39 protein-coding genes, 1 tRNA gene and 2 riboswitches (2 of these 42 running past the window's edge) are annotated in these 57,671 nt (G+C 72.3%); of the genes, 20 read left to right on the top strand and 20 right to left on the bottom strand.

Translation table 11 applies throughout. The features are described 5' to 3' along the window. The 3 genes from crtI to IC605_RS11245 form a co-directional block, all read right to left on the bottom strand. Positions 1-1,305: the 5' portion of a phytoene desaturase family protein gene (crtI, locus tag IC605_RS11255; protein WP_216323456.1), read on the bottom strand. 396 nt of this gene lie to the left of the window's left edge; 1,305 of the gene's 1,701 nt are visible here — the first part of the coding sequence; its start codon is at positions 1,303-1,305; its stop codon lies off the left edge, out of view. 197 nt (positions 1,306-1,502) lie between these two features. Further along, positions 1,503-2,414 (bottom strand): phytoene/squalene synthase family protein, encoded by a 912-nt coding sequence (locus IC605_RS11250; protein ID WP_216323453.1) that lies wholly within the window; start codon positions 2,412-2,414, stop codon positions 1,503-1,505. 65 nt (positions 2,415-2,479) lie between these two features. Then, positions 2,480-3,220 carry a class I SAM-dependent methyltransferase gene (locus tag IC605_RS11245; RefSeq protein WP_216323450.1) on the bottom strand — a complete coding sequence of 247 codons (741 nt, stop codon included), beginning with the start codon at positions 3,218-3,220 and terminating at the stop codon, positions 2,480-2,482. 57 nt (positions 3,221-3,277) lie between these two features. Between IC605_RS11245 and IC605_RS11240 the strand changes: the two genes are divergently transcribed. The 3 genes from IC605_RS11240 (at position 3,278) to IC605_RS11230 (ending at position 5,774) form a co-directional block, all read left to right on the top strand. Further along, the gene (locus tag IC605_RS11240; RefSeq protein ID WP_216323447.1) at positions 3,278-4,432 is read left to right on the top strand and encodes a phage holin family protein; all 1,155 of its coding nucleotides are present in this window, start codon (positions 3,278-3,280) and stop codon (positions 4,430-4,432) included. Beyond that, complete coding sequence (locus IC605_RS11235) at positions 4,432-5,304, top strand: hypothetical protein (RefSeq protein ID WP_216323444.1); 873 nt, start codon at positions 4,432-4,434, stop codon at positions 5,302-5,304. Before IC605_RS11240 ends, IC605_RS11235 begins: the two co-directional genes overlap by 1 nt. An 83-nt stretch (positions 5,305-5,387) precedes the next feature. Next, entirely contained in the window at positions 5,388-5,774 is a 387-nt protein-coding gene (locus IC605_RS11230) for a Fur family transcriptional regulator (RefSeq protein ID WP_216323441.1), read from the top strand. A gap of 141 nt (positions 5,775-5,915) precedes the next feature. Here the strand turns inward: IC605_RS11230 and IC605_RS11225 are convergent, their stop codons facing one another. The 3 genes from IC605_RS11225 to IC605_RS24615 all read right to left on the bottom strand — a co-directional run bounded on the left by IC605_RS11225 (position 5,916) and on the right by IC605_RS24615 (position 8,620). After that, on the bottom strand, positions 5,916-6,473 hold the full coding sequence (locus IC605_RS11225; RefSeq protein ID WP_216323438.1) for a hypothetical protein: 558 nt from the start codon (positions 6,471-6,473) through the stop codon (positions 5,916-5,918). A 75-nt stretch (positions 6,474-6,548) separates the two neighbouring features. Next, positions 6,549-7,382 (bottom strand): zinc metalloprotease, encoded by an 834-nt coding sequence (locus IC605_RS24620; RefSeq protein ID WP_246580707.1) that lies wholly within the window; start codon positions 7,380-7,382, stop codon positions 6,549-6,551. Continuing rightward, entirely contained in the window at positions 7,307-8,620 is a 1,314-nt protein-coding gene (locus tag IC605_RS24615) for a hypothetical protein (RefSeq protein ID WP_246580706.1), read from the bottom strand. The genes IC605_RS24620 and IC605_RS24615 overlap by 76 nt, the downstream gene beginning before the upstream one ends. A 368-nt stretch (positions 8,621-8,988) precedes the next feature. Further along, a riboswitch (SAM riboswitch) is annotated at positions 8,989-9,095 on the top strand. Positions 9,096-9,251: 156 nt separating this feature from the next. On the opposite strand from IC605_RS24615, the gene IC605_RS11215 reads away from it, so the two are divergent. From IC605_RS11215 to IC605_RS11205, 3 genes are all read left to right on the top strand, one after another. Further along, positions 9,252-10,298, top strand: coding sequence for a homoserine O-acetyltransferase family protein (locus IC605_RS11215; RefSeq protein WP_216323435.1), 1,047 nt, complete (start codon positions 9,252-9,254; stop codon positions 10,296-10,298). 188 nt (positions 10,299-10,486) lie between these two features. Then, positions 10,487-11,758 carry a glycosyltransferase family 2 protein gene (locus tag IC605_RS11210; protein ID WP_216323432.1) on the top strand — a complete coding sequence of 424 codons (1,272 nt, stop codon included), beginning with the start codon at positions 10,487-10,489 and terminating at the stop codon, positions 11,756-11,758. A gap of 112 nt (positions 11,759-11,870) precedes the next feature. Then, positions 11,871-13,199, top strand: a complete 1,329-nt coding sequence (locus tag IC605_RS11205) for a glycosyltransferase family 2 protein (protein ID WP_216323430.1) — start codon at positions 11,871-11,873, stop codon at positions 13,197-13,199. Positions 13,200-13,259: 60 nt separating this feature from the next. On the opposite strand, the gene IC605_RS11200 is transcribed toward IC605_RS11205, so the two are convergent. From IC605_RS11200 to IC605_RS11190, 3 genes are all read right to left on the bottom strand, one after another. Further along, a complete protein-coding gene (locus tag IC605_RS11200; protein ID WP_216323428.1) occupies positions 13,260-14,114 on the bottom strand; it encodes a bifunctional 5,10-methylenetetrahydrofolate dehydrogenase/5,10-methenyltetrahydrofolate cyclohydrolase in 855 nt (284 codons plus the stop codon). Positions 14,115-14,125: 11 nt separating this feature from the next. After that, positions 14,126-15,670, bottom strand: coding sequence for a bifunctional phosphoribosylaminoimidazolecarboxamide formyltransferase/IMP cyclohydrolase (gene purH / locus IC605_RS11195; RefSeq protein WP_216323426.1), 1,545 nt, complete (start codon positions 15,668-15,670; stop codon positions 14,126-14,128). Positions 15,671-15,727: 57 nt separating this feature from the next. Next, a riboswitch (ZMP/ZTP riboswitch) is annotated at positions 15,728-15,816 on the bottom strand. A gap of 57 nt (positions 15,817-15,873) precedes the next feature. Continuing rightward, complete coding sequence (locus tag IC605_RS11190; protein WP_216323424.1) at positions 15,874-16,422, bottom strand: hypothetical protein; 549 nt, start codon at positions 16,420-16,422, stop codon at positions 15,874-15,876. A 103-nt stretch (positions 16,423-16,525) separates the two neighbouring features. Between IC605_RS11190 and IC605_RS11185 the strand changes: the two genes are divergently transcribed. Beyond that, a complete protein-coding gene (locus IC605_RS11185; protein ID WP_216323422.1) occupies positions 16,526-17,422 on the top strand; it encodes an FRG domain-containing protein in 897 nt (298 codons plus the stop codon). Positions 17,423-17,427: 5 nt separating this feature from the next. Next, positions 17,428-18,147, top strand: a complete 720-nt coding sequence (locus IC605_RS11180; protein ID WP_216323419.1) for a hypothetical protein — start codon at positions 17,428-17,430, stop codon at positions 18,145-18,147. A gap of 10 nt (positions 18,148-18,157) precedes the next feature. On the opposite strand, the gene IC605_RS11175 is transcribed toward IC605_RS11180, so the two are convergent. Further along, positions 18,158-18,421, bottom strand: a complete 264-nt coding sequence (locus IC605_RS11175) for an acylphosphatase (protein ID WP_216323416.1) — start codon at positions 18,419-18,421, stop codon at positions 18,158-18,160. Between the two features lie 180 nt (positions 18,422-18,601). Here IC605_RS11175 and IC605_RS11170 point away from each other — a divergent pair, with 180 nt between their 5' ends. Continuing rightward, the gene (locus IC605_RS11170; RefSeq protein ID WP_216323413.1) at positions 18,602-28,372 is read left to right on the top strand and encodes a translocation/assembly module TamB domain-containing protein; all 9,771 of its coding nucleotides are present in this window, start codon (positions 18,602-18,604) and stop codon (positions 28,370-28,372) included. Positions 28,373-28,452: 80 nt separating this feature from the next. On the opposite strand, the gene IC605_RS11165 is transcribed toward IC605_RS11170, so the two are convergent. The 4 genes from IC605_RS11165 to IC605_RS11150 all read right to left on the bottom strand — a co-directional run bounded on the left by IC605_RS11165 (position 28,453) and on the right by IC605_RS11150 (position 36,108). After that, the gene (locus IC605_RS11165; protein ID WP_216323410.1) at positions 28,453-29,340 is read right to left on the bottom strand and encodes a phosphotransferase family protein; all 888 of its coding nucleotides are present in this window, start codon (positions 29,338-29,340) and stop codon (positions 28,453-28,455) included. Between the two features lie 839 nt (positions 29,341-30,179). Further along, the gene (locus tag IC605_RS11160; protein ID WP_216323407.1) at positions 30,180-33,065 is read right to left on the bottom strand and encodes a sensor histidine kinase; all 2,886 of its coding nucleotides are present in this window, start codon (positions 33,063-33,065) and stop codon (positions 30,180-30,182) included. A gap of 488 nt (positions 33,066-33,553) precedes the next feature. Continuing rightward, a complete protein-coding gene (locus IC605_RS11155) occupies positions 33,554-34,237 on the bottom strand; it encodes a response regulator (RefSeq protein ID WP_216323404.1) in 684 nt (227 codons plus the stop codon). A 77-nt stretch (positions 34,238-34,314) separates the two neighbouring features. Next, positions 34,315-36,108: an ABC transporter substrate-binding protein gene (locus IC605_RS11150; RefSeq protein ID WP_216323401.1), complete on the bottom strand. Its 1,794-nt coding sequence runs from the start codon at positions 36,106-36,108 to the stop codon at positions 34,315-34,317. A gap of 312 nt (positions 36,109-36,420) precedes the next feature. On the opposite strand from IC605_RS11150, the gene hslO reads away from it, so the two are divergent. The 3 genes from hslO (at position 36,421) to IC605_RS11135 (ending at position 39,572) form a co-directional block, all read left to right on the top strand. Continuing rightward, complete coding sequence (gene hslO / locus IC605_RS11145; RefSeq protein ID WP_216323398.1) at positions 36,421-37,332, top strand: Hsp33 family molecular chaperone HslO; 912 nt, start codon at positions 36,421-36,423, stop codon at positions 37,330-37,332. A 378-nt stretch (positions 37,333-37,710) separates the two neighbouring features. Further along, positions 37,711-38,838 carry a tRNA nucleotidyltransferase/poly(A) polymerase family protein gene (locus IC605_RS11140; protein WP_216323395.1) on the top strand — a complete coding sequence of 376 codons (1,128 nt, stop codon included), beginning with the start codon at positions 37,711-37,713 and terminating at the stop codon, positions 38,836-38,838. A gap of 122 nt (positions 38,839-38,960) precedes the next feature. Beyond that, positions 38,961-39,572: a site-2 protease family protein gene (locus IC605_RS11135; RefSeq protein ID WP_216323392.1), complete on the top strand. Its 612-nt coding sequence runs from the start codon at positions 38,961-38,963 to the stop codon at positions 39,570-39,572. Positions 39,573-39,641: 69 nt separating this feature from the next. Here the strand turns inward: IC605_RS11135 and IC605_RS11130 are convergent, their stop codons facing one another. From IC605_RS11130 to IC605_RS24610, 4 genes are all read right to left on the bottom strand, one after another. Further along, the gene (locus IC605_RS11130; RefSeq protein WP_216323390.1) at positions 39,642-40,559 is read right to left on the bottom strand and encodes a manganese catalase family protein; all 918 of its coding nucleotides are present in this window, start codon (positions 40,557-40,559) and stop codon (positions 39,642-39,644) included. Between the two features lie 129 nt (positions 40,560-40,688). Then, the gene (gene trhA, locus IC605_RS11125) at positions 40,689-41,345 is read right to left on the bottom strand and encodes a PAQR family membrane homeostasis protein TrhA (protein ID WP_216323387.1); all 657 of its coding nucleotides are present in this window, start codon (positions 41,343-41,345) and stop codon (positions 40,689-40,691) included. A gap of 72 nt (positions 41,346-41,417) precedes the next feature. Beyond that, a complete protein-coding gene (locus IC605_RS11120; RefSeq protein WP_216323384.1) occupies positions 41,418-41,987 on the bottom strand; it encodes a dienelactone hydrolase family protein in 570 nt (189 codons plus the stop codon). A 70-nt stretch (positions 41,988-42,057) separates the two neighbouring features. After that, positions 42,058-44,730, bottom strand: coding sequence for an IMP dehydrogenase (locus IC605_RS24610; protein WP_246580705.1), 2,673 nt, complete (start codon positions 44,728-44,730; stop codon positions 42,058-42,060). 129 nt (positions 44,731-44,859) lie between these two features. Here IC605_RS24610 and IC605_RS11100 point away from each other — a divergent pair. The 4 genes from IC605_RS11100 (at position 44,860) to IC605_RS11085 (ending at position 52,260) form a co-directional block, all read left to right on the top strand. After that, a tRNA-Ala gene (locus IC605_RS11100) sits at positions 44,860-44,935 on the top strand. A gap of 391 nt (positions 44,936-45,326) precedes the next feature. Continuing rightward, positions 45,327-47,075: a winged helix-turn-helix domain-containing protein gene (locus tag IC605_RS11095; RefSeq protein WP_216323381.1), complete on the top strand. Its 1,749-nt coding sequence runs from the start codon at positions 45,327-45,329 to the stop codon at positions 47,073-47,075. Beyond that, on the top strand, positions 47,056-50,502 hold the full coding sequence (locus IC605_RS11090; protein ID WP_216323378.1) for a diguanylate cyclase: 3,447 nt from the start codon (positions 47,056-47,058) through the stop codon (positions 50,500-50,502). Before IC605_RS11095 ends, IC605_RS11090 begins: the two co-directional genes overlap by 20 nt. A gap of 435 nt (positions 50,503-50,937) precedes the next feature. Beyond that, positions 50,938-52,260: a S8 family serine peptidase gene (locus IC605_RS11085; RefSeq protein WP_216323375.1), complete on the top strand. Its 1,323-nt coding sequence runs from the start codon at positions 50,938-50,940 to the stop codon at positions 52,258-52,260. A gap of 240 nt (positions 52,261-52,500) precedes the next feature. On the opposite strand, the gene IC605_RS11080 is transcribed toward IC605_RS11085, so the two are convergent. Further along, positions 52,501-54,138 (bottom strand): outer membrane protein assembly factor BamB family protein, encoded by a 1,638-nt coding sequence (locus tag IC605_RS11080; RefSeq protein ID WP_216323372.1) that lies wholly within the window; start codon positions 54,136-54,138, stop codon positions 52,501-52,503. Between the two features lie 99 nt (positions 54,139-54,237). Here IC605_RS11080 and IC605_RS11075 point away from each other — a divergent pair, with 99 nt between their 5' ends. The 4 genes from IC605_RS11075 to IC605_RS11060 all read left to right on the top strand — a co-directional run bounded on the left by IC605_RS11075 (position 54,238) and on the right by IC605_RS11060 (position 56,996). Further along, positions 54,238-54,861: a hypothetical protein gene (locus IC605_RS11075; protein ID WP_246580704.1), complete on the top strand. Its 624-nt coding sequence runs from the start codon at positions 54,238-54,240 to the stop codon at positions 54,859-54,861. A gap of 115 nt (positions 54,862-54,976) precedes the next feature. Continuing rightward, positions 54,977-55,444, top strand: coding sequence for a metallophosphoesterase family protein (locus IC605_RS11070; protein ID WP_216323367.1), 468 nt, complete (start codon positions 54,977-54,979; stop codon positions 55,442-55,444). 39 nt (positions 55,445-55,483) lie between these two features. Next, positions 55,484-56,473, top strand: coding sequence for an MBL fold metallo-hydrolase (locus IC605_RS11065; protein ID WP_216323364.1), 990 nt, complete (start codon positions 55,484-55,486; stop codon positions 56,471-56,473). A gap of 76 nt (positions 56,474-56,549) precedes the next feature. Further along, the gene (locus tag IC605_RS11060) at positions 56,550-56,996 is read left to right on the top strand and encodes a hypothetical protein (RefSeq protein ID WP_216323361.1); all 447 of its coding nucleotides are present in this window, start codon (positions 56,550-56,552) and stop codon (positions 56,994-56,996) included. A gap of 95 nt (positions 56,997-57,091) precedes the next feature. Here IC605_RS11060 and IC605_RS11055 read toward each other — a convergent pair whose 3' ends face one another. After that, on the bottom strand, positions 57,092-57,671 hold the 3' end of the coding sequence (locus IC605_RS11055) for a citrate/2-methylcitrate synthase (protein ID WP_216323358.1). It continues 581 nt past the right edge of the window; the window shows 580 of its 1,161 coding nt (coding positions 582-1,161); its start codon lies off the right edge, out of view; its stop codon occupies positions 57,092-57,094.

The raw sequence follows: 57,671 nt of genomic DNA, 5'->3' as shown, positions 1-57,671 counted from the left end.
CTCGACCTCCCAGTTCAGGCCGCTGCCGTTGTGCGGGACCGGGATCAGCGTGTAGGCGGCGTGGTGGCCGGGGGGAGCCAGGGACGGGTCGGTCAGCGTCGGCACGTGGAGATACTGGCTGAAGTCCACGCCGAGGACGCGCTCGCCGAAGATTTCCCGGAGGAGTTCCTCGTAGCGCGGCCCCAGGATGATGTTGTGGTGCCGCAGGTCGAGGGGACGCCCGTCGTCGCGGAAGCCGAAGTAGACGACAAGGAGGCTCATGCTCTGTTTGGCGGCCCGCACGCGCAGGTCGGTGTTCACGAGCCGCGCCTGCGGGGGGACCCTCTTCAGGTAAGTGTTGGCCCAGTCGCCGTTGCTCACCACGAGGTCGGCGTGCAACTCCTCGTCGTTCGTCAGCCGCACGCCCCGCGCGGCCCGCCTGCCGACCGGGCGGCGGACGGGACGGCCCCGGTCGTCGGTGACCAGAATCTCCTCCACCTCCGCCCCGTAACGGATGTGCCCGCCGAGTTCCCCGAACTTCCGGACGAAGGCCCGCACGAGTTCACCCGTGCCGCCCATCGCGTAGTGGATGCCCCACGTCTTCTCGACGAAGTGGATCATCGCGTAGATCGCGGGCACGCTCAGCGGATTGCCGCCCACCAGCAGCGGCTCGAAGGAGAAGACCTGCCGCAGTTTCGGCGACTCGAAATAACGGCTGGTGAAGGAAAAGAGCGTGCGCACCGCGTCGAGCCTGAGCAGGTCGGGCACCACCCGCAGCATCGTGGGCAGGTCCCCGAAGTGCGTGTAGCCGAGTTCGAGGAAACCGCGTTTGAAGATGGCCTCCGCGTCGGCGTGGAAACGTTCATACCCAGCGAGATCGTTCGGGGCGAGGGCCTGAATCTGGCGCCGGGTGGACTCGGGGTCGCCGTCGTAGTCGAAGAAGGTGCCGTCGTCGAAGTAGATGCGGTAGAAGGGCAAGATCGGCACGAGCTTGACGTACTCCCGCGTGCGCGGCCCGCCGCTCTCGCCCTCACGGACCCGCTCGCCGGTCAGCACGTATTCGGGGTAGTCGGGCTCGGCGAGCATTCCCCTGTCACGCTCCAGCGCGAACAGCTCCTCGATGAAGTGCGGCACCGTGATCACGGTCGGCCCCATGTCGAAGACGTACCCGCCCGGCGTGCGTTTCTGATAGGCCCGCCCGCCCGGCGCGTCGAGCTTCTCCAGGATGGTCGTGTCGAACCCCAGGCTTTGCAGCCGGATGCCGAGGCTCAGCCCGCCGAAGCCCGAGCCGATGATGAGTGCAGTCTTGCGTTTGGTGTGGGACATAGAGGTTCCTTGCGCCGAAGAAAACGGCAATAACTTATCTTTTCTCCCTCTCCCCTTGCGGGAGAGGGCCGGGGTGAGGGGACGTGTGACCAACTCCGCGCCTGGCAGGATGCCTTGCCTGCCCTTCCTGCGGCGCCGCAGGTCGTCTGCGTTCACCCCCCCTCAAGGGGGAGGGGTACCAGGGCTCCAGCTCCCCCTCACGCCCGCGCCGCCGCCCCCCGCAACTCCCACCACGCCTGGGGCAGCATCAAGAGCTTGCGGGTGCCGCTGACGTGCGCCCGGCGGCGGAAGTTGTCGTAGTCGCCGCGCGCGAGGTCGTCCAAAATCCCCTCGTACGCCCGGGCGGCGGCCTGCACGGCGAGGCGGGCGCTGCCGTGCAGGCAGGGAATGCCCCGTCTCCCCTCCTCGTACCACTCGCGGGCGAGGCCGGAGAGGTGGGTGATCAGGGCGCGGTACTCGGGCGTGACGACGCCGGAGCGCAGCCCGCGCTCCAGGGTGGCCCGGCTGACCCCGTACTCGTCCAGCAGCGAGGCGGGGAGATACACCCGGCCGCGCTCCAGGTCCTCGCCCACGTCGCGCAGGATATTGGTGAGCTGCATCGCCTGGCCGAGCATCAGTGCGTGGTGGAGGGTCCGCTCGCCGCCGCTGTAGCCGCTGATGGGCGCGATCATGAAGCCGACGACCCCGGCGACCCGGCGGCAGTACAGCGCGAGGTCGTCCATGTCGCGGTACTCGAAGCCGCCGAGGTCCATCCGCAGCCCCTCGTGCAGCTCCGCGAAGGCCGAGAGCGGGATGGGGTGCTGGACGGCGGCCCAGGCAAGGGCCGTGTCGATGGGGTGGGAGGCGGGCGCCCCCGCAAAGGCCCCCTGCACCCGGTCCCACCAGCGCTCCAGGCCCCGCTCGGCCTGGGCGCCCGTCCACTCGTCCACCGCGTCGTCGCCGTCGCGGCAGGCGGCGTAGACGGCCCAGACGGCCTCGCGCTGGCGAGGAGGAAAGAGCCGCGAGCCCAGGTAAAAGGTCTTGCTGTGCTCGCGCGTGACCTCCCGGCAGTGGGCGACCGCCTCCTCCAGCCGGGGCGGGGGGTGGGGGGCGGCGGGGGCAGAGGTCACGGTCAGGGAAGGCTCCTTTGCAGCCGAGTGTAAGCGGGCGGCGCGGGCGCGAACGTCACGCTTTCTTACAGATTACTGACAAGGCCGCCGGGCGGGCGCGTGGGATCTGCGGGGTCTGCGCCTCCCCTCACGTACCGCTCGAACACCACCACGCCCACCCGCAGGCCGTCCGTGCGGGTCCAGCCCGGAAGCTGCCGGGCCACCCAGGCGGGGTCGGGGAAGGTCAGGCCGCCCAGCGCGGGCCGGCCCAGCGCCCGCTGGAGGGGGCCCCCCGTGCGGCCCACGTACATCAGCCACAGTTGCCCCCCCGGGCGGGTCAGGCGCGCGAGTTCGGCGAGCAGGCGGGCCGGGTCCTGCGTCTCGTTGAGGGTGGCGCCCACCGCTACCCCGTCAAAGCCCGCACCCGGCAGGCCGCTCGCCTCCAGGTTGGTCAGCAGCCAGTCGATGCCGGGGTCAGGCTCACGGCGGGCGCCCTCGGCGAGCATGGGGGCGCTGAGGTCGGCGGCGAGGACCCGGCAGCCCGAGCGCGCCAGCACCCCGGCGTAAAAGCCCGCGCTCGTGCCCGCGTCGAGCCAGCGCTCGCCGGGCCGGGGACGGCACAGGGTGCGGAAGAGGGCCGCCTCGCGCGCCAGGCCGAAGGGTTGCCCGGTGAGCAGGGTGAGGGAACGCGACCGCCAGAGCGGGTAGCCGCGCGCCGTGAGGGACAAGAGATTGCTGCGCTGGGCGGCGGTGAGGAGCGGCGTTACGGGCCCGGGCGCGAGGTTCAGGGTTTCTTTGCTCTGGCGCGGGCTCGTCATGGGGTTCATTATGCTGGCGGAGTCGGCTCCCCTTTTTGCGGGGGCCTGTGGCCCGTGGAGGAACGCATGCAAGAAGAACGCAAGAGCATGGGGGGCGCACTCGTCGACGTGTTCGACGCGGGCGTCACGCTCGTGAAGGCAGAAGTCCGCAACCTGCTCGGACAGGTGACGGCGGTCGTCAAGGCCAAGGGAATCGGCGTGGTGCTGCTCCTCGCGTCGGTCGGCCCGCTCGTGCTGGGGTTGGTCTTCCTGATTCTCGCCGTCTTCTACGGCCTGATTCGTCTGGGCCTCGGCGCGTGGGCCGCCGCCCTGCTCATCGCCCTGCTGGGCTTCGCCCTGACCGGCGCCCTGATCTTCCTCGGCCTGAAGCGCCTGAGCGCCCAGGTTCCGCAGGAGGAGGGCCTGCGCACGCGCGGCGGCCCCATGACCGAGGACGAGGAGCTGGAAGCCCGTTACCAGGCCGAGCAGACCGCCCGGGCCCGGGGCCAGACGGATCAGAGCGACAAGACCGTGGTGCTTGGCAGCCCGCCCCAGGTGACCGTGCGCTCGGCACCCGGCGCGGCGGTGACGGGGACGGCGGCGGGAGCGACCGCGGCGGTCACGACGGTCAACCTGAGCACCGGGGAGAGCAGCTCGGGCACGGCGGGCACGGGCACGGGCGGCGCAGGGGCGGGGTACACCGGCCCGGTGCGGCGCGATCCGGGGAGCGGCGGGCTGGCGGCGGGGTCGCCCGACACGTCCGACCAGCGGGAGAACGTGCGCAGCGGCGGGTTGCCGAACACCGGCACGCGCGGCAACGCCATCCAGCACGAGATGGAGGAAGACCGCCAGCGCGGGGTCGTGCGGCCGGGCGTGAGCACCTCGGGCTTCACCTCGGGGGACGCCGGGGTCAACGCCAGCGACCGGGGCGAGGGGATCAAGACGCCCCTGACCGAGCAGGCGGCCGTCTCGCAGGGGACCGCGCTGCGCGGCACCGACGCGGGTGAGGTGCGGCTCCCCGTGTACGAGGCGACCGAGAGCGGCGAGCCGCAGGTCTACGGCAGCGGCCTGAACAAGAAGCTCGACGGCAGCGAGTCCCACGACGCGGGGGCGGGCGGCCACGGCGGGCACGACCAGCCCGACCCCAACGTCCGGCACCCGGTGGTCCTCAAGGACGCTCCCGGCATCAGCGTGAGCACCGAGCCCACGTTCCAGGACGACATGAAGAAGGAGGGGTACTGATGACGGGCAGCTACCGCGACGAGCGTGAGGAGGCCCGCGCCCGGCTCAGGGCGAGCGTGGACGCCCTCGCCGAGCGCACCAACCTCCAGGTGCAGATGCAAAAAGAGCCCCTGAAGATGCTCGGGGGCGCCTCGGCGGTCGGGGCGTTGATCGGGGTGGTCGCCGGGCGGCAACTGCGCCGCAGCAAGAAGATCTACGTGGACGCCACCAGCCCGGAAAAGCACCAGAAAGCCCTGATCAACGCCCAGAAGAAACATCAGGGCGGGGGCGGCGTGGGCGGCGCGCTCGTGGCGACCCTGGGCACCCTGGCCTTCAAGGTCCTGCGCGACCGGGTGCTCCAGCCCAAGCTGGAGGAGATGGCAAACACCATGCTCGAACGGGCGGGGCAACCACCCTCGTCCGGCGGGCAGCCCCAGGCGGCGCGTCCCCAGACCGTCCGGGCCCAGCCGACTCAGGGCCAGCCCGCCCAGGGCCAGACCACACGGGCCCAGACGGCCCGGCCCCGTTCGGTGCTGGCGCGTCCGGCGCAGACCGGGGCCGCCCAGGACCGCCCGGTGCCCGAGTGGGCGGGCACGCCCGTCAAGGGGGGCAGGGCCCACATGCAGCCGGTGATTCCCGCCCGTCCGCCCGGCGGGGACGACCCCTCGCAACAGGCACGCACGGGGGGCGTGGCGGGTTTTCTGAAGCGGGAGAACACCGAGGCGGCGGATGTGTCCCAGGCGGGCGGCCCTCCCGAACCCGCCGGCGTGACCGGGCCCCAGACCCTCGGCGTGACGGCGAGCGACCTGCCCAAGCCGCAGGGCCCGGTGGAGGCCAAGGCGCAGGGCAGCCCCATCGCGCCCCAGGAGAAGGTCAACCCGAACATCTCCTGAACCCCCTCTCTCCCCGGAAGAACCCACCCCGCAAAGGTGGGTTTTTTTGGGTCACGCCCGCCGGGCTCTGTTAGCCTGGACCCATGACCGCGACCCGCAGCACCCGCCAGCGCGACGTGATCGCCCGCGTCCTCGACGGCGCGGAGGGCCCGCTCGCGGTGGGGGACGTGCTCGCGCGGGCGCAGACGGACCTGCCGGGGCTGGGCGTGGCGACCGTGTACCGCACCCTCAAGCTGCTCACCGAGCAGGGGCGCATCCACCCGGTCACGCTCGACGGCGAGACCCGCTACGAGCCCGCCGGGCGGGGACACCACCACCACTTCTCCTGCACGGGCTGCGGGCGTGTCTTCACCCTCCACACCTGCCCCGTCGCCCTGCCGAGCGGCACGGTGTACCCCGGCGGCTTCGTGGTGGAGACGCACGAGGTCACCCTCTACGGGCGCTGCCCCGCGTGCGCCTCCCTCGCCTGAGCCTCATAGCGGCGGCCGGACCGGTTGAGGGTCTTCCCCTCAACGTGTCCGGCCCGAGCGGAGCGAGCACCCGTGAGGAGAGCGGCCCTGCGTGAAGTTGAAGGGACAACCTGCGTCCCTTCAACTTCACTGCGACCGCGATCAGCCCTCCAGCAGGGCGAGCACGCGCTCCAAGGCGTCGGCGCTCGTGCCCGCGCGCGCGAAGGGGTTGAGTTCGGGATTCGCGGCGACCTGCCGGGCGAGGGCGAAACCGCCGGGCAGCATGAAGCCGTAGCGCAGCAGGGCCACGTTCGGCGGGCCGCCCGGCGCGGCGAGGCGGGCGCGGCTGAGGTTGAGGTTGGCGCGGCGTTCGAGGTCGGCGCGCGCCGCGTCGAGCGTGTCCCGCTGCGTCCCCGTCAGCGCCCCGCGCACCCGGGCGAGCGTCCGGTCGGCGGCGAGGGGCCCCAGGGTGGCCCGGGTCGGCAACTCGGCGAGGGCGCCCCGCAGCTCGGCCCTCGCCTCGGCCCCGGGGGCGAGGGCGCCGCGTTCCAGCAACCCGTCGAGCAGCCGCACGGTCACGAGCAGGTCGAGCGTGGGCCGCGCCTGCTCCATCACGCGGGCGCTCGAAAAGGCACTGCGGGAGGGCTCACCCATCCGGCTGGGGGCCGTCGCCGCCGCCGGGCCCAGGATGAGGCAGACGAGGAACAGGGCGCGTCGCATGCCTCCAGGGTAGTCAGCCGGGGTGATGAACGGCTGAAGAGGGGGAGCCAACCTCCCCGCCGGGTCGCCGGGGGCTCAGGGCGAGAGGCGCTTGAGGCGCTGCTCCCGGGTCTCCTCGGGGAAGATCACCGCGCCGGGCTGCGGCAGGAAGGTCCGGCTCTTGCGCGGCTTCCTGCCCTGCGCCGAGAGGCCGTTCAGGTTCTCGTACCAGCGGTAGGGCTGCACGTCCACGCCCGCCGAGAGCGCGGCGTTCAGCACCGCGCGGTAGCCGCCATGGGCGAGCCCGGCCGCCTCGAAGTACGACCGGGCGTCGTAGCGGGCCTTGGCCTGCACGAAGCCCGCGTCCGCGCTCTGGGCGGCGCTCCGGACCTCGTTCACCTTTCCGGCGCGGCGGGCGAGTTCGAGGACCGCGTTGGTGTTGTTGAGGTAGGCGCTCGTGAGGGAGCGGTACTGGGCGTCGAGGTTGAACTGCCCGAAGGTGACGGCGAGGCTGTTGTAGGTCATCACCGTCTGGCTCTCGTCCCCGGTGTCCACGAAGCGGAAGGGGCCGTCCGGGCCGTAGGAGATATCCTGTTCGCTGTCGTAGCCGTCGTGGGGGTGAGAGAGGCTGAGGTGGTGGCCGACCTCGTGGACGGTGGTGTCGGTCAGCCCGAACCCGGCGGCGATGGAGCCCGGCGAGAGAAACGAGTACACGAAGCTCTGGGTACCCGTCTGGTTGTCGTCGAGGGCGATGCCGAGCAGCCCCGACTCCTCATCCTCGGCGGCATTGAAGGCGTAGATCGGCAGCAGGTAACGGCCCTGGGGCACCGACGGGTACTCGCCGCGCAGCTCGTTCACGCCGAACTGGAAAAGCCGCTCGAAGAAGGGGTCCTGGTACTCGGGCGCGCAGAGGTCTTCTTCCTCCAGCACGAAGACGCACTTGTAGGCCTGGGCGAGCTCCCCGCTGAGGGGCCGCTGCCGCACGGTGTTCGAGAACCGCGCGAAGGGCTGCAAGGGGCCACGCGGGTTTGCGTGAGGGGCACGTCGAAGACGGCCTGCGGGTTGGCGGCCCCGGCGCCCTGTTCGAGGTGCACGTCGAGTTCGATCTCCCCCGGCTGGCGCGGCGGCGTGAGGGCCACCCGGTAGAGCGGGCTGGGCGTGAAGAGCAGGTTGAGCGCGATGTACCGCGTCACCCGGGCGAGGTCGGGGCCCACCTTGCGCGCGTACCCGATGCTGTCCTTGCGGGTGCCGTACTCCCAGATCGGCGGCATCCGGTAGTCCTCCACCCCATCGCCGTTGAGGTCGCGGTTCGTCACATTGTACGCCTCGGTCCAGGGGTCGGGGTTCGCCGAGAGGTCGTAGAACCACACCCGCTGCGCCGGGGCGCTCTCCCGCACACTGCCCCCCCAGGCGATCAGGCGGCGGCTGCCGCGCTTGCCGAACTGCCCCGCCTCGTCCAGCGGGCCGATGTCGGTGTCGATGGCGTCCGCGCGGGTGTACGAGTGGAACTGGAAGTCGGGGCGGTCGTACCAGTTCACCAGGAAGACGGTGTACTCGCCGGGGTTCACGCCGAGCTGGCCCGCGTTGTCGGCCAGCCAGTTCTCGGTGAGGTTGCCGTCGATCTCCAGGTTGCCCGTGATCTCGCGGCTGATGTTCGCGGCGGGAGTCGGGCAGACGAAGCCGTCCGTCAGGGTGTCCGGGTCCCCAGGCTCGACGCGGGTGACCCGGGTGCTCTGGCAGTTGTACTGGGCCTGCTGGCTCGTCAGAGACTGCGCCGTGCCGTTTTGCGTCAGGAAGGAAAAGAAGCTGTCCTCAAAGGCCTGGTCCGCGAAGACGTAGTTGTACGTGTAATCGAAGGTGTTGCCCGTGCGCTCGGTGGTGCCGTACGCGCTGGGGATGCGGGCGATGGTGTCGTACGTCTTGGGCAGGGTCTCGGCGAAGTCGGCGGTCGTCACCTCCCGCGCGCCGGGCACGCTGCCGGGCCGGGTCTGGCGGTAGCCCACGAAGACCACGTTCACCTTGAGGGTCGTGCGGAGGGTGTCCTGCACGCCGGGCTTGAGGGCCACGAGGCGCCCGAAGTCCGTCTGGGTGCCGGGCGTCCCTCCTCCTCCACAGGCGGCCAGCAGCGAGAGGCTGATCAGTGATACGGCGGCGATGCGAAGGGGCATAGGCCTCCCGAGGGGGTGCGCGCCCGAGGCGCCCTGAGCGTCCGGCGACGAAACGACGACGGGTCCATGTGGACCTTACCTCTTTTCCGGGGGGCCGCCAAGACCCGGGCTGCCGCAGAGGCCGGTGGAAGGCCGGGACCCCTCCGTCCGCTCTCCCGGGAGGGGAGCCGATCAGCCCAGGCGCCGTGGAGGGCACGACGCTCCCGGCTTCTCTTCTGGGCGGACCCGCGGCGCCTGCTTGCAGGGGGCTTGTCTGGGCCGCGTCCCTGTGCCCCCCGGACTCCGCGGTCAACCCAGGGGGCACCCGACCAACCTTGACCCTTGCGCGCCGCCCCTGCTACCCTGGGCGGCAGCTCCCGCGTGGAGCGACCCTATCCAGAGCGCCCGAGAGACCTGGCTCGCTGACGGCGCGGCAACCGGACCCCATCGCGTCACGGTGCCAAGGCCAGCCCGCCCCCGGCGTCAACGATGACGCGCTCGGCGGGACCGATCAGGGAAGGTCACGCGGAGACACACGCCCCGCCCCTTCTCCTCCCCGAGAGGGGGCGTCTCGCCCTGGCCCGGCGGCCCCCGACCCCCCCAGGCTCCGGCCCCGAGGAGGCCCGCCGCGCATGTGTCACCCTGCCCACCGATGTTTTCCGCCCTCGTCCACGCCCGCCCGGGGTGGCACGTGACGGCCCTGACGCACCCCCCGCTTCCTGCCCGGCCCCCGGCTCCCGCCGAGGTGACCTCCGGGCGGCGGACGGCGCGGCTCTTTCAGGGGGAGCCGCTGCTCCTCGACTGCGGGCGGCCCGTGCTGGACGTGCGGGTGGCGTATCACACCTACGGGACGCCGGGGGACCACGCGGTGCTCGTGCTGCACGCGCTGACGGGCACGAGTGCCGTGCACGAGTGGTGGCCGGACTTCCTGGGCGAGGGCCGCCCGCTCGATCCAGAGCGCGACTACGTGATCTGCGCGAACGTGCTGGGGGGCTGCGCTGGGAGCAGCGGGCCCGGGGAACTCTCGGGGGGCGGGGCGGACGTGCCCCTCAGCCTGCGCGACCTGGCGCGGGCGGGGCGGGCGCTGCTCGAGCACCTCGGGGTGCGGCGGGTGACGGTGGTGGGGGCCAGCATGGGCGGGATGCTCGCCTACGCCTGGCTGCTGGAATGCCCCGACCTCGTGGAGCGGGCGGTGATCGTCGGGGCGCCCGCGCGGCACTCGCCGTGGGCGGTCGGGCTGAACACGGCGGCGCGGAGCGCGATCCGGGCCGCCCCCGGCGGGGAGGGGCTCAAGGTCGCGCGCATGGTCGCCATGCTGAGCTACCGCAGCCCGCAAAGCCTCGCCCTCACGCAATCCGGCGAGAGCCCGCGCCGCCCCGGCACGCCCGCGATCACGACCTATCTGGAGCACCACGGCGAGAAGCTGTGCGCCCGCTTTTGCGAGCGGACCTACGTCGCCCTCACGGGGGCGATGGACCACTTCCAGCCGACTGATGCCGAGCTGCGGGCCATCCGTGCCCCCGTCCTCGTCGTGGGCATCTCCAGCGACGTGCTCTACCCGCCCGCCGAGGTGCGGGCCTACGCCGACCTGCTCCCGAACGGCGAGTACTGGGAGCTGGACAGCCCCCACGGGCACGACGCCTTCCTGATGGACCCGGGCGAGTTGCCGGAGCGGGTTCGGGCCTTCATCGCGGGCTGATCCCGACGTCGAAGGCCGGAGCGGGGGTGACGGGCCGCCCCGCTCCGGCCTCGGTCGCCATCCACGTTCCCGGGGAGGCGGACGCCCATGCAAAAAAGCTCCGCCGTGCGGCCTGGACAGACTCTTTAGCGTAGCCCGGAGTGGTTTAACATGCCCCCACCCAACAAGGGGGGGTTGACACACCGACTATGGAGACTGTCTTTCGGCTGATCGAAGGGCTCGGGATGTTCCTGATGGCCCTTTACCTGGTCTATTCCCTGTGCGTGCTGCTGGCCCGGCGCCGGACCTCCTCACCACCCGAGCGGCCCCTGCGCTTCACCTTCCTGATCCCGGCCCTGAACGAGGCCCCCGTTATCGGGGCCACGGTGCAAAACCTGCGCGCGGTGGCCCCGGACGCCCGGGTGGTCGTGATCGACGACGCCAGCGAGGATCACACGGCGGGGGAGGTGGGGGCGCTCGCCGCGCAAGACGCGGCGGCGACCCTGCTTCGCCGCCGCCTCCCCCACGCCCGCCGCGGCAAGGGGGAGGCGCTCAACTGGGGGGTGACCCAGCTTCTGCGCCGCGGCCTGCTGTCCGGGGCTCCCCTCACCGAGCAGGTGCTCGTGATCTTCGACGCCGACGGGCGGCTGGACGCCGGGCTGCTGCCCGAGGCGCGGCGGGCCTTCGCCGACTCCCACGTGATCGCCGCGCAGGCGCGCATCCGGGTGCGGCAGGGCGGCGTGACGGCCCCCGGCTGGCGCGGGGTGCTGGGCCGCCTGCTGCTGCTCCAGCAGGACCTGGAATTCTACGTGGTGCGCCACATCCAGCTTCTGCGCGAGCGGGTGCACACCGTCGGGCTGGGGGGCAACGGGCAGTTCATGCGGGTGTCGTATCTGGCCGGGAGGCTGGAGGAGGGACAGGCCCCGTGGCCGCCTGTCTTGCTCGAGGACTTCGCCAGCGGGCTGGAGGTGCGGCTGACGAACCCGCGCCACCGCCTCGTCTTCCTGGAGTCGGGGGTGAGCCAGCAGGGGCTGACGGACGTCCGCCGCTTCCTGCGGCAGCGGGCGCGCTGGACGCACGGCAACCTCCAGTGCTCGCCCGCGCTCGCCCGCATCTGGCGCACGCCCATGCCGCTCGGCGCGCGGCTCGACCTCACCTACTTCCTGGCCCAGCCGTGGCTCAGCCTCCTGACCCTGGCGCTGCTGCTGTACTACCCGGCGCGCACCGTGGACCACCTTGTCAGCGGCACCGTGAACTGGCCGCTCACCGTGCAGCTCATGGCCCTGAACCTGAGTGTCCCTTTGCTGTGGGTGCGCCTCTACAGCCGCGAGAACCGCCTCAGCCCCCGGCAGGCCGCCTTCGCCGCGCTGGGGATGCCGGTCTACCTCCTGATCATGACGTGCAGCGTGCCGCTGGCCTTTCGCAACTTCTGGCGCGGGCAGCACGGCTGGGTGAAGACGGCCCGGCACGCGGAGGCCTGAGCGCACGAGCAAGAACGGGGGCGAGACTGTGGCCTGCGGTGGTTGCGTTCCCCGGGCCCGTGTGCATAGTGGGGAAGTTGTGCGCGCCGCGAGGCCCGCGCCGGGGTGAATCTTGACGAACTTTCTCTCTGTTGTGGACGTGACCGGGCTGATCCTCTTCCTGCTCTACGTCGTCCATCAGGTCGCCAGCGCGCTCCAGCCGCGCCCCAAACCGCCCACCGCCAGCTCGGGCGCCCACCTGACCTTCCTGATTCCGGCCCTGAACGAGGCCCCCGTCATCGGGGCGACCCTGGAGAACCTGCGCGCGGTGGTCCCGGACGCCCGGGTGGTCGTGATCGACGACGCCTCCGACGACGGCACCGACCGGATCGTGGCCCGCTTCGCCGCGCAGGATTCGGGCGTGACCCTGCTGCGGCGCGAGTTCCCGCAGGCCCGGCAGAACAAGGGCCGCGCGATGAACTGGGCGGTCGCCCGGCTGCTCGCCGGGCCCCCCCTGGCCGGGAGCGACCTGAGCCGCGAGGTCTTCGTGGTCCTCGACGCGGACGGGCGGGTCGGGCCCGACTTCGCCCCCCAGGTGCGGGGAGCCTTCGCCGACCCCTGCGTGATGGCGGCGCAGGGCTGGATGCGCTTCCGGCAGACCGGGGCCCCTGCCGGGCGCCGCGGGCTGTGGGCGCGGATGCTGCTGTTCCAGCAGGACCTGGAGAGCTTCATCGTGGGCCACGTCCAGCGGCTGCGGGCCCTGGGGGGCACGGCGTCCCTGACGGGCAACGGGCAGTGTATGCGGGCAAGTTACGTGGCCGGGCAGCTCGCGCGCGGGGTGGACCCCTGGCCGGACGTGCTGCTCGAGGACTTCGCCAGCGCGGTCGAGGTGAGGCTGCACGACCCCTCGCACCGGATCGCCCTGCTCACCGCGCACGTGGGGCAGCAGGGGCTCGTCGCCTTGGGCCCCTTCGTGCGGCAGCGCACCCGCTGGACCCAGGGGGCGATGCAGTGCCTGACGTATCTGCCGAGGCTGTGGCGCCACCCGGCTTCCCTCCTCACCCGGCTCGACTTCTCGTACTTCATCCTCGTGCCGTGGCTCAACGTGCTGCTGCTGCTGAGCATCCTGAGTCAGCCGCTGCGCCGGGCCTTCGGGTGGCACGGCCTGAACCTCCCGGCCTGGCTCGGGGTGTTCCTGACGGTCGCGCCCCTGGCCCTGCAACTGAACTGGGCGCTGCGGTACCGCGCCGAGCGGCGGCTCTCCTGGTGGGCGGTTCCCTACACCCTGGCGAGCCTGCCGATCTACAGCGCCGCCCTCTTCCTGAGTATGCCGCTGGCGTACTACAACCACTTCACCGGGCGCCGCGTCTGGTACAAGAGCGTGCGCCACGACGACCGCGCGCCGGTCCAGTCCTCCACCGCGAAGGGCGAGGAGGCGGGCAACCTGGCCTCGGGCGACTGAGGAACACAGGGGAGGAGGGGACGCCACCCGGACAGGGCGTCCCCTCTTCCCTTTTCGCCCCTACTCCACGGGTTCGCCGCGCCCGAGCCGCACCGCCCGCACGAGATTCTGGTACATCAGCGCGCTCGTGAGGGGGCCGACGCCGCCGGGCACGGGCGTCTGGGCGCGGACGGGGAGCCCCGGCCGGGCGTCGCCCACCACCCCCCCCGGCGTGACGTTGATGCCCGCGTCGATGACGACGTGATGCGCCCGCACGTGCTCCGGGCGCAGCAGGCCCGCGCGCCCCACGGCGACCACCACCGCGTCCTGCGGGGCGAGCACGCCTGCCAGGTCGCGGGTGTGCTCGTTGCAGACGGTGACGGTCACGCCCCGGTTGTTGAGCATGGGGGCGAGGGGCCGCCCGACCGTCCGCCCCGGGCCGATCAGGGCGACGCGCAGGCCGCGCAGATCGTCACCCAGCGCCTCCCGCAGCAGGAAGCGCACGCTGCGCGGGGTGGGGGGCAAGAGGGCCTCCGCCTCCCGTCCCGCCGCCACGAGGGCGAGGTTGGCGGGCGTCAGGCCCTCCACGTCCTTGCGGGGGGCGAGGTGGAGCAGGGCGGCGTCGGGGTCCAGGCCCGGGGCGAGGGGCAGTTCGAGGACGATGCCGTGGACCGCCGGGTCGGCGGAGAGCCCGCGCAGGGCCGCGTGCAGCTCGTCCTGGGTCACCTCCGGCCCGAGGTCGAGCGCCGTGAAGCGCACGCCCAGCCGCTCGGCCCGCCGAGCCTTGCTCTCCACGTACACGCGCGAGGCGGGGTCGTCCGAGGCGAGGACGCTGACGAGCCCGGGCCGGAAGTCCCACGCCGCCAGGGCCTCCCTCACGCCGCGCGTCACCCCGTCGGCGAGGGGCTTGCCGAGGAGGAGTCGAGGGTCGGTCATGCGCCCACCCCTCAGTGCCGGAAGTGCCGCGAGCCGGTGAAGACCATGCTCACGCCGAGGTCGTTCGCGGCGGCGATGACCTCGGGGTCGCGCTTGGCCCCGCCCGGTTGCAGCACGGCGGTCACGCCCACGCCCGCCGCGAGCCGCACCACGTCGTCAAAGGGGAAGAAGGCTTCGGAGGCGAGCACGGCCCCGCGCGCCCGCTCGCCCGCGTTCGCCACCGCCCGCTCGGCGGCCCAGATGCGGCTGACCGCCCCGGCGCCCAGGCCCACCGTCACCCCGCCTCGCGCGAGGACGACCGCGTTGCTCCGCGCGTGCTTGACGACCGCCCAGGCGAAGCGCAGGTCGAGCCATTCCTGTTCCGTGGGCTCGCGGGTGGTCACCACCTCCGGGCAGAGGTCGTCCCAGGGCCGGGTGTCGCGCCGTTGCACCGCGAAGCCCCCCGCGAGGGGCCGCACGTCGAGCATCCCCGGGTTGGCATCCGGCGCGGCGACGAGCACCCGCAGGTCGGGCTTTTTCGCGGCGAACCACTCCACGGCTTCTGGGGTGACCTCGGGCGCGATCAGGACTTCGAGGAAGGTCCCCCGCATCGCCTGGGCCGCCGCGAGGTCCACCGGGCGGCTCACCGCCACCACGCCCCCGAAGACGCTGAGGGGGTCGGCGTCGCGGGCGCGTTCCCAGGCCGCCCGCACGCTGTCCGCCACCGCCACGCCGCAGGGGTTGGCGTGCTTGACGGCGACGCAGACGGCGCGGGTTCCGGCGGGCTGGTCTTCCTGCGCCGCGAGTTCCCGCGCGAGAGCCCAGGCCGCATCGGCGTCCGCGTAGTTGTTGAAGCTCATCGGCTTTCCGGCCACCACCCGGGCGTCGAGGACCGGGCCGCGTTCCTGCCCGAGCCGGTACACCGCCCCCGGCTGGTGGGGGTTCTCGCCGTACCGCACCTGCGCGGCGCGGGACAGGTCGAGGGTGAGGCATTCGGGCAGGGCCTCCGCCCGCTCCCCCGTCCCCTCCAGGTAGGCGGAGATCGCCGCGTCGTACTCGCCGGTGTGGCGGTAGGCCTTGGCGGCGAGGCGGCGGCGGTCTTCGGGCGAGACCTCATCCTGCAACGCCAGCCCGTAGTCGGCGGGATCGACGAGGACGAGCACATCCGCGTGGTTCTTCGCCGCCGCGCGAATCATCGCCGGGCCGCCGATGTCGATGTTCTCGACGACCTCCTGGGGGGCGGCCCCGCGCGCCACCGTCTCGCGGAAGGGGTAGAGGTTCACGCACACGAGGTCGATAGGAGCGATGCCGTGCGCGGCGAGTTCGGTGAGGTGCCCCTCCTCCCGCCGGGCGAGAATGCCGCCGTGGATGCCCGGGTGCAGGGTCTTGACCCGCCCGTCCAGAATCTCGGGGAAGCCCGTCACGTCGCTCACCGCCGTCGCGGACACATTCGCCGCGCGCAGGGTGGCGAGGGTGCCGCCCGTGCTCAGCACCTCCCAGCCGCGCGCCGTGAGTGCCCGCGCGAAACTCTCCACGCCCGTCTTGTCGCTCACCGAGATCAGGGCCCGTCTCGCCATGTCCTGCCTCCGCACCTGGAAAAGGGAAGGTGGACGCCCTCCGTCCGATACGGCGGTGCGTCCGACCCAGGCGCGCGATCACTCGTCATGCGGGAAGGCTTCCCCGTGGTGTGCCCCCACGTTCAGCGCCAGTCGCCCCCCGCCGCGGGGTCAAGCATACACGCCGACCACCCACGCGGGAGGTCTCCCCGTTCAGGCCGGCGTCAGGAGGAGGAGCCCGGGCCACCCGGACCCATGTTCGTCGGGGTCTCGGGGCTCCCGCCGTCCATCCCGAGCACACTCCGCAGCTCGCCGAGCGCCGTCCGTTCCCCCTCGCTGATCTGCTCGCCGCCGATGCCGAGGAAGCCGCCCTCGCGGGCCGCCTCCGCCGTGCGCTCGGCGACGGTCCACAGCAGACGGCGGTAGGCGTCGGCGTCCTCGGGGCCGGCCTTGCTGCTCACCAGCCACACGGCCTGACGCACGGCGTCAATGCTGCGGGCGCGGGCCTCTTCCATGGTGCGGGCGCGCTCCTCCTGGGGGCGGTCCCGGGCGTCGGGCGGGGTGCCCATCAGGTCGGCGGCCATCGCCTCCAGGAGGGGGGTGCGCCCGGCACCGCTCACCTCCCCGCGGATGGCGGAAGCGATGGCCTGCGCCTCCGCCACGAGGCCGGTCACGCCGCTGGGGCTCGCCGCGACGACCGCCGCCCCCGCGCGGCCCGGCCCGGTCATGACCTTGAACCACTCGTCCGGGGTGAAGCTGTCCTTGACGCTCATGGGGCCACCTTAAGCCCGCGCGGGCAACCGCGGCCTTGCGCGAGCCTTTACCGGGGGCGATCGCCGACGGTTGCGGGGCCGGGGGCGCCCCTATGGTGGGGCCATGCACGACATCCGCGTCCATTCGTGGCTGGAGCTGTACGACGTTTTGCATTCGGAGGCGTGGAATCCGGCCCTGCGCCGCTTTCGCTCGCCCTTCGTGTTCCGGGGGCAGGCGGTGGACGCCAAGCTCACGACCACCCTGCAACGGCTGGAGGGCGAGGTGCGCGACGTGGAGCGCCACCTCCTGCGCAACTTCCGCAAGTACGCCTACCGCTCGGGCGTAGACCGCGACCTCTCGTGGTACTGGCTGGCGCTCGGGCAGCACCACGGCCTGCCCACCCGGCTGCTCGACTGGACCTCCTCGCCGATGGTCGCGCTGCACTTCGCCACCGCCGAGGAGGAGCTGTACGGCAGGGACGGGGTGATCTGGATGGTCAACTTCGAGGAGACGAACCGGGAGCTGCCCCTGCCCCTGCGGCGGCTCCTCGACCGTGAGGGCGGGCAGGTCTTCACGGTGGACATGCTCGCCGCGTACTCGCGGCGCCACCAGCAGGCCGAGCAGTCCCCCGTCACCTCCTTCGACATGGGCTGGCTCGAAGACCTCGAACAGGAGGCCGAGCAGCCCTTCCTGCTCTTCTTGGAGCCCCCCTCCCTCGACGAGCGGATCGTGCAGCAGTCGGCCCTCTTCGCGCTGCTCTCCAACCCCGATACGGCGCTCGACGACTGGTTGGTCCGCCACCCCGCCGCCTACCGCAAGGTCATCGTCCCCGCCGAGCTGAAGTGGGAGATCAGGGACAAGCTCGACCAGTCGAACATCAACGAGCGCACCCTCTTCCCCGATCTCGGCGGGCTGAGCCGCTCGCTGCGGCGCTACTACCGCCTCCGGAAGGACGTGCCCGCCGTGCCCTACAGTGACCTCTCGGGCCGCCCCGAACAGGACACCCCGGTCCAGCGGTAGGAGGCGTGCCGGTGGGGCGGACCGACGATCTGGTGGCGCTGGTGTGCGGCGGGGACAGCCACCCGCTCGCCCCCGCCCTGCGCGGGTGGGCCGACTCGCGCTCCTGGCTCGCCTTCGCCGAGGCGCACGCGGCCAAGATTCGCAAAAAGGCGCGGCTGGCCTCCTCGGAGGGCGAGCTGCACGACCTGATCGCCGAACTTGCCGTCGCGGCCCTGCTCGTGCGCGACCGCCGCTTCTCCGTGGTGTACGAGCCCCACCGCGCGTCCGGGGGACGGGGCCCCGACCTGGGGGTCACGTTCAAAACCCACACCCCCTTTCACGTCGAGGTGACCCGGTTGCGGCCCTCCGGCGGGGAGGAGGACCGGACGGCCCTGCGGCTGGCGCGCGTTCTGGGGGACAAGACCGGGCAGCTTCCCCCCGGCGCGGCCAACGTGCTCGCCGTCATCGTGCCGCCGGACAAGGTGGGGGACGACCTGATCCCGGCGGCGCTGCGGCGGCTGGGTCGCTCGACCGGGCCGGAGGCGGACCCGGCCTCCCCGGGCGTGCCCCCCGAGGCCGCGCGGGCCTACGCGCGGGGCCGTCCGCGGCTGAGTGCCGCCCTGCTCTGTTCGCTGACCCCGGCCGGGCAGCCCGTGGAGGTGAGGCTGTGGCTCAATCCGCAGGCGCGGCACCCGCTTCACCCCGAGGTCGCCCGGTATCTCGTCCGGGCAGCGGCCAAGGGGTGAGCCTCCCCGGTCAGTACGTGTGAAAGTCCTGAAGGCCGGTCGCCTCGCTGTACTGGGTCTGCACCTCGCGCACGCGGGCGTGGGGCGGGCCGCGGCGCAGCCAGTGGAGCAGGCGTTCGAGCCGCTCGGGGGGCCCCTCGGCGACGACCTCGACCCGGCCGTCGAGGAGGTTCTCGGCGCTGCCGCTGAGATTCAGGTCGCGGGCGTGGCGCTGGACGTAGCGGCGGTAGCCGACGCCCTGAACGGTTCCGGTGACGAGAGCAGTCAGACGCATGGGGGGTATGGTACCGGGGCCAGCGGGGGGGAGAGGGTGCGTTTCTGACCGTCCGGTGAGGTTTTCACCAGGGCGCTCACCCGGGGGAGGGTAAACTACGGGGATGCCCGTCCGCGCCGCCCTCCTTCATCTTCGCGCGCCCCAGCCACCCGCCCGCACCCCCCGGACGGTGGGGCACCCGTGACCGACACCCCGACCCCCGAACGGAGCGCCCCCGCCCCCACCCCCCGGCGGACGGGACGGCGCTGGCCGTGGGTGCTCCTCATCCTGGCCGGGCTGCTCGTGCTCGCGGCGGCGCTGGCCCCCCGGCTGCTGGGCGGGTGGCTGCTCGCGCGCCTTGACGGGGGAGACACCCGCATCACGGCGGACGCGGTGGGCGGGCCGCTGTGGTCGCCCAGCCTCTCGGGCGCGGCGGTGCGGCTCCCGGGCGTGAGCGCGACGGCGGGCCGCGCGGGCGTGAGGATCGAGGGGGTGGACCTCAGAAACAAGACGGTGCGGCTCAACGTGGCCGTCTCCGACGCGGCGGTGAACCTGCGGCTCAGGGACCTCCTCTCGGGCGGCGGGGGCGGGCGGCAGGGCGGGGGCGGGGGCGGCTGGAAGGTCGTCCTCGGCGGCCTCGACGTGCAGCGGACGCGGGTGAACGTGGACGGCTCGGGCGTGAACATCCCCGACAGCTCCTTCCGGGTGCAGCCGGGCGAGAACGGGACACTCGCCGTGCGCGGGCGAACGGACGAGGGCGACCTCAACGCCGACCTGCGGGTGCGCGGGGGCGCGGCGGGCAACGTGTTCGACCTCGCCCTCGACGCCGACGCGCGGGTCATCAACCACTACTGGCCGGGCGTGACGGGCGGGCGCATCACCGGGCGCTACGTGCTCGGCGACGGCCCGGTGCGCGGTGACCTGCGGCTGCGGGACGGCAGCATCCAGGTCCCGCAGGCGAGGTTCGTCACCGTGCGGAAGATCGGCGGAACGGCCACCCACCGGGGGGACAAGATCGCCCTCGACCTCGCGGGCGTGGGCTGGAACGGCCCGATCACCGCCCGGGGCGGCGTGGACACGGCGGCGAAGAACTGGACGGTCACGGCCCAGGGCTCGCCGACCGTCGAGGGGCTCGCGCAGGCGCTGGGCACCACCGGGCGCGGCACCCTGAACCTGAGCGTCACGGCGGGCGGCTGGAGCACCGTGCGGGTCAAGGCGTACGGCAAGGGCGCGGGAACACTGGCGGGCATCCCCTTTCAGGACTTGAACGCCGAATACACCTACCTGAACCGCGACGCCTCGACGGGGCAGACGAACGACCTCGCCCTCAGCGCGAAGACGAGTCTGGCGGGCGAGCAGACCCTGACCGGGCGCTGGGCCTTCGGGCGCGAGGGGTGGGCGCGCTGGGCGGGGACCTTCGCCGGGAGGCCGCTCGACGTGACGGGGGAGATTGACGCGCAGAACCTCCTCACGCTGTCGGGGCGGGGGCTCGGCGGTCCCCTCGCGGGCACGTTCAGCCTCCGCACGCAGGCCATCGAGGCGACGCTGAACCCCGACTACGGGGCGGCGCGGGCGCGGGTGGCGCTGAGCGGCAAGCCCTCCGACCTGCGGGCGACCGTGACGAATGGGACGGCCGGACCCTTCCCCCTTGCCGGGACTGCCCGGTTCAACCGCGACGGGTTGAAGGCCGACCTCGGGAGCGTCGTGCTCGACCTCGACCGCAACTTCCGGGGCGCGTGGACGGCGCGGGACCTGCGGGGCGCGGGGGTCACCCTCGGCGGATCGGGGACCCTCGACCTGACGGGCGGAGACGTGGCAGGCACCGTCAGCGCGACTGTGCCGGGGGTGGAGGGCACCCTGCGCGGGCCGCTGAGCGTGCACTACCTGCGGCGGCAGGGCACCTTCACACCGGGCGCACAGCGGCTGACGTGGCGGGGGGACGCCTTTACCCTGAACGCGCGTGACCTGCCCGTGGCGGGCGGCGTGCGGGTGAACGGCACGGCGACGGTCACGACCGGGTTGCGGGCGACGGGCACGCTGACGGCCAGCGGCAACGGCTTCGACCTCACGGCCACCGGGCGCGGCGACTCGGCCAGCCTGCGCGGCACGGCGGGCGGGGTGACGGTGCTCGCCGACACGGGGCTGCGGGCGGGCTTCCCAACCACGGCGCGGGTGGAGGGCGCCGACATCCGGGGCACGCTGAGCGTGGAGGACGGCGTGCGCTTCACCCTCACGACCGCCGGGGAGACGGCGCGCGGGGTGATCGACGGCCAGAACTGGGACGCCACCGGGCGGGTGAACCTCGCCGCCCTGCGGCCCCTGGTGGGGGTGGACGACCTCGGCGGCACCCTCGACCTCGCGCTGGCGGGGCGGGGCGGCACGGCGCGGGTGGACGCGACGGCGGCGGGCGCGGCGGTGCGCGGGACCCTCACGCGGGTGGGCGGGCCGGTGAACGCGAGCCTGCGGGTGACGTACCAGGACGCGGTGGCGAACCTCGCCGGCCGCGTCTTCCCCAGCGTGCAGGCGAGCGGCACGGCCTCCTGGCAGGGGCAGACCCTGAACGCCGCGCTCTCGGGCGAGTACGGCAACCTGCGGGCGCGGCTGACGGGACGCACGGGCGCCCTCTCCTTCTCGGGGGTCACGATTCCGGGCCAGGCGGTAGACATCGGAGGGACCCTCACCCCGGCCCTGACCGCGAGCGGCACCTGGGGCGACCTGCGGGCGCGGTACGACGCGCGGACGGGCCTGCTGAGCGTGGACGGGCGGCAACCCCTCACCGCCTTCGGGCAGGTGGGGCAGGTGCGGGGGAGTGCGACCTGGGGACCCGGCTTTCGGGGCAGCGTGAACGCGAGCGGCGTCCTCGACCAGTACACCGTGGCCCTGCGGGGTCCCTGGAGCAACCTGAACGTGCTGCTCACCGACGCCGAGGGCCTGCGCGCCACCGGCACGGCGGCGCTTCCGGCAGGCAGATACGACCTGAACGTGCGCGGCCCGGTCGCGGGCCTCTTTGTGGACGGGCGCGTGACGGGCACGGGCACCGAACCGCGCGGTACCGTGAACGTCTTTGACGGGGCGGGCGGCTCGGCGCGGGTGACGCTGCGGGGCTTTTCCGACTTCGACGTGCAGTCGGGTGGCCTGACCCTGGCCGGACAACGGCTGAACGGCACCCTGACGGCGCGGGACGGGGTGCTCTCGGGGGACCTCACCGCCGGGCCCTTGCGCCTGAAGGCGCAGAACGGGCGGGTGGACGCGAGCGGCGAGATTGCGGGCCACACCGTCACGGCGCAGGGACGGCTGACCCTGCCCGCCACCCTGGAGGACCTGCGGGTGCGCGTGAGCGGCCCCCACGTCACCGCTGACGCGACGGGCGGCGTGGCGAACCTGCGCGGCTCGCTGCGGCTGAACGCGCAGAGCTTCGGGTCCGGAGAGACGCGCGTGACCGTGCCCGCCCAGGTCTTCCCCCTCACCGCCTCGCTGACGGGCGCGCGGGCGAACGTGGGCGGCCTGACGTACCTCGGCGGGAACTGGGGCGGCGGCGTGAATGTCCGCTACGCGCTGGACGGGCAGGCGGGCACCGTGCGCCTTGTCGGAAGTGGGACAAGGCTCGCCGCCGTGCCCTCGGGTCCGGTCGCCGGGCGGGTGACGCTGCTGCCGGAGCTGGGGGGCACGCTGACGACGAGCCTCTCCCCCGCCCTCGCCTACCTGCCCGCCGAGGTGCGCCGGGAGACCGTGCCGGGGCGACTCGTGGCGACCCTGAGCCCGAACGGCGCCCTTCTGACCACGCGCGGCACCCGCTACCTGGGCGAGCCGCTGAATCTCAACGCCCGCGTCGGCTGGAGGAACGGCGTGACCGCCTCCGGCACGCTGACCCACCCCGGCACGCGCATCCCCGTCCGCTACGACGGGCGGAACCTGACGGTAGACGGCGCCCTCCTCGACGCGCGGGCGCTGCGGCCCCTCGTTGAGGCGACGGGCAGCGTGACGGCGGACCTGCGGGTGCCGGACCTCGACTTCGGGCGGGCGAACGGGCGGGCGCGGGTGAACCTCGCGGCGTCGGGGCAGCGGGCCATCGGAACCGTCACGCTCTCGGGCGGGCAACTCGGCGCCGACCTGACGAGCGACCTCGCGGGGCTGAGCGTGCGGGTGCGCGGGCCCCTCTACCCGCAGGCGAACGCGGCGCTGGCCGTGGACGGCGTGCGGGGCACCCTCAGCGGAAACGCCGCCGGGACGTTGACCCTGCGCGCCGCCGGGACCTACCAGGGCCGGGCCCTCGACCTCACCGCCACCGGGCGGGCGCTGACCGGGCCGAACGCGGCGGCCACCCTGAACGCGGTCGTCTCCGGGGCGAGCGTGAACCTCGGCCTGAATAAAACGAACACCGATTGGCGTGTCCAGGGTGCCTTCACCGCCCCCGACCTGCGGGCGCTGGCGGGCACGGACGGGAACGTGAGCGGCACCGTCACGGGCACCCTCTCCAACCTGCGGGTGAACGCGGACGGGGAGGTCTCGGGCGTGGCCTTCCGCGCTCCGGCCATCTACACGGGCGGCGTGCTGCGGCTGAGCGGGGCGACGGCGACCCTGCCCGGCACCCTGGGCACCGTGCGCGCGAGCGGCCCCGTCTTCCCCACCCTGAACCTGAGCGCGAAGGCGACCCTGCGGGATTACTTGCCCGGTACCTACACCGTGCAGGCGAGCGGCGCCCTCTCCAAGCCCGACGTGCGGGCGCAGGGCACCTTGTCGAATGGGACAGGCGGCCTCCAGGCGGGGGGCTCGGCCCTCACGGCGCGGCTGCTGGGCCGGGACTGGAAGGTGACCTTCACGGGCGAGCCGCTGGCGGGCACCCTGCGCGGCCAACTCGGCGCGAACGCGCTGGGGGGCTTGCAGGACGGGCGGCTGAACGTCCACACCTCCTTCCTCTCCGGCGACACGCGCGTGCGGCTCGACGGGGTGACGGGCTGGAACGCCCGGCGCGGCTGGCTGGGTGACCTGCGGGCGACCGGGAACGTGCCCGGCGGGGCGCTCGACGCGCGGCTGACCGGCGCGGGGACCCTCGCGCTCGCGGGCGGCATCGGCCCGGCGCGGGTGACGGGCACCTTCCCGGCCAGCCTCCCCTTCCGCCCGGGCGGCACGCTCGACCTCACGGCGCTGGACGCGGGGGCGCTGTGGGACCGTCCCGGACAGCTCCGGGTCACGGGGCGGGCGACGCTGGCGGGCAGAAGTTGGACGGCCCTCCAGGCGAACTTCGCGGGCCGCCTCCAGGACACGCTCGGCGACCTGAGCGGCGACGTGGGCGCGAACTACCGCGCCGGGGACGTGACCGTGCGCCTAGCCGGGGCGCGGCTGGCGGGCGGCGCGACCCTCACGAACGGGCGCTACAACGCCACCCTGCGGGCGGATACCGTGCGTCTCGCGCGGCTGCTGCCCCCCGCCTGGGACGTGGACTCGCTGACGCTGGCGGGCACCGTGCGCGCTTCCGGCACGCTGGCGGGTGGACCCGAGCGGGTCGAAGCCCGCACCCTCGCGCTCAAGGGCGAGCAGGGGACGGCGGGACCCTTCAGCCTGTACGGAACGGCGACCTACTCGCGTCAGCCCGGTCAGCCCGACGTGCTGGAGACGGCCCTCTCCGGCAGCCTGCGGGGCGGGGTGCTCAGGGCGGACGGTGCTCTCCCGGCGGGCGTGCGAGTCACCGCGCGGGATGTCGACGCCCGGGCGTTCGGGGCCGGGACCGTCGGCGGCGACCTGACGCTGACCGGGCCGCTGCAGGGCGCGCTGGTCGCGGGGAGCGTCACGGCCCGCGCCGACGAGTTCGACGCCCGGGTGACGCTCTCGGGACCGCTGCGGGAGGCGAGCGCGAACGCCCGCGTCACCCTGAAGGGGCAAGGCCGGGGCGGCCTCGTGTACGCCGACCTCTCCGGCCTCGACCTCGCGGCGGGCACCGTGCGGGGGCGGGTGTACGGCACGGCGCAGCAGGGCGGGAACACCGTCCGGCTCGACCTGGGTGGGACGTGGCCGCGTCTGACGGGGGAGGCGACGGCGACCGTCCCCAGCCTGCCCGACCCGGTGACCCTGACGGGCGACGGGCAGGGCGGGTACGCGGTCGGCGCCGGGCGTCTCGGCACGGGCCGCCTGACCCTGACCCCCGGGGAGGGCTTCGTGCCCGCGCTCGCCGGGGCCCTGCGGCTGACTCCCCTCGCCCTCGTGAACGGCACGGGGACGGCGACGGCGGACGTGACGCTGGCGGGCGCCCTGACCTCCCCCCGTCTCGGGGCCACCCTGACCACCCGGGACGCGGCCGTTTCCGGCGTGCGCCTTGCGGACACGACCGGGACGTTCGCGGGCACCCCGAGCGGGCTGCGCGGCACCCTCGCCCAGGCGGGGGTCACCGTCGCCACGCTGGAGGGGCGGACGCTGACCCTGAACGGTGTCACGGCGAGCGCGGCGGGAGCGACCCTTCGCGCGAGCGGGACGGCGGGGCTGGACGGCACCGCGAACCTCACGCTGAATACCAGCGGCGCGGTGGACGGCAACGTGCAGGCCACGTACCGGGACGGGGCGCTCACGGCGGTCGGGACCGTGGGGTCCCAGGGCCTGCGCGCGGCCATCGACCTGAACGCGAGCCAGCGGCTCGGCTGGCGCGGCACGGCCCGCGTGACGGGCGGCCCCGGCGGCGTGCTCACCGACCCGGCCACGCTGAGGGTGAGCGGCCCCTTCGGGCGGCCCCTCGTCACGGGCGAGGCGGGGCTCCTCGGGGCGGGCGCGCGGCTGGTGGCGAACGCGGCGGTCGTGCAACTGCGGCTCGTGGACGGCCCCGGCGCCACGGCGAGCGGTGTGCTGGAACTTCGCCCGGACGAGCGCGGCGAGTGGAGGTGGCTGGGCACGGCCTCCCTGGCCCGGCCCGAACTCAGCCTGAACGTCACGCCGACCGGACCGCTCGCCGATCCGCTCCTGACGCTGGACGTGCGCCGGGGCGAGTGGCGCGCGTCGGGCACAGCGGGGATGCGCGCGGCCACCCTGGGCGTGACGGACGGGCAGCAGTCGGGCACCCTCACCTGGCAGGGCGGCACCGTGCGGGCGAACCTCCCCGGCCTCGACCTCGCCCGCCTCGCCATCCCCCGGGTGAGCGGCCTGCTGACCGCCAGCGGCGCGGTGAGCACCCAGACCCAGAACGGCAGCCTCACCCTGCGCGCCTCGGGCGTGAAGACCGACCTCACCGTGCCCTACCTGGGGGTGGCGCTCGACGGGGACATCGCGGCGGACGTGACCCTGACGGGCGGGAAACCGCGCGTGCGGGCCACGGCCACCCTCCCCTCGGGCGTGGTGAACCTCAGCGCCACCCAGGCGGCGGCGGGCTGGACGGGCAACCTGACGGGCACGGTCGCGCGCGACGGGGGCACCCTCACCGCGAACGTGACGGCGGGTGCACCCGGCCTGAACGGGGCCGTCACCGCCGCGCGCTACCCCCTCCAGGCCCTCGGGCAGGACGTGCGGCTGGAGGGGCGGGTCACGCTGGGCGGGCAGACCTTCGGGGCCGACCTCACCGCCGGGAACGACATGGGCGAGGCCCGGGTGAGCGCCCAGGGCGGCCTGGCGGACCTCCTGCCCTCCCTGGAGCGCGTGGTCGCCGTGCGGCCCACCGGCGAGGGCTACCGGGTGCGCGCGGTGCTCGACGGGGTGGACGTGGCGGGCCTGAGGATCGCGCCCGGTCTCTCGGGCCGCGTGAACGGCGAGGCCACCCTGCAAGACGGCGGCGGCACGATCGTCCTGAGCAGCCCGGCCCTCCAGATCGCGCAAAAGGCCCTCGGGGCGCGCGTGGAGGGCACGCTCAGCGGCGGCGACTGGCGCATCCGCGGCTTCCTCGGCGAGACCGACTTCTTCGCCTCGCTGACGAACGGCGTCCTCTCGGGGCGGGCGACCCTGCAAGCCCTCCCGCTCGGGGCGGTCGCCGGGGCCTTCGCGGGCACCTCCGTCGGTGAGGGCGTGGTGACGGGCGTGGCCCGCTTCCAGGTCCCCCTCGCCGACCCCCTGGCGGGCAACGCGACCGTCGTCGCCGAGCGCATCCGGGTGACGGCGACGAGCGGCACGGGCGAAGGCGCGGTGACGGAGACGCTGACGGGCACGGGCACCCTCGACTACGCGGCGCGCGAGCTGCGGAACGTGAACATCCAGCTCGGCGGGGCGGGCACCTGGGACGTGCGGGGCGGGTACACGCGGGAGCGGGTGGACCTCTCGGCCCAGTTCCGGGACACGACCTTCACACCGGTCCTGCGGCTGATCCCCGGGTTGGCCGACCTCACGCCCAGCCTCAAGGGGACGGTCACCCTCTCGGCGGCGGGGACCTACGACCGCCCGCGCGGGCTGCTGCGGGCGCAGAACCTCGCGGGGTCGCTGGCGGGCCTGAGCCTCCAGATTCCCACCTTCGCGGGCGACCTGCCCGACTCCGGCGCCTTCACGGCGGGCGGGCGGCTGCTCACGGGCGGCACGGTGGGCAGCGACGGCACCCTGGACGTGCGCGGGCAACTGACCCTGGGCCGCCTCTCGGGCACGCGGGCGACCTTCACGGGCCTGCTCGCCCCGCAGGCGCTGGGGCCGCTCCCGAACACGACCGTCACCGTGGCGCAGACGACCGAGACGCGCTGGACGGTGCAGGCCACCAGCCGCAGCGCCGCGACCCCGACGAACCCGGCGGGCGTGCTGAACGTGACGGGAGCGCTCACGCCGAGGCTTGACCTCGCGCTCACCGCCCGCAACTACGACCTGCCCCTCGCCCTGATCTACGGGCGCGACAGCCTGCTCAACGCCGACCTGCGCCTCGTGGACGACGGCTCGCTCGTGCGGGTGAGCGGGGCGGCCACCTTCCTGCGCCTCACGCTGGGGCGCCCGGACACGGCGGCGACGATCCCGGCCCCCGGCCAGACCACGAGCGGGGGCACGGCCCCGGGCACGAACGGGCGGACGACCGACAACTTCCCCAGCCCGCTTCCCGAGCAGTACCAGACCTTCCCACAGCCGCAGCGGGAGGAAGCCCAGGCCCCCGAGCAGCGTCCGGCCCGCCCCTTCCTGGAGCGGCTGGTCTTCGAGGACATCCCCATCCGGGCGCCGAACGGCATCCGGGTGGACGAGGCGCTCGCGCGGGCGGAGTTCACGGGCAACCTCGTCGTCTCGGGCACGGGGGCGCGGCCCCGCTTGCGCGGCGACATCCTGGCCCAGCGCGGCACCCTCTTCCTGCGCGAAAACGAGTTCGCCCTGCGGACCGGGCGGGTGACCTTCCCCGGCGAGGGCGTGTACCCCAGCTTCGCCGTCGTGGCGGCGGGCACGGTGAGGTCGAGCACCTCGGGCCAGCAGGTGCCCGTCACGCTGAATGTGGGGGGCAGTTTCCGCACCCTGCAAAGCGGCGAGAGTGTCCTCGACCTCCAGACGAACCTGAACTGCACGGCCGCCGGGAACGCCTGCGTCGATCCCGTCACCGGCAACCCCTACACGGAAGCGCAGCTCTACGCCCTCGTCGCCACCGGGGTGCCCAACCTGGAGGCGCTGCCGGGCAACCTCGCCGCCCTGGGCACCTCGGCCCTGCAAACGGCCCTGAACGTCTTCGTCCTCGGCGAGATCGAGCGCAACGTAGCCCGAGCCCTCGGCCTCGACGTGTTCCGCCTCACGCCGAACCTCTCGGTGGACGACGGCACGCTGGGCGCGACCCTGACCCTGGGCTCGTACCTCACGCGCGACCTGTACCTCCAGTATCAGGTGGACCTGAGCGGCCAGGGCCTGCTCGACGCCACCTACAGCACGCCGGACGGCCGGGTGACCTTCAAGGTCAGCACGCCGCTGAATGGCCTGAGCCTGGACTCGGTGCGGCCCAGCTTCAGCGCCGCCTACAACCTGGGCCGCCGCGCGAGCGTGAGCCTGGGGGTGCAGAACGACGCGGACAGCACGAAGCTCCAATTCGGGGTGACGTACCGGCTGTTTGCGAGGTAGGGGGGGAGCGGTCAGCCGTCAGTGGTCAGCGAAAAGGAGGGGCGCCCCAGCGGAGGTTGGGGCGTTTCTCTTGGTTGCTCTCACACCGAACTGATGGGCAGCACGTCACGCGCCCCGCCGAGGTGGGCCAGCGTGAGGGCCCGGTCACCGTGGACGAGACCGACAAGTGCCCACTGCACCTCCAGCGTGCCCGCCCAGAACCGGGCGCGGTCGAGGGAGTCAGTCAGTTCTGGATAGACGGAAAGAACTTCCCTGACCAGGGACTCACCGTAGTTACTCAGCAGTACCGCCAGGTCGGTGGCCGGGTCACCGAGGCCAGCCGTGCCGAAGTCGATGACGCCCGCGAGCCGCCCGGCGGTGGGATCGAAGAGGACGTGGTACACGCCCAGGTCACCGTGGATCAGCCGGGGCGTGGGGCTCAGGTCCAGGGTGTCATTCAGGATCGGGGCGAAATGGTCGAGCATCCACGCGCGCTGATGACGCATCAGGAGCGGGAATAGGTGCTCCTCGGCCTGGGCCAGGAGCGCCAGCCAGTCCTCACGGGTTCGGAACGCGTCCGACGCCTGAAGCCCCGCCGCCTCGGTGGCCGCGCGCGGGATGTGGTGCATCTGCCGGAGAAAGGTCATGAGATCCCCCAGAACAGCCCGACGATTGTTCGGAGTCAGGCGCAGAAGAAGGTCGCGGGTCAGGGGCACACCGGGGACAAAGCGGTAGCTGACGAACTCGGGCTCCAGGTGCTCGAACTGGGGCACCCGCACGGCGGTATGTTCGCGGATCAGGGCCAGAACGCGCGCCTCCTGCCGAAGAGCCTCGGCAGCCCACGGATGCTTGCCGAAGCGGCACACCACTTCTCCGTTGACGACCACGACGTCGTTGACCATGCCGTCTTGGTTGAAGTCCAACGTGTTCAGGGCCAACCCGGGATAGACCGACCGGATTTTTTCCAGGTACACCTGGGGAACAGACATACTTACACCTCAACGATCAGACAGAAGGCCCACCCACCGGGGTGAGTGACAGGTTCTCGCTGAAGAGGTGGGTCAACGAATCACAGAGGTCAGCTCCTGAAGAGATGCCGGCATTGTATGTGCAAATTGGCAGGGAAACGTCGCGCCTGGACGAAGGTTTACGGTCCCTCGGCGCCCCCTCACCCCGACGGCTGGAACGTCAGCCTCTTGCCCGGCTCACTCTTTCGGGATGACGTACCGGCTGTTTGTGAGGTAGAGGGGCGGTCAGCAGTCAGCCGAAGGAGAGGCGTCCCAGCGGAGGTTGGGGCGTTTCTCTGCACGCAGCTCATTACTCTCTTCCCGCCATCCGGGTAAGCTCAGGGCAGTACATAGGACAACAAATAAGTACTTGCCAGAATTCCACACTCATGGTATGTTAATAGCTAACCGGGGTTAGCTGCTCCCAACGGTTTCCTCTATTGGTTCGAAGGAAAAGGTGTTCTTATGAGTGGACAGTCAAAACAGGTGATGATTCGCTGCCCTCGTACAAATAAGACCGTCCCTACCGGTTTCTCTATGGATGAGACCTCCTTTAAATCTAGTCAGCTTAGTGGAAACTCGTTTGGTCCCTGCCCAGCCTGCGGGGGGACGCACATGTGGAACAAACAGGACGCGTTCCTAAAGTAACTCCTTAATAAGGCTTTTTTGTAAAAGTAGCAGGCACAGCATGACTGATGCAGGGTGGTCTAGCACGCTCTGCATCAGTCATTTTCCATACGGTATTATTTGCGAGGACAAGCACGAGCATAGATGTTCCATCTTGCAATGGAATGTGCTTACAATAGAATACTCCTCTAACATCACCCCGGCAGCCTGAACCGCAGCGTCGTGCCGCGCCCCGGCTCGCTGTCCACCTCCAGTTCTCCCCCGGCGAGGGTCACGCGCTCGCGCAGGCCGAGAAGGCCCAGGTGGCCCTCCTGCGCGCGGGCCTGCGCCTGCGCCTGAGTGAAGCCCTGGCCGTCGTCGCTGATCGCCACACGCACGCCGTTTTCCTCGAAGGCGACGCGGATGGCGGCGCTGGCGGCGCGGGCGTGCCGGTCCACGTTCGTCAGGGCTTCTTGCGCCAGCCGGAACACCGTGAGTTCGAGGGTCGGGGGAAGCCGCCGCTCGGCCCCGCTGACCTCCAGCCGGGCGTCGGTCTGCGCCTGCGAGACGAGCCATTCGAGCGCGGGAAGCAGGCCGAGGTCGTCCAGCACGCTCGGGCGCAGGTTGCGGGCGAAGCGGCGCACGCTCTCGATGGCGGCGCCGAGGTCGCCCAGAATGTCGTCGGCGCGCGCCCGCTGCTCGCCCCCCAGCTCGCGGGCGAGGCGGGCGACGCGGCGGGTGGTGGCGACGAGGACCTGCGCCGTGTCGTCGTGGAGTTCGCGGCTGATGCGGCGGCGCTCTTCCTCCTGCGCCTGGGTAAAGAGGGTGAGGTAGCTCCGCAGCTCCAGCGTGCGGCTGGTGGCGGCCTCCAGCGCCTGCCCGCGCCGCTGAATCTCGTCGGCGAGGGTCTGGAGTTCCGAGAGGTCGCGGGCGACGGTGAGCACGCCGTGGAGCACTCCGCCAGGACGGACGGCGCTGAGGCGGACCTCCAGCCGGTAGCCCGCGACCTCGATCTCGGCGCGGCCCCCGGCGGGGTGGGTGTGCGCGGCGTCCCAGGCGACTTGCAGGGCGGGCCGGGAGGCGGGCGTGGCGAGCCCCAGCAGCGAGGCCCCGACGAGCGGTCCGGTCAGCGGCGCGAGGAGGCGGGTGGCGGCGGGGTTGGCGTAGGTGACGGTGCCCGAGGGGTCGGCGCTCAGGATCAGGTCGTGGGCGCCCTCCGCGAGCTGGCGGTAGCGGGCCTCCTCGCGGGCGAGGGCGGCGAGAAGACGCTCACGGGTGAGGGTCAGCGCCATCTGGTCGGCGACGCTGCGGGCGAGTTGCAGAACACGGTCGCTCGGGGGGTCCACCCCGGGGTCGTCGGCGTACAGGAAGCCGAGCACCGTGTCGCCCCCCGCTCCGCCGCGCAGGGGCACGATCAGGGCGCTGCCCGCCCCCGGCAGGGCGGACCGGCGGGTCAGGGGCCGGGGTCCGCGCCCGACCTGCGAAAGCAGCCCCGCGAGGTCGGCGGCGGCGGGCGGCGGCAGGTTGAAGGCCGCGCACCGCGAGACTTCGCCCGTCTCCCCCTCCATCAGGGCGATCAGGCCGCGCCCGGCGTTCAGCGCCAGGGTGGCGAGCCGGGACGCCTCAGCCAGGGCACGGTCGCTCTGATCCTCGCCGAGGAGCCGCCCGACGTTCAGGAGCACGGCGGCCTCGCGCTCGCGGCGCAGTTCCTCCTCGTACAACCGGGCGTTCTCGATGGCTAAGGAGGCCTGCGCGGCGAACACCTCGGCCAGGGCGAGGTCGTCGGCGTCGAGGGGGAGGGGGGCTTCCCAGTACAGGGTCAGCGCCCCGAACACGCCCGCCCGCGTGCCCAACGGCAGGCCGATCACGCCCCGGTACGGGTAGCGGCCCTGGGCGAGGAGCTGCCGGGTGTAGCGGCTGCCCCCGCCGAGGTGCGCGGTGTTGAGGTCGTGGGCGGTGACCAGGGCGCGGCGCTCGACGGCCCGCCCGGTCACACCCGATCCCACCTTGGCCCGCACCCGCAGGACGTACTCGCTGGGGAGGCCGACCGCGCTGCGGATGTTGAGGGTGCGCCCGTCGGGTTGCAGCTCGTACACGCCCGCCGCGTCGGTGCCGAAGAGGGCGGTCGCGCGCTCCAGAATGCGCTCCAGCGTGTCGCTGAGGTGCAGGCTGCCCGCCAGCGCCGCCCCCGCCTCGCGCAGCGCCTCGGCCGCCTCGCGCTTGCGGGTCTCGATCCCGTAGAGCCGCGCGTTGTCGATGGCGAGGGACGCCTGCTCGGCCAGCGCCAGCACGAGGCGGGTGTCGTCCTCGGTCACGCGGGCCCCCGGCGAGCGGCTGTCCACGTACAGCAGGCCCAGCGGACGCCCCCGCGCGGTCAGCGGCGCGATCAGGGCGACCTCGGGGTCGAGTTCCGAGAGCCCGGCGCCCAGCGGCGTGCCCGCGTCCCGCGCCTTTTCGAAGAGGATCACCTCACCGCGCCCGGTCAGCCGCCCGAGGGACACCGGCCCCACCCCGATCCCGCCCGTAAAGGACGGCTCGAAGCCGTGCGTGAACACCTCCCCGGTGCGCGCCCCGTCCTCGCCGAGTTCGCTGAACAGCCCCACGAAGGCCCGCCCGAAGCCGAGCGCCAGGGCCGCGCTCTCCGCCGTCGCCGTCAGCACCTCCGCGAGGTCGAGGCTCCCACCCAGGCGCCGCACCAGCCGCTCCACCGTCTCCGCGATCCGCCCCTGCCCCCGCCGCGCCTCCCGGGCCTGTACCCCCTCCAGCGCCAGCGTCAGGAGCGGCGCCAGCCCCGCCATCACCTCCACCCCCACCGGGTCCGCCCCCACGAGTTCGAGCACCCCGCCCCCGAAGGGCAGGCAGGCGAGCATCCCCTCCTCCAGCGGCCCCCCCCGCGCCAGCGAGCGGGCGGCCAGCGTGCCGTCACTCAGCCCCAGCCCCCGGCCCTCCTCGCCCACCACGGCGAGCGACCCACCAACCACCGCCCACACCTGGACCCCGTGCGCCCGCACCGTCTTGCAGGCGAACCCGGCCAGCGCGGCGCCGAACGCCCGCACGGTAGGCGCGGCGCTGAGGTCGGGGGGGAAGGGGGGGAGGGTCATGGGAAGGGAAGTGGGTTGAGGAGATGGTAGAGCTTTGGCGGGGTGGGAGGAGGGTTTACTCACCCCCTCTGCTGCGCAGCTCTCCGAGTCCCAACCTCCCCCCTCAAGGGGGAGGAGCTAAAAGACGAGTGGCGGACGGCGGAGAGTATTGAAGTGGGTCACACGCCCCCTCACCCCGGCCCTCTCCCACGAGGGGAGAGGGAGAGAAGATGCTGAAGCCTTTACGCTGTTCAGAACGTCAATCCAGACGCCCCCTTGAGTGTCCGCAACTGAACGCTCCTGGCCCACGGCCCCGCCTTGCTCGCGCAGCGAGACGGTGGGCACGCCGACGGGACGCGACAAGATCACACCTTGCGTTCAGAAGAACCCGTCCACCCGCGCTGTCCGTGTGCCCTTGCCCAGCGCAGCGCCGCTCCCCCTGCCCCCTCGGGGGGGAGGGGGGTGGGGGGTGGGGGCCAACCGCAGCAAGACACCCGGCCCCAGACCCCCTACACCGTCTTCGGATCAATCCACCCCCGCTTGATCCCGTACAGCACCGCCTCCGTCCGACTCCCCACCCCCAGCTTGGAGAAGATGTTAGCAAGGTGAACCTGCACCGTGCGAGGGCTGATGTCGAGGTCCCGCGCGATCTCCTTGTTCGTGCGCCCCGTCGCCGCCACCCGCAATACCTCCAGCTCCCGCGGACTGAGCGCGTCCTCCGGCGGCGTCGGCGTCTGCTGCGCGCTGAACCGTTCGAGCACCTTGCGGGCGACGGAAGGATGCAGCGCACTCTCCCCCGCCGCCACCGCCCGCACCGCCCCGAGCAGATCGTCCTCGCTGGCGTTCTTGAGCAGATACCCCGCCGCCCCCGCCTCCAGCAGCGCGAAGACGTAGGCGTCGTCGTCGTAGCTCGTGAGCACGAGGACGCCCACGGTGGGCCGCTCGGCCTTGATGACTCGGGTGGCTTCGATGCCGTTCATGCCCGGCATGGACACGTCCATCAGGATCACGTCGGGTTGCAGGGCGCGGGCCTTGAGCACGGCGTCCTCGCCGCTGTCGGCCTCGCCCAGCACGCGCAGGTCGCTTTCCCCCTCCAGCAGCTCGCGGGTGCCCTTGCGCACGACGGGGTGGTCGTCCACCAGGAGCAGGGTGATGGGCCGCCCGTGGACGGAGGAGGTGTCGCTTTCGAGCATGAGGGCAGGATACCCGCGCGGGCAAGGAAGAGGGGCCGCATCCACGCGCGGAATGCGGCCCCGGGGAGACAGGCGGCCTACGACTTGCTGAGGTCCTTCCAGTAGGTCCCGGTGCGGAAGGCGAGCATGGGGTTGAAGTTCTCGCGGCTGATGCCCTGGAGGGTGTCGCGGTAGGCGAGGATGCCGGGGTTGCTCGGCATCAGGACGTAGTAGGCCTGATCGAGGGCGCGGCGGGCGACCTGGCCGTACAGTTCGTTGCGGCGCTCGGCGTCGGTGATCGTGCGCGCCTCCCGAATCCAGCCGTCGATCTGCGCGTCTTTGAAGTTCAACCGGGGCTGGTAGTACCCGTCGCTGGCGTAGAAGGTGTGCACGAAGTTGTCGGCGTCGGCGTAGTCGGGGGCCCAGCCCGTGATGATCATGACCTCACGCCCGGCGCCGCCGTCCTCGAGGATCTCGCTCCACTGCTTTTGCTGGATGTTCACCCGGAACTTGGGGTTGAGCGACTCGATGTTGCGCTTGAGCAGCTCCATCGCGGTCTGGGCGGGTACGCTCCCGGCACGGTAGGTGGCGGTCAGGGTAAAGCCCTGCTGCCACACCCGGCCACCCCACGCCCGCTGGAACGCCTGCCGGGCGGCATCGAGGTTAAACTCCGGCGCCGCGAGGTCCGCGTCGTAGCCCGAGAAGGTCTCGGGAAGCAGGAAGTTGCGCGGCTCGCCCTTGCCGCCCTGCACCTCCTTGATGTAGGTGGGCACGTCGAAGGCGGCCACGAAGCCGCGCCGCACGTCCACGTCGCTGAAGAAGTTGGCGGGGATGCCCTGCCCGTTGAGCTGACCGCTCCCGAGCAGCGAGGCGTCCTTGATGTCCTGGTTCATCGAGATGCCGAACGCGCTGATGTCGGGCAGGTCATCGAGGACGGCGACCCCCGGCTGGCCGCGAAGCTGCTCTTCCACGATGGGCCGCCCGCCCGTCTCGATCAGGTCGGCGTCACCGCGCAAGAAGGCCTGCTGCCGCGCCGCCTGCTCGGGCACGACCTGAAGGATCACGTTCTTGATCGTGGCCTTCTCGCCCCAGTAGTCCGCGAAGGCCTCGGCGGTCAGGGCGCTGGAGGTCTTCTGGAGGAAGCGGTACGCGCCCGTGCCGCTGGGGTTTTGCGCGAGGGGGCTGCCCGTGAGGTCCTTGCCCACCGCCGCCTTCCAGGTCGCCTCGGTGCCGTCCCACTCGCCGAGTCCCTTGGCGTGCTCGCTGTCCACGATGCTCTGGCCGGTGTAGGCGAGCTTGGAAAGAAACGCCGGGTCCACCTTGGGCAGCGTGAAGACCAGCGTCTCGCCGTCGCACTTCACGGCGTTCGTGATCCGCTCCCAGGTGATCGACTGGTCGTCGTTGGCGTTGCTGCCGGTGCCGAGCAGGCTCTCCGAGAGAAACCAGTTGCCGCTGTCGCTCGTGTTCGTCACGAGGTTGCGCCGGAAGGTGTACTCGGCGTCCGCGCACGTGAAGCTGTTGCCCGAGTGGAACTTCACGCCTTCCCGCAGGGTGAAGCGGTACTCGCGCCCATTCTCGCTCGCCGTCCACTCGGTGGCGAGCAGGGGCCGCAGCTCCGAGAGGCTGCTCCCCTGGTAGGTCAACAGCGTCTCGTACAGGTTCTCGACGACCTGCCCGCTCGACGTGTCGTACGTCGTGCCGGGATCGAGGGTCGGGATGTCGGCGCTCTCCTGCACGACCAGGGTGCCGCTCGCGCCGCCCGCCTGGGACGTGGTGCCGCCTGCCGACGTGTTGCCGCCGCTGTTATTGTTGGCGTTCCGGTTGTCGCAGGCCGCGAGCGCCAGGGCGAGCGTGGCGAGGGCGGCGGCGCGGAGGGGAAGGGATTTCTTCATGGTGGCTCCTGGGGGCGCTCGTGTAACCGGACACACGGTTCGAGCGGAGGGTTCATGGCAAGGGCCGCCCACCCGGACGGTCTTGATGGGTCAGGGTAGGGGCCGCACGTGAGGGCTCTTCCCGGTTCCGTTCAAGATTCATGAGCGAGATGAACAACTGGAAATCAGAGGGTGCCAAGCTCACGAAAGGTGAGTCGGACGTTCCCCTCACCCGGGCTGCGTGGGGGCCTCTTCTCCTTGGACCTCCACAGGTGTCCGCCGAATGCGAGCCCTCCCACAGCCGCCTTGAGTGTGCTCGTGTAAGGTTTCCTAATGACTTTGAACGCCCATGCGGATTCTTTCGTGTTGCGCGGCACGGCGGCGGGCGGGACCCTGCGCCTCGTCGGCATCGACGCGACGGCCCTGGTCGAGGAGGCCCGGTTGCGCCACCACCTCAGCAAGACGGCGACCGCCGCGCTGGGCCGGACGCTCGCCGCCTCGGCCCTGCTCGCGGTGGTGCTGGGCAAGAAGCCCGACAGCCGGGTGACCGTCCGGGTCCAGGGCGGCGGCCCTGTGGGCTGGATCGTGGCGGAGGGGAGCGCGGACGGCAAGGTGCGCGGCTACGTGCGCGAGCCCGGCGCCGACCTGCCCGTCCGCGCCTCGGACGGCAAGCTCGACGTGAGCGGCATCGTGGGCACGGAGGGTGAGCTGGCCGTCACGCGGCTCCTCGACAACGGCGAGCCCTACACCGGCAGCGTGGAACTCGTGAGCGGCGAGATCGCCGAGGACGTGAGCACCTACCTGGGCGTGTCCGAGCAGATTCCCAACGCCGTGCTGCTCGGCGTGTACGAGGAGGGGGGCCGGGTGGCCCGCGCGGGCGGTCTGCTCGTGCAGGCGATGCCCGGCGTCCGGGACGAGACGCTGGCCCGGCTGGAGGCGAACATCCGCGCCATCGGGCAGTTCACCGATCACTTGCGCCGGGGCAGCCTGCTGGAAACCATGCAGGCCGCCGCCGAGGGCCTGGACCTGACGCTGGCGCCGGGGGCCCAGCCTGCCCGCTTCCAGTGCCGCTGCTCGCGGGGGAAAGCGCTCGACAGCCTGAAGTTCTTCGCGCCCGGCGAGCGGCGGGAGATGATCGAGGAGGGCGGGCAGGAAATCGTCTGCCACTGGTGCGGCGAGCACTACCAGATGACCCCCGCCGAGATCGCCACCCTCGACGCGGCCCCGGAGCGGGCGCAGGCTTAGGAGCGTTTCGCAGCAGCCCCGATCAGCGGAGCATGGGCGGACCTCCCCCGTGCTCCGCTTCTTTGTGGAGAGGTCAAGGTGGGAAGACGTGCCCGCTCTTTCGGGGAGGCAGGGGGAGGCGGGCGCACCACCGTCCCAGGTGGTCCACCGTGCACCACGACTCCAGCCAAGGGTGCCCCGGTGCCGTGACGTTCAGGGTGCTGGCGGTCGTGCCGGACGCCGCCGTCCATATCGGTGGGCAGGCGCACGCCGGTCGGTGGGGTGGACCTCGCCCAGCCAACGGCGACCACGGATAATGGGCGTCATGAACCGACCGATCCTCGCGTCGCCACCGCCTGCGCACGCCGTCGTCCCCACCCCCCGTCCCTTCCCGTGAGGGTGGAAGACGGCGCCCTCGCGGCCCGGGCGTGGGAGCGGGTCCAGGCGGAGGACCGCGCGTGGCTCACGGCCCTCGCGCGGCGGGCGGGCGGGGACGCGCGGGTCGCCCTCGTCGGCGGGGCGGTGCGGGACGCCCTGCTGGGCGAGACACCCCTCGACCTCGACGTGGTGGTCGAGGGGGCGGAGGCCGGGACGCTCGCGGCGGGAACGGGCCTGCCCCACCTCGTCCACCCGGCCTTCGGGAACGCGACGGTGACCCTGCCGGATGGGCGGCGCGCCGACCTCGTGCGGGCGCGGCGGGAGAGCTACCCGGTGCCGGGGGAGAACCCGGTGCCCGAGCCCGGCACCCTGGGGGACGACCTGCGGCGGCGCGACTTCGGGCTGAACGCGCTCGCGCTGCTCGTGGACCCCGGCGGGGCCGTCACCCTCCTCGACGAGGTGGGCGGCCTGGAGGACCTGGAGGCGCGGACGCTGCGGCCCCTGCATCCCCTCTCCCTGCACGAGGATGCCAGCCGACTCGTGCGCGGGGCCCGGCTCGCCGGACGGCTGGGGCTGACGGCCCACCCCGAGCTGCGGCGGCAGGTGCCGGACGCGCTGGCGATGGCCGACCGGACGCCCCGCCTGAACGCGGAGATGCGCCTCCTGCTGGACGAGCCGAGGCCGGGCCGGGCCGCCCGCGTGCTGGAGGAGTGGGGCGCGGGTGGGCTGCTCCCGCCCGGAGCCCTTGAACGGCTGGAGTCGCTCGACGCCCAGCAGGACGCGGGGCAGCCCCTCTCTTCCCAGGCCCCCCAGGTGTACGGGGCCGCGCTCCTCTCCGCCGCTCCCGACCCCGCCGCGCTCGCCGCCCGGCTCGGTCTGGGGGCGAGGCCGGGGGCGCTCCTCGCCCGCGCGCTGGGGGACGCGCCCGCCGCGCCTGGAACCCCGGAGGGCGTGCTGCGCACCCTGCTCCGCCCGGACGCCTATCCGGCCCTCACCGGGCGGGACGTGCTCGCGCTCGGTGTGCCGCCCGGTCCCGCCGTCGGGGCGGCGCTCGCCCACCTTGCCGCCCTGCGCCGGGCGGGGCAGGTCCGCTCGCGGGACGAGGAACGGGCCGCCCTCGCCGAATACCTGGGCACGCGATCCTCCTGAGCAGTTCGTCGAATCTGCCCACCGTTGGGCCACGGGGCACACCGGTTGTGGCGGCAGTCTGAACCTCCTCGGTAAGGGGCCATCCCGTACCCGGTCGCACCCGCCCGTACAATGCGCCCCATATGCTGCTCAGTCTCCTGACCACGAACCCCCTTCAGTTCGTGATTATTGCGGCGGCGCTCGTGCTGTCCCTGACCGTCCACGAGTTCGCCCACGCCTATACCGCCGACCGCCTCGGCGACCCCACGCCCCGGCGCTTCGGGCGCGTGACCCTCAACCCCGGCAAGCACCTCGACCCCTTCGGCACCCTGCTCCTGCTGATCGCGGGTTTCGGCTTCGCGCGGCCCGTGCCCATCAACCCGAACAACCTGGGGCGTTGGGGAACCCTGTGGGTGTCGGCGGCGGGGCCCATCAGCAACCTCCTGATCGCCCTCCTGATGGCCCTGCTCCTGCGCTTCCTGCCGCCCAGCCAGTTCACCGTCGCGGTGCTCTCGACCGTCCTGAGCGTGAATGTCGTGCTCGCCGTCTTCAACCTGATCCCGATTCCGCTGCTCGACGGCAGCCGCATCATCGGCGCCCTGATCCCCTCGCTGGGCCGCAGCCTCGCCCAGTTCGAGGCCCAGCCCTTCAGCTTCGTGATCGTGATGCTCTTCATCTTCATCGCGCAGGGGCCCATCGGCAACATCATCCGCACGGTGCAGGGGTGGGTCTTCGGCATCGTCGGGCTGCGCTGAGGCCGACTGGAGCAAGTCAAGACCCCCGGCACGCGGCCGGGGGCTTTCTTTTTGGCTAGGTGTCCGACCTCAGTCGGCCAGCCCGGACTTCTTGTGGAGGTTCTTGGCGATCTCCATGATCTCGTCCATGCTGTACTCGGGCGAGAACTCCGCCGAGTCGTGCCCGCCGTCCACCGTCTCACCGCCGGTCGGCAGCTCGTCGGTCACGTAGACCTCCTGCCCGTCGTCGGGGTGGGGACCTTTCCAGATCTTGCCCATGTCGGTGTAGTCGGTGGGGCTGAAGCGGTAGAGCTTGAGGTGGATGCCCTGATCCATCAGCCGCTTGGACTCGGGAATCTTGGCCGTCTCGATGTGGGGCACCGGGAGCATCTTGGTGATTTCCACGCCCGTCAGCGTCTCCAGCGCCTTGGCGTAGGCGACCTGGTGGACGCCGCCGCGCACGAGGAGGTAGCCGGTCAGGGCCTTGGCTACGGGGTCGGAGACCGCCTCGTACACCCGCAGTTTCTGCTGCCGGGCGCCGCTCTCCAGGAAGAAGTTGTGCAGCAGGTCCAGCACGAGGTTGCCGCTGGAAAACACGTTGTCGCCCGTCCAGGGGATGTTGCGCGAGTCCTGCACCATCGCGCCGGGGCCGCCTGCGATGAAGTTCTGGGCGTTTCTCATCCCGATGGCGAAGTCGAGCGGCGTGGTCGTGGGATCGACGGGCTCCTCGCGGCTCTTCACGTCCGGCCCGGCCAGCAGGGCGTTGATGGTGGCGGCGACGAGTTCGATGTGCCCCAGCTCCTCGGCGGCGATGTTGGAGATCAGGTCGTAGTACGGCTTGAGTTCCTTTTTGCCCCGGAAGTTGAACGACTGGGTCATGTAGTTCATCAGGGTGGACATCTCGCCGAAGCGGCCCCCGAAGAGTTCCTGCACGGTGGCGGCGGCGTTGGGGTTTTTCTCGTTGGGAAGCGGCAGGTCGAACTGGAGTTTGTCGATACGCAAGAACATGGGCGGGAACCTCCAGGGAAAGGACCACCGACGTGAAAGAGCCGGATTGTCGGGAGCCTACCCTACCCCCGCCGTCCCCCACCCGCTGGGTGAAGGAAAGCTCCAGCCGGGGGCCCGGAGCGCCCGCCTTCAGCGCAGGTGAAACATCATCGCCACGTGTGCGCCCGTGCCGCCCAGCACGAACAGGTGCCAGATTTCATGGAAGCCCCAGTGCTGCCAGCGACTTCCGGGGCGGGGAGTCCAGCGCCGCGTCCCGTAGATCACGGCGCCGATGGAGTACAGCACCCCACCCACCGCCAGCCAGACGAGCGCGGCGGGCGGCAGGTTGCGCGCGAGTTGCGGCAGCAGCCCCAGGGCGATCCAGCCCATCCCCAGGTACAGCAGCGTGCTCACCCAGCGCGGCAGCCGCATGGTGACGAGCTTGAGGACGATCCCCGTGACCGCGATGCCCCAGATCACGCCCAGCACGCCGTCACGCCACACTCCCTCCAGCCCGTAGTACGCGACCGGCGTGTAACTTCCCGCGATCAGGAGGAAGATGCCCGCGTGGTCGAGCTTGCGCAGCCACAAGAGCCCCCGCTCGCTTCCTCCGAACGAGTGGTAGCTCGCCGAGGCGGCGTACAGCACCACCATGCTCAGCCCGAAGACGAGAAAAGGCCACAGGGCCAGCCCCCGCGCCCCCGCCCACCCCAGCAGCGGCCCCAGCACGACCAGCGCCGCCACGGCCCCGCCCCAGTGGGTGAGGGCGTTGACGGGCTCGCGCGGGGCGGTGAGGAGACGCTTCACGCCCTCCAGGGTAAGGGGTGGGGGCGCGGGGGTGTGGGGGTTGGGACGCAGTACGCGGAAGGCGGCGGAGCCTCAGTTCCCCTTGAGAAAGTCCCCCACACGTCGCAGGAGGAGGGAGGTGGCCGCGGCATCGTAAGCGGGCAGGCTGCTATCCGTGAACAGGTGCTCGTCCCCCGGGTACAGGAACAGTTCCGCTCGACTCGCCGACCCAACGAGCGCCCGGGCGGCCTCCGCGTCCTCCTCGAAATAGGGGTCGGCCTCCATCGCGTGAATCTGGACGGGCACGTCCGCGGGCCAGTGTTCGCCGAACTCCGAGACGGGCAGACAGGCGTGGAGCAGCAGGGCTCCCCGCGCCCCGGGGCGGGTCTGGGTCAGCCGCTGCGCGGGCATCACCCCCAGCGATAGCCCGGCGTAGACCAACCCGGAGGGCAGGTCGTCCGCGGCACGCACCCCCGCTTCGAGGAGGTGGCTGAACCCGAGTTCCCGGGCGTGGGCGACGCCCGCCTCCAGGGTGTCAAAGGTCCGCCCGTGGTAGAGGTCGGGCGTGTGCACCACATGCCCGGCCCGCCGCCACTCGTCGGCGAGGGCGAGGAATCCCGGAGTTTGACCTTGTGCGTGGTGGAACAGCAAGATTTCGGCCATGCACGAAGGCTAAAGGGAATTGCCGTCAGCCTGTGGCGTCTTGGGGAAGAGTCGTGCGCCCCCAAAACTCCTACTTCCCCCCGTAGTTCGGCGCCTCCTTGGTGATCGTGACCCCGTGCGGGTGGCTCTCGATCAGGCTCGCGCCCGTGATGCGGACGAACTGGGCGGTGTCGCGCAGGGTTGCGAGGTCGGGGGCGCCGCAGTAGCCCATGCTGCTCCTGAGGCCGCCGACGAACTGGTAGAGGACCTCGCCCGCCCGGCCCCGGTAGGCGATGATGCCCTCGATGCCCTCGGGGACGAACTTGCGGCTGCCCGACTGGAAGTAGCGGTCGCTCGAGCCCTGATCCATCGCGCCCAGGCTCCCCATGCCCCGGTAGCTCTTGTAGCGGCGCCCGTCGCGCAGCACGACCTCGCCGGGGGCCTCGTCGGTGCCCGCGAGCATGGAGCCCATCATCACCGCGCTCGCCCCGGCGGCGATGGCCTTGGGCACGTCGCCCGTCTGCTTGATGCCGCCGTCGGCGATGACGGGGACGCCCGCTTCCAGCGCGGCCTCGGAGGCCTCGAAGATGGCGGTGATCTGGGGGACACCGACGCCGGTGACGACGCGGGTGGTGCAGATGCTGTTGTGGACGACCGCGTTGTCGGCGATAAAGCTGTGGGTCGGGCAGTCCACTTCGATGTCGTAGACGGGCAGGCTGAGGTTCAGGTCACGGCGCGAGAGGGGCTTGACGACGCTGTAGTCGGGAAATTGCCGGGCGGCGTGCGAGACGTTCAGGCGGGCGCGGTAGGAGTCGAGCAGTTCGCCCTTGACACCCTGGAGACCGCCGAGGTTGCCGGGCTCGACGTGCATATTCGGCAGGCTGCCGTCGATGAGGTGGCACAGCAGCCCGAACAGCTCCAGCAATGCGCGTGAGGTGTTGACGAAACACTGGCGACCGTCGGCGGCGATATAACCGTCGCTGTCGATCAGGCCGTCCTTGAGACCGCGCAGGTACGCCTCGTCCTTCACCAGATAGGCGTGAGGCAACCCCTTGTGTTCCCGCTTGCCGAATCCTGCGAGGAGGCGAGCCCAGGGCAGGGAGTAGAGGTACAGGCGAATCAGGTTGCCGTCATCCTTGCGCACCGGGCGCACGCCCGTCACCCTCTCGACTGCGGCGCTCACCTTGTCGGCTATCTCCCCCTCCTCGTGCGAGAAGAACCAATCCACCCGGCCGACCTCCGAGCCCGTGCGGGTCTCGCTGCCATTGTGATTAAGGAAGGCGTGCCCGTCGCCCAGGAAAGTGCCGAACAGGTAGCCCAGGTCATAACTCTCCCGAATCTGTGTCTGGTACCGCCGCTGGAGCTGCCCCTGACGGACGGCGAAGTCCCCCAGGTTGATCTCCAGCGAGTCGGGCAGCTCGAAGTGGAGCTGGCGGGGCATCAGGAACACGTCGCCCTCTGCCTCACCCACCGCCTTCCACCTGAGCTTGCTCTCGCCAAGACGGGTCGGCTGGGCCAGTGCACGGGCATACCCTCTCGAACTCACCGACGCCGCGCTCACCGTGCTCAGGTCGCCCACCCAGTAGCGGTGATCGGGCGTGACCAGTGTCTCGCGCGGGGCGTGGACGTGCCGCAGTGCGATGACCTCCCGGATGCCCGTACACCACGAATTCACCACCGTGACAGGTCGCCCGTGCATGTTGAGCACCCGGTCTCCGACCCGCACGTCCTCGATGTTCTTGTAATACCCGCCCGCCATCAGCACCCGGGTCCCGGCGGCGAAGCAGCCCGGTCCGATGCCGACCTTCACCGCGTCCGCCCCCGCCGCGATCAAATCTCTCGCCCCCGCCCGCGTGGCGATATTCCCCGCGATGACGTCCACATCGAAATGATCCTTCACCCGCGTCAGGGCGTTCAGGATGCCCTGGCTGTGGCCGTGCGCGCTGTCGAGGACGAGCACGTCGGCCCCGGCGGCGACGAGGGCCCCGGCGCGGTCCATCAGGTCGGCCCCCACGCCGATGGCGGCGGCGACCCGCAGGCGGCCCAGGCTGTCTTTCGCGGCGCGCGGGTATTTGACCCGCTTGGTGAGGTCCTTGATGGTGATCAGGCCCTTCAGAAAGCCACCCTCATCGGTGACGAGCAGCTTCTCGATGCGGTGGCGCTTGAAGATCTCCTGCGCCTCCTCCAGCGTGGTGCCGACCGGGACGGTGACGAGGTGTTCGCGCGTCATCACGTCCCCAATCGGCGTGGCGGGGTCGTCCAAGAAGCGCAGGTCGCGGTTGGTGATGATGCCGAGCAGCCTGCCCGCGGGGTCGGTGACCGGGACGCCGCTGATCCGGTACTCGCCCATCATGCGCTCGGCGTCCCCGACCGTCGCGTGGGGGGGCAGGGTGATGGGATCGACGATCATGCCGCTCTCACTGCGCTTGACCTTGCGGACCATCTCGGCCTGGGCGTCCACGGGCATGTTCTTGTGCACGACGCCGATCCCGCCCTCGCGGGCCATCGCCACGGCCATCGCGGTCTCGGTCACCGTGTCCATCGCCGCCGACACGAAGGGGATGTTCAGCCGCACCCGGCGGGTGAGCTGCGTCTCCACGCTGACCTCGTGCGGCAAGACCGTGGAGTGGCGGGGCAGCAGCAGCACGTCGTCGAAGGTGATGCCCTCCTGGCCGAACTTGTAGGCGAAGCGGCCCTCCCGCTCGCCCGCGCCGGGCTGGCCGATCGATGCGGGGGGCGTGGCCTCGGGGGTCAGGCTCGTCATGGGGGGGAGTGTACCCCTCCCCTCCCCCGGCGCGGGGTGAGGGCGTCCACACCGCCTCCCCCGGACCCCTTGCAGGCTCCCGAAGCCCATGCTAGATTCTCCCTCGCCCGCCCGGGGCAGACAGTTCATGGGGTCGTAGCTCAGCTGGGAGAGCGCGTCGTTCGCAATGACGAGGTCAGGGGTTCGATCCCCCTCGACTCCACCAACCAAGGCCCGCACTTCGGTGCGGGTTGTTCGTTGCCCCCGCCGAGCAGACGGCCGGTCGGGGTCCTCCGGGGAGGCGGAGAGCGGGCGCCACGTCCCGGCCGGCCCCGGCGCTCTTCACCCGCCGTTTCGCGGAGCCCACGGGCGTGCCACCTCCTGATCTCGGTCCACGACCGGGCGAAGCCGGCAACCACATTCCCGGGCTTCGGGCGTGGGCGGGCCGCGTCGTCCTCATGGAACGGGGGAAATGCCCGTAGGCCGCCCCCGTGCGGGTCTGCGAGAAGTCTGTAAGTGGACGGCTGGCAAGATACCCGGGTGAGGCGAACTTCACATCTGCCCTTCCTCCCCCCGGCGGAACGGTGAGTCCTGTGGGGGGTCGCCCACGTGCCGCTATGCCACGGACCCTTCCTCACCCTCCAGCCCCGGCCTTCCGCCTGCCCGACGACCCGGAACCCGGCGTGGGCGGGCGCGGCCCGGCCGGCCGCGCGGCCCTGACCGCCCGCGAGCAGGCCCTGTTCGAGCTGCTGTCGCGGCACCGGGGGCGGCTCTTTACCCGCGCTGAGATCGTGGAACGGGTCTGGGGCGTGGCGTTCGGGGGAGACGACCGGATCGTGGACGTGTACGTCAAACGCATCCGCCGCAAGCTCCGGGACGACGTGATCGAGACGGTGCGCGGCGGGGGGTACCGCCGCCCGGAGCGGCCGGACGGGCGCCAGGCCCTCCCCCACTTCGCCCACCTCTCCGCCGACGCCCGCACCCTCCTCGGCGTGGGGCGCCGGGTCCTGGGGGCCAGCACCCCCCGGGCCGTGCTCGGCGAGGTGCGGGGGGTGCTGGCCCCTCCCCTGCGGGTGAGCGCCGTGGCCCTGCTGGGGGCGGCGGGCGCGGGCTGGGAGGTCCGGGAGACCTGTGGGGACGCCCGCGCCGACTGGCTGGCCCTGCCCGTTCCGGAGGGGAGCGGCCCGGTCTACCTCGGGGGAGAAGGCGGGGGGCGCGCCCGGGCCGCTGCCCTGCTGCCCCTCGTGGGGCCGGACGTGGGGCACTGGGCGACCCTGGCCCTTCTCGCCGAGCCCGGCGCCGGGTGGGACGCGGGGGCGCGCGCCCAGCTCGAGGCGGTGGCCGCCCTGGTGCACTCGGCCCTGCGGCTGTGCCTGGAGACCGAGGAGCGCGTGCGGGCCCAGCAGGAGCTGCGCGCCCTGACCGCCGACCTCGGGGAGCGGGTGCGGCGCCGCACCGAGGCCCTCGCGCGGGCGGGGGCCGAGCAGGAGGCCCTGGGCGAGCTGTCGCGGCGGCTGGAGGGGGCGGGGGGCGTCGCCGAGGGGCTCGCGGCGGCCCTCCCGGTCCTCGCGCGGCTGGCGGGCACGACCGCCTGCGCGGCGTGGCTGCCGGGGCGCGGCGCGGCGCCCACCTGCCTGCGGGCGGACGGGACGCCGGGCACGCCCCCCCACCGGCCCTTTCCCCCGGAGGCGGGCGGCGGGGAGGTCACCCTCCACCCCTACGACGAGGCGGGGCGACCGCCCGGACCGGGGGAGGCGAGCCCGCTGCTCCCCACCGCCGTGGGGTCGGTGACGCGGACGCTCGCGCGCCTGCTGTACCTGGAGGCGCTGGAGGCGGCCGCCCTGACCGACGAGGACACCGGGCTGGGCAACCGCCAGGCGTTTCTCGCGGACCTCGCGGGCGAGGTGGCCTACAGCGCCCGGCACGGGACGGGGTTCGGGCTGGCCCTGGTGGAGATCGGCAACATCCGCTCGCTGAACGCCACCGTGGGGTACGCCGGCGGCAACGACATGATCCTGAGACTGGCCGCCACGCTGCGCGAGACGCGCCGGACCGAGGACCGGGTCTACCGCCTCAACGGCGCGACCTTCGCGGTGCTGCTGCGCTTTCCCCCCCAAGCGCCCCTCCTCCCCGCGCCGGGCCCCCCCGCACCGGGCCTGGAGGGCTGGCGCGAGCGGCTGCGGCCCGTGCTGGCGAGCCTGGCCCGCCACGCCCCCTTTCCGCTGGAGCTGTGCTCCTCGCAGGTGAGTTGCCCGGGGGACGCCCGCACCTCCTCCGACCTGCTGCGGCTGGCCCTCGCCCGCCTCGCACCCGGGCTGCCCGGCGCCGCGCCCGGGGAGAGGGGCCATGTCCACGCGCGGGACTGAGGTGGCCGGGCCCGCGGCCCTCCCGGGCGGCGACCTCGCCGGGCACGCCGAGCGCTGCGCGGCGCTGGCCGCCGGGGGGCCGGACACCGACCTCGTGGAGGCGGCGCGGGCCTACGCGGAGGCGGCGCGCGAGGCGGGCGAGGACGGCCGGGAGGTCGAGGCCCTCTCGCTGCTCGCCGCCGCCGCCCAGCGTTCGGGGCAGTTTCGCGCGGCCGCCACGGCGCAGGGGCGCGAGGCCGAGCTGCGGGCCCGGGGCGGTGACCGGGTGGGGCAGGCCGAGTGCCTGAACAACCTCGGGATGCTGTGGGCGAACCTGGGCGCCCACGCCGAGGCGCTCGCGGCGCTCTCCCAGTGCCAGCAGCTCGGCGAGCAGTACCTGGAAATCCCGGCGGAGCTGCGCGCGGCGTGCCGGGTGAACATCGGCCACACCTTCCTGACCCTGGGGCAGGCCGCCCAGGCGCTGCCCTTTCTGGAGGGCGGCCTCGAGACCGCGCGGGGCTGCGGCGACCTCGAGACCGAGCTCGGCGCCCTGGGGATGCTGGGGCTCGCCCACAAGGACCTCGGCGACCACGACCGGGCGGCGCGGACCCTGCATCACGCCATCGAGCGGGCGCGGCGCGAGGGCCTCACCCGGCACCTCACCGACCTGCACGACAACCTCGGGCAGGTGCATCTGGAGGGCGGCGACGTGGAGAGCGCCTCGGGGATGTTCCGCCAGTCGCTCTTCTGGGCCGAGGAGGCCGGGGACGTGCAGGGCCGGATGGGCGCCCTGCTCAGCCTGGGGCGGCTGGAGTTTCGCCGGGGGGAGCCGGACGCCGCCGCCGCTCACCTGCGCGCGGCCCTCACCCTCGCCACGGCCCACGGGCTGCACGCCTCCCGGCTCAGCATCCTCGAGGCGCTCTTCACCGGCCTGGAGGCGCGGGGGCGGGGGGCCGAGGCCTACCCCTACCTGCGCGCCTTCCGGGACCTGGAGCGCGAGCTGTTCACCGAGGAGAGCGAGCGGCAGGCCCAGTCGCTGACGGCCCGCTTCGAGGCCGAGCGGGCCCGGCGCGAGGCCGAGATGTACCGCCAGCTCGGGGACGCCTCGCAGCACGCCCGGCTGGCGGCCGAGGAGACCGTGCGGGTGCGCACCGCCGAGCTGGAGGCCGTGCAGATCGAGATCGTGACCCGGCTCGGCATGGCCGCCGAGTACCGCGACGACCGCACCGGGCAGCACACCCGCCGGGTGGGGGAACTCAGCGCGTGGCTCGCGCAGTCGCTCGGCCTGCCGCCCGAGGAGGTGGACTTGCTCCGCTGGGCGGCGCGGCTGCACGACATCGGCAAGATCGGGGTGGGCGACGACGTGCTGCTCAAGAACGGGCGCTACACCCCCGAGGAGTTCGAGCGCATGAAGCTGCACACCGTGATCGGGGCCAAGGTGCTGGAGGGCAGCACGTCGCGGCTGCTGCGCATGGCCGAGGAGATCGCCCTGACCCACCACGAGCGCTGGGACGGCAGCGGCTACCCGCGCGGGCTGAGGGGCAGCGCGATCCCCGTCACCGGGCGGATCGTGGCGGTCGCCGACGTGTTCGACGCCCTGACGAGCGAGCGGCCCTACAAGGAGGCCTGGGCCGTGGAAGACGCGCTGGCGGAGATCCGGCGCCTCTCGGGGGTGCACTTCGACGCGGAGGTGGTCGACCGGCTGCTCGCGCTCGTCGCCAGCAACCAGACCTCGCTCGCCCCCCTGCTGCTGCCCCGCACCCTGACCCCGGCCCCGCACGCGCCGCCCGCCGGGGCCGCCTCCCCCGAACACCGGGAGGGGCTGGCGCTGCTGGAGCAGGCCTGGGCATTGCGGCAGAGCGATCCCAAGACCGGCGCCGGGCTGGCCGAGCGGGGGCTGGACCTCACGCGCGGGGCGAGCGACGAGCGGGTGCTGGGCGCGGCGCACCGCACGGTGGGCTTTTACCGCTTCGTCGAGGGGGCGTACGAGGCGGCGCTGGGGCACCTCTCGCAGGGGCTGGACCTCGCCATCCTGACCGGGGACCGGGCCATGCAGGCCGACTGCGCGAACTTCATCGCGGGGGTGTACAGCAGCCTGCACGAGTACGACAAGGCCGCCGACCACCTCGCGGTCGTGCTGCGGATCGCGCGTGAGGAGGGCGACCGGCTGCGGGAGGCGCACTGCCTGCACAACCTCGCCACCCTGAGTTCCCAGGGGCGCGACCTGACCAAGGCCCGGCAACTCGTGGAGGAGAGCCTGGGCCTCTACCGCGCGGCCGGGGACGTGAGGGCGCACACCCGCGCGCTCAACACCCGGGCGAACATCGCCTTCGACCTCGGCGAGATCGAGCGGGCGGCCCGGTCGGCGCAGGCCGCCGTAGCGCTCGCCGAGGAGACGGGCAACCTCCCCGAGAAAAACCGGGCGCTGTCCGTCGCGGGCAAGGCGGCGGCGCGGCTGGGTGACCCGGAGGCAGGCCGGGCCCTGCTCGCGCAGGCCATCGCGGACGCCCGGGCCGAGGGCCTCACCACCTACGAGGCCTGGCACCACTTCGAGCTCGGCGGGGTGCACCACCAGGCCGGGGACCTCACCCTGGCCCGGGCGTCCTACGAGGAGGCCCTGCGGCAGGCGCGGGAGCTGGAGCTGCGCGAGTTGCAGCTTCCGGTCTACCTGGGCCTCTCCGAGCTGTGCGCGCAAGAAGGCCGTCACCAGGAGGCGTTCGAACTCTACCGGCGCCACCACGAGGTCGAGCGCGAGATCTTCAACCACACGGCGGCCCTCAAGACCCGCGCCCTGATGACCCAGCTCGATGTCGAGCGGGCCAAGGCCGAGGCGCAGATCTACCGCCTGCGGACCATCGAGCTGGCAAGCGCCAACGAGGCGCTGGAGCGGGTCAACAGCGAGAAGAGCAGCCTGGTGAACATGCTCGAGGAGCAGTCCCGGTTGCTGGAGCGGCAACTGTCGGAAGACGGTCTGACCGGGCTGTTCAACCGCCGCCACATCGAGGGTCTGCTGCAACACGAGTTCCTCCAGGGCCGGGTCCAGGGGCGGCCGCTGTGCGTGGCGATGGCCGACGTGGACCACTTCAAGGGGATCAACGACCAGTTCTCGCACCTCGTCGGCGACCAGGTGCTGCGGACCATCGCCGGGCTCTTCCGGGAGGCGGTGCGGTCCCCGGGCGCCGTCGGGCGCTACGGCGGGGAGGAATTCCTGCTCGTCTTTCCCGGCACCGAACTCCACCAGGGCCAGCGCATCTGCGAGCGGGTCCGGGCCCTCGTCCACGCCTTCGACTGGTCGCAGATCCACCCCCACCTGAGGGTGACCCTCTCCATCGGCGTCGCCGCCGCCGCGCACAGCCCCAACCACGAGCGCCTGATCTCGGTGGCGGACGAGCGTCTCTACCAGGCCAAGCATTCCGGACGCGACCGGGTCTGCGCCGGTTCGGCCTGACCGGGACCCCCGGAAGACGGCCGGGGGCCGTAAGCCAGCACCTCCCCCACCCGTGCGGGCGCCGGTCTCCTCCCGGGCGCCCGCGACGGCGTTCTTCAGGATCAGGTCGGCCCGTCCCCCGTCCGCCGCGCCTTGGCCCCGGACGGGAGGAGAAGAACGTCCACCGGGTCGGCCGGTCGGTCTCTCCCTGCGCGGCCCACCCGCGCTGGCCCGCGTCTCCGGTCGCCGGGACCACGCCTTGTGTGACAGCCAGATGAACAGGCGGGCCGAAACGGGGGCGCGGGGGGAGGGCCCTGGGCGGGTCGAATCCACCCGCCGGGGGGCCCCGCCGCACGGCCGGGAAGTCACGGGGGAGTCACACGACGGGCCCAGACTCTTTTCCATGAAGGCGTGAGCCCGGGAAAGACCCACGCTCAGCTCCAAGGAGGACCGACCATGCAGACCAAAGCCCGAACCCTCTCCTGCCTCGCGCTGGTGATGACGACCCTGGCGATCACCTCGTGCGGCGCGCCCGCCGCGCCCGCGCAGGACTCGGCCGCGACGGCGGGCGGGGACCACCGCATCGCCACCCTGCGAATCCAACAGTCAGTGACACGTGAGGCGATCCTGGCCGCCACGCCCGGGGCGCAGATTCTGAGCTTCGACCCGGCGGCCGGGTACGCCATCCTCTCGCTGCCCGGCCAGGACCACCAGACGGCGGGAACGGGCCTGAGCGGCCAGAGCCTGCGGGCGCTGGGAGTCCAGACGATGACGGTCGAAGCCGACGTGAGGCTGAGTGCGCCGGGTGATCCCCAGGCGAGCGGGCTGGGCATCAACGCCTGGGCCGGGGGGATCAACGCGTGGGCCGGAGGGATCAATGCCTGGGCGGGCGGGGCGAACATCCTGCCTGCCGCCGACTGGGACCGCGCGGTGGCCTACTGGAGCGCCCTCGGGCTGCCCCAGGCCCAGCAGCTCGTTCCCGAGCGCGGCCTGGGCGTGAGGGTCGCGGTACTCGACACGGGCGTGGACCTGGGCCACACCCTGCTCCAGGGCCGGATCGACGCGGCCTCCGGCTGGGACTACGTGGACGGGGACGCCGTGCCGCAAGAAGAACAGAGCGGGGGCGCCAAGTACGGGCACGGCACGGCGGTGACGGGCGTGATCTTGCAAATCGCCCCGAACGCGAAGATCGTGCCCCTGCGGGTGCTCGGCCCCGACGGCAGCGCCCCGGTGTCGCGGGTGGTGCAGGCCATCGACCGGGCCGTCGCCAGCGGCGCCCGGGTGATCAACCTCTCGCTGGGCGCCGCTGGCGACTCCGTCGCCCTGAACACGGTGATCGCCGGGGCGCTCGCCCAGGGGGTGCTCGTGGTGAATTCCAGCGGCAACGACGGGACCGAGGGCATGGTCTACCCCGCCCGGAACGTGGGCAGCCTGACCTTCCCGGCGAGCAGCGGTCTGCTGGCGGTGGGCAGCGTGGGCCCGGGGCTGTACAAGTCGGACTTCACGAACTACGGCGCCAACATGAGCCTGACCGCCCCCGGCGAGGAGATCCTCACCACCTTCCCGGGCAATCAGGTGGCCCGCGCGACCGGGACCTCCTTCGCCGCCCCCGCCGTGTCGGGCGCCCTCGCCCTGGCGATGTCGGCGGGGGTCACCAGCCCCGCCCGGCTGGTCACTGACCTGCGCGCCACCGCCAGAGCCCACCTCGACCCGACCTTCAAGAGCAAACTCGGCGCGGGCACGCTCAACGTCGCCGCGTTCGTGGACACCTACCGCTGAGGCCCCCCATGTCAACGCCCCCCCCCCGCCCCGCCGTGCCCGCCCGTCCCCATCCCCCCCACGTCCCCCGGCCGCGTGCCGGGACCCTCCGGGCCGGAAGTCGCGGCATCTGGAAAGACACCCGCTCGAAGCCCCTGGCGACCTGAAGCCCGGTCCTCCCACCCATCACGAACAAAGCCCGCCGGAAATGGCGGGCCTCTTCGTTGTCCGGTCCCGTGTCTGGGGCGGGCCCCCTCCCGCTCAGCCGCCCCGCCGGATCAGCGCCGGGTATTCCGGCTGGCCGCGCAGGGGGGTGAGGGCGGGCACGTTCAGGGGCAGGGTGACGGTGCGCCCCGCCAGGGTGACGCTCACCCCGGCGGCGCGGCGGGCGGCGAGCGTGACGCCGGGCAGCTCCGCCAGCGCGGCGAGCGGCACGAAGGGGGCGCGGTCCACGTAGCGCACGGGCACCGGCACGCCCGAGAGCGCGGCCTGCACCCCGTTTCCGGCGGGCAGCGTCAGGGTGGCGGTGCGCGGGGTGAGAAGCCGGATCGGGGTGCCCAGAGCGCCCGTCAGCTCGCGCAGGGGCAGGTACACCTGACCGTCGAGGGTGCGGGCGCTCCGCCCCGCCGCCTGCGCGTACTGCTCGGGCGTGAGGGCCGGCGGCGGGGCCGGGGTCACGGGCGCGGGGCCCGCGGGTCGCGGCGGGACCGGGAGGGGCGTCGCCCCGCGCGGGGGAGTCCCCGCCAGCACGGCGGTCGCGGCGGCCCGTTTGGCGGCGGTGCGGGTCGCGGCCTCGCCCGCCGTCAGCACCCGGCCCCATCCGGTGGGCACGTTGCGAAAACTCGTCCAGGGCCCGTCGGCGAGGGGCCGCTGCTTCTCGATGGCGTTCAGGGCCCCGCCCTCGCCCGAGAAGTACAGGGTGCCCTGGTCGCTCACCGCGACGGGCGTGTCGATCTTCTTGCCGGTCGCAATCTTCCAGAGGCCCTGGCCGTTCGGCCCGATGGCGTGGACCGTCCCTTGCAGGTCGCCCACCACCAGGGTCCCGTCGCTCAGCTCGGCGGCAGACGCGGCGACCGGGGCCCCGGTGGGGTAGACCCAGGCGTCCTCCCCGCTCGTCCTCACCGCGTAGACGTTGCCGTCGTAGCTGCCGACGACCACCAGCCCGCCGCCCGTCACGATGGGGCTGGCGTTCACGAAAAGGCCGGTGGGACGCACCCAGCGCACCCTGCCGTCCGGGGCGACCGAGTAGATGCGGCGGTCGCCGGAACCGAAGTAGACGTTGCCCTGGGCGTCGAGCGCGGGGCTGCTGAAGACGGTGGACCCGGCGCGGAAGGTCCACTTCAACTGGCCGTTCGGCGTCAGGGCGTGGAGCGAGTTGTTCTGGCCGCCGAAGTAGATCGTGCCGTCCGCCGCCACGGCGGGGCTGCTGAAGACGGGCGAGCCCACCTTGAAACTCCAGACGACCTGGCCCTGGGGCGAGAGCGCGTACACGGTCCCCCCCGCCGTGGCGACGATCACGCTGCCGTCGGGGCGCAGGGCGGGGCTGGCGAAGAGGTCGCCGTCGAGCTTGGTCTTCCACAAGAGCTTGCCGGTGGGGTCGAGGGCGTAGACAGAATCGTCGTACGAGGCGGCGATCACCGTGCCCTGCGGGGTGATGACCGGGTGGGCGCGGCCCAGGTCGCCGACCCCGAAGTTCCACCGCTCGGTGCCGCGGGTGTCGGTGCGGTGGACCCGGGCGTCGGTGCCCACGAAGATCAGGTCGCCGCCTTCCGTCACGGCGACGCTCGACACCACCTTGAGGTCGCCGAGCGACGTCACCGGCGGCGCCCCGGGCGTCTGGGCGAGGGCGGGAAAGAGGGTGAGGGGCAGCAGGAAGGCGAGCGAGAGGGGTGTCCTCATGGTGAAGGTGAGCTCCTTTACAGTCCCTTTAAGGGCCCTTTACAGGGGGTGGGGGTCGGTGGACGCCCGCCAGGCTAGCGTCTTAAGATGCGACTCGCTATGAAAAAGATTCTCATGCTGACCGCCTTCGCGCTCGCTGGCCTCGCCGCCGCGCAGGACACCACCACGCCGTCCACCGACACGACGACCCAGACGGACACCAGCACGACCCAGACCGACACCACCAGCACGAGCACCACCCAGACGGACACGACGACCGCGCCGACCGACACGAGCACCACGACCACCCAGACCACGACCGCCGCGCCCGCCACCGAGGTGGACCCCTCCACCCTGAGTGCGTCCGACAACTTCACCCGCGCCCAGGAACTCGCGGTGCAGGCCGACGTGGCCTACCCGGTGCCCTTCTTCGACCGCACCCTCTGGAAGGCGTCCGTGACCCACGCCTTTTACGCGGCGAATCAGGAAGCGACCAACCGCGACTACCAGGCGTACCTCGCGCAGCTCTACACCAAGACCCAGTGGTGGATCAACGCCTACAACGCCTGGAGCCGCCTGGGCAACCTGAGCGATCAGGAAAAGCAGCTCGCGTCGCTCAGCGCCGCCAAGCTCGCCTACATCGCCCTTCAGCGCGGCGACCGCGACACCGCCCGCCGTTACGTGCAGCAGGGCCAGGCCTGGGCCGACAGCCCCAGCCTCCAGTCGATCCAGCGCCGTCTGTAAGCGGGACCCTCGGACGATGGCGCCCTCCTCACGGGGGGCGTTTTTCTTGCCCGGTGAAACTGGGGCTGTCTGGAGGTTGGGCCTCCGTTCTCCTTCCACCCTCTAGACTTCCCCCATGCGCGTCCTCGTCCTCTCCGACACCCACGGGCTGCTGCGGCCGGAGGTGCTGGCCCTGGCACGGAAGGCGGATGCCGTGCTCCACGCGGGAGACGTGGGGAGGGCGGAGGTCTTGACCGCCCTACGGGAGGCGACCCCCGGCCCCGTCCACACCGTGCGCGGGAACGTGGACCGCACGCCGCCTCTCTCCCACTTGCCAGAAACCCTGCTCGTCGAGCTTGAAGGCGCAGGAACATACATTCTGCACGACCTGAACGACCTCGACCTCTCCCCCGGCGCGGCGGGCATCCGCTTGGTCATCAGCGGGCACACCCACCAGCCGAGGGTGGAGGAGCGGGACGGCGTGACGTACCTCAACCCCGGCTCGGTCGGCCCGCGCCGCTTCTCGCTGCCGGTGGCGTGCGCGTGGCTGCACCTGAACGGGGCAGGCGGCGTCCGAGTGGAGCCGCTGACCTTGCAGGCGTGAGGGGGACCGTTGACCAGGACCGGTGGTAGCCTGCCCCACATGACCGCCTCCGCCCCCGCCCTGACCCCGGTGCTCGGCACCCTGCACGCCCTCCAGGTGCCCATCCCCTACCCGATGAAAACCGTGACGGTCCTGATCGACGCGCCCCGGCAGGGTCCCGTCACCCTGATCGACACGGCGCTCGACACGCCCGAAGCCCGGCAGGCCATCGAGGACGGCTTGAGCGCCTTCGGCCTGCACTGGCCGGACGTGGAGCGGGTGATCGTGACCCACCACCACCCCGACCACTACGGGTTGGCGGGCGTGGTGGAGGAACGCAGCGGCGCGGCGGTGCAGATGCTCGACGTGGAGATCGGGCGCGGGGAGCGGTACTGGCACCTGTGGGAGGAGTGGCTGCCCGGCCACATCAAGCACATGCGGGACCACGGCCTGCCACGTGAGCTGATCGAGACGCTGGAGCACGACAGCCGCCGCGGCAAGGCGCGCGTCCACCCGGCGAGCCGCGTCCAGCCCCTGCGCGAGGGCCAGCACGTCCCCCTGGCGGGCGGGGAGTGGGAGGTGCTGTGGCTGCCCGGCCACGCCGACGGGCACCTGGGGCTGTGGAACGCGGAAGAAAGCCTGCTGATCGCCGGGGACGCCATCCTGCCGCGCATCAGCCCGAACGTGGGCCTCTACGCCTACACGCGGCCCGATCCCCTCGGCGACTACCTCCAGACGCTCGGCAAGCTGGAAGCCCTCAACCCCGCCCGGGCGGTCGTCGGGCACCACGGCCCGGTTATGGAGGGGGTGCAGGCCCGCGCCCGGGAGCTGCGGGGGCACCACCATGAGCGGCTGGACTTCATCCGCGAGGAGGCGCAGAAGGAGCCGCGCGACGCCTACCGCCTCTCCCTGGCGATGTTCCCCCGCGACCTGAACACTGCCGGGCGCCGTTTCGCCCTCGCCGAGACGCTGGCGCACGCCGAACACCTGCACCTGCTGGGGCAACTGGCGCGGACGTGGCAGGGTGGGGCGTGGGTGTACCACGGCTGAGGGCGACGGGGGCAGGGTTCCTCCAAGGTGCCCACGGGCCGTTTCGCCCGTAGGCACCCGCTCTATACTCGCCCGCATGACGGAACTCCAGCGCATCGTGCGGGCGCTCCAGGCGAGCGGCATGGCCGTCGAGACGGTCGAGGACGGCGCGCTTGTCCGCAACGGGGAAAGCCGGGTGGCCCTCTTTGCCGACCCCGACCACCGGGGCGGCGTGATCGTGCGGCTGCACCTCGACCTCGACCTGTACGTCGAGGAAGACTCGCTGCCCGACATCCTGATGGGCATGAACCTGATGAACCAGGGCCTCGACTACGGCTCCCTGAACCTCGATCCCGTGGACGACGAGGATGAGGAGGGCGACTCCCCCCTCACCTTCGCCGTGCTGGGCCGCGCCGTGCTGTGGCTGCGCGACCTCGGCCCCACCGAGCTGGAGCGGTTGCGCGAACATCTGCGCCGCTTCGAGGCGGAGGTCACCGAGGCGGTCGAGCGGACCCTGCACGGCAGCAAGGGGATGAGCGCGTAGGGAGGGTGAAGTCCTCCCCGACGGAGAAAGGAAACTGCAAAAGGCCGGAGCACCCCAGCTCCGGCCCTCCGTTTTTGGTTTTTTGCCTCCTGGCCTTACCCCTCCGCCCGCTGCAACTCCTGCCCGCCCCGCTCCTCGATGCGCGCGTAATGCTGATCGCTTTCTCCCGTATATACGGCGTCGGGGCGCAGCAGGCGGTTGTCGCGCGTGTACTCGATCACGGAGGCGCACCAGCCGCTGATGCGCGCCAGGGCGAAGATCGGCGTGAAGTATTCCTTCGTGATGCCGAGGTCGGAGTACACCGTGCCGGAGTAGAAGTCCACGTTCGGGTAGATGCCCTTGGAGCCGATGCGGTCCACGACCGTCTTCTCGATGACTTCGAGAATCTGGTAATAGTGGCTCTTGCCCTCCTTGTTGGCGACGTGCTCGGCGTAGTCGCGCAGCACCCGCGAGCGCGGGTCGAAGGACTTGTAGACGCGGTGGCCCACGCCCATGATCTTTTCCTTGCGGTCGAGCTTGCCCGTGATGTACTCGGCGGCCCTGTCCGGCGTGCCGATCTCGTCGAGCATGTCCATCACGGCCTCGTTCGCGCCGCCGTGCAGCGGGCCCTTCAGCGCCCCGATGGCCGACGTGATGCACGAGTACATGTCGCTGAGGGTGGAGCTCGTGGCAATC

The sequence above is a fragment of the Deinococcus aestuarii genome, assembly GCF_018863415.1.
Classification (GTDB): domain Bacteria; phylum Deinococcota; class Deinococci; order Deinococcales; family Deinococcaceae; genus Deinococcus; species Deinococcus aestuarii.
Note: the sequence above shows the minus strand (reverse complement) of the source record. Positions and strands in the feature narration are given on the sequence as shown.

Excerpts from the sequence above, each read along its gene's own strand:
- IC605_RS11245 (WP_216323450.1), bottom strand. The coding sequence starts at position 3,220 with ATGAACCCCATGACGAGCCCGCGCCAGAGCAAAGAAACCCTGAACCTC.
- IC605_RS11240 (WP_216323447.1), top strand. The coding sequence starts at position 3,278 with ATGCAAGAAGAACGCAAGAGCATGGGGGGCGCACTCGTCGACGTGTTC.
- IC605_RS11235 (WP_216323444.1), top strand. The coding sequence starts at position 4,432 with ATGACGGGCAGCTACCGCGACGAGCGTGAGGAGGCCCGCGCCCGGCTC.
- IC605_RS11230 (WP_216323441.1), top strand. The coding sequence starts at position 5,388 with ATGACCGCGACCCGCAGCACCCGCCAGCGCGACGTGATCGCCCGCGTC.
- IC605_RS11225 (WP_216323438.1), bottom strand. The coding sequence starts at position 6,473 with ATGCGACGCGCCCTGTTCCTCGTCTGCCTCATCCTGGGCCCGGCGGCG.
- IC605_RS24615 (WP_246580706.1), bottom strand. The coding sequence starts at position 8,620 with ATGCCCCTTCGCATCGCCGCCGTATCACTGATCAGCCTCTCGCTGCTG.
- IC605_RS11215 (WP_216323435.1), top strand. The coding sequence starts at position 9,252 with ATGTTTTCCGCCCTCGTCCACGCCCGCCCGGGGTGGCACGTGACGGCC.
- IC605_RS11210 (WP_216323432.1), top strand. The coding sequence starts at position 10,487 with ATGGAGACTGTCTTTCGGCTGATCGAAGGGCTCGGGATGTTCCTGATG.
- IC605_RS11200 (WP_216323428.1), bottom strand. The coding sequence starts at position 14,114 with ATGACCGACCCTCGACTCCTCCTCGGCAAGCCCCTCGCCGACGGGGTG.
- purH (WP_216323426.1), bottom strand. The coding sequence starts at position 15,670 with ATGGCGAGACGGGCCCTGATCTCGGTGAGCGACAAGACGGGCGTGGAG.
- IC605_RS11190 (WP_216323424.1), bottom strand. The coding sequence starts at position 16,422 with ATGAGCGTCAAGGACAGCTTCACCCCGGACGAGTGGTTCAAGGTCATG.
- IC605_RS11185 (WP_216323422.1), top strand. The coding sequence starts at position 16,526 with ATGCACGACATCCGCGTCCATTCGTGGCTGGAGCTGTACGACGTTTTG.
- IC605_RS11175 (WP_216323416.1), bottom strand. The coding sequence starts at position 18,421 with ATGCGTCTGACTGCTCTCGTCACCGGAACCGTTCAGGGCGTCGGCTAC.
- IC605_RS11165 (WP_216323410.1), bottom strand. The coding sequence starts at position 29,340 with ATGTCTGTTCCCCAGGTGTACCTGGAAAAAATCCGGTCGGTCTATCCC.
- IC605_RS11160 (WP_216323407.1), bottom strand. The coding sequence starts at position 33,065 with ATGACCCTCCCCCCCTTCCCCCCCGACCTCAGCGCCGCGCCTACCGTG.
- IC605_RS11155 (WP_216323404.1), bottom strand. The coding sequence starts at position 34,237 with ATGCTCGAAAGCGACACCTCCTCCGTCCACGGGCGGCCCATCACCCTG.
- IC605_RS11150 (WP_216323401.1), bottom strand. The coding sequence starts at position 36,108 with ATGAAGAAATCCCTTCCCCTCCGCGCCGCCGCCCTCGCCACGCTCGCC.
- hslO (WP_216323398.1), top strand. The coding sequence starts at position 36,421 with ATGACTTTGAACGCCCATGCGGATTCTTTCGTGTTGCGCGGCACGGCG.
- IC605_RS11135 (WP_216323392.1), top strand. The coding sequence starts at position 38,961 with ATGCTGCTCAGTCTCCTGACCACGAACCCCCTTCAGTTCGTGATTATT.
- IC605_RS11130 (WP_216323390.1), bottom strand. The coding sequence starts at position 40,559 with ATGTTCTTGCGTATCGACAAACTCCAGTTCGACCTGCCGCTTCCCAAC.
- IC605_RS11120 (WP_216323384.1), bottom strand. The coding sequence starts at position 41,987 with ATGGCCGAAATCTTGCTGTTCCACCACGCACAAGGTCAAACTCCGGGA.
- IC605_RS24610 (WP_246580705.1), bottom strand. The coding sequence starts at position 44,730 with ATGACGAGCCTGACCCCCGAGGCCACGCCCCCCGCATCGATCGGCCAG.
- IC605_RS11095 (WP_216323381.1), top strand. The coding sequence starts at position 45,327 with ATGCCACGGACCCTTCCTCACCCTCCAGCCCCGGCCTTCCGCCTGCCC.
- IC605_RS11090 (WP_216323378.1), top strand. The coding sequence starts at position 47,056 with ATGTCCACGCGCGGGACTGAGGTGGCCGGGCCCGCGGCCCTCCCGGGC.
- IC605_RS11085 (WP_216323375.1), top strand. The coding sequence starts at position 50,938 with ATGCAGACCAAAGCCCGAACCCTCTCCTGCCTCGCGCTGGTGATGACG.
- IC605_RS11080 (WP_216323372.1), bottom strand. The coding sequence starts at position 54,138 with ATGAGGACACCCCTCTCGCTCGCCTTCCTGCTGCCCCTCACCCTCTTT.
- IC605_RS11075 (WP_246580704.1), top strand. The coding sequence starts at position 54,238 with ATGAAAAAGATTCTCATGCTGACCGCCTTCGCGCTCGCTGGCCTCGCC.
- IC605_RS11070 (WP_216323367.1), top strand. The coding sequence starts at position 54,977 with ATGCGCGTCCTCGTCCTCTCCGACACCCACGGGCTGCTGCGGCCGGAG.
- IC605_RS11065 (WP_216323364.1), top strand. The coding sequence starts at position 55,484 with ATGACCGCCTCCGCCCCCGCCCTGACCCCGGTGCTCGGCACCCTGCAC.
- IC605_RS11060 (WP_216323361.1), top strand. The coding sequence starts at position 56,550 with ATGACGGAACTCCAGCGCATCGTGCGGGCGCTCCAGGCGAGCGGCATG.